The sequence below is a fragment of the Humidesulfovibrio idahonensis genome, assembly GCF_054657715.1.
The window spans coordinates 1,081,917-1,136,494 of record NZ_BAAHYE010000002.1 but is presented as its reverse complement, the minus strand read 5'-3'; the positions used below and the strand labels follow the sequence as shown (position 1 = coordinate 1,136,494).

Annotated in this window: 57 protein-coding genes and 2 tRNA genes (2 of these 59 cut by a window edge); 16 read left to right on the top strand and 43 right to left on the bottom strand. The window is 63.1% G+C overall.

Annotated elements, in window-relative coordinates:
- The 5 genes in view from tilS to ACYQ4W_RS05540 are tightly spaced (at most 8 nt apart) and all read right to left on the bottom strand, a layout consistent with a single transcriptional unit that may run on beyond the window.
- A protein-coding gene (gene tilS / locus ACYQ4W_RS05560; RefSeq protein ID WP_459853803.1) for a tRNA lysidine(34) synthetase TilS crosses the window boundary here: on the bottom strand, positions 1 to 508 show its beginning. Its footprint begins 539 nt before the window's first position; 508 of the gene's 1,047 nt are visible here — the first part of the coding sequence; its start codon is at positions 506 to 508; its stop codon lies beyond the left edge, outside the window.
- A gap of 4 nt (positions 509 to 512) precedes the next feature.
- Positions 513 to 851 carry a hypothetical protein gene (locus tag ACYQ4W_RS05555; protein WP_459853800.1) on the bottom strand — a complete coding sequence of 113 codons (339 nt, stop codon included), beginning with the start codon at positions 849 to 851 and terminating at the stop codon, positions 513 to 515.
- Positions 852 to 859: 8 nt separating this feature from the next.
- Complete coding sequence (gene hemA / locus ACYQ4W_RS05550) at positions 860 to 2,266, bottom strand: glutamyl-tRNA reductase (RefSeq protein WP_459853798.1); 1,407 nt, start codon at positions 2,264 to 2,266, stop codon at positions 860 to 862.
- Complete coding sequence (locus ACYQ4W_RS05545) at positions 2,266 to 3,099, bottom strand: cytochrome C assembly family protein (RefSeq protein ID WP_459853796.1); 834 nt, start codon at positions 3,097 to 3,099, stop codon at positions 2,266 to 2,268. The genes hemA and ACYQ4W_RS05545 overlap by 1 nt, the downstream gene beginning before the upstream one ends.
- Positions 3,086 to 3,763 (bottom strand): precorrin-2 dehydrogenase/sirohydrochlorin ferrochelatase family protein, encoded by a 678-nt coding sequence (locus ACYQ4W_RS05540; RefSeq protein WP_459853794.1) that lies wholly within the window; start codon positions 3,761 to 3,763, stop codon positions 3,086 to 3,088. The genes ACYQ4W_RS05545 and ACYQ4W_RS05540 overlap by 14 nt, the downstream gene beginning before the upstream one ends.
- 112 nt (positions 3,764 to 3,875) lie before the next feature.
- Between ACYQ4W_RS05540 and ACYQ4W_RS05535 the strand changes: the two genes are divergently transcribed.
- Both ACYQ4W_RS05535 and ACYQ4W_RS05530 read left to right on the top strand, forming a co-directional pair.
- The gene (locus ACYQ4W_RS05535; protein ID WP_459853792.1) at positions 3,876 to 5,147 is read left to right on the top strand and encodes a glycosyltransferase family 9 protein; all 1,272 of its coding nucleotides are present in this window, start codon (positions 3,876 to 3,878) and stop codon (positions 5,145 to 5,147) included.
- Positions 5,148 to 5,268: 121 nt separating this feature from the next.
- The gene (locus ACYQ4W_RS05530) at positions 5,269 to 6,549 is read left to right on the top strand and encodes a CgeB family protein (RefSeq protein WP_459853790.1); all 1,281 of its coding nucleotides are present in this window, start codon (positions 5,269 to 5,271) and stop codon (positions 6,547 to 6,549) included.
- Here the strand turns inward: ACYQ4W_RS05530 and ACYQ4W_RS05525 are convergent.
- The 13 genes from ACYQ4W_RS05525 to xerD all read right to left on the bottom strand — a co-directional run bounded on the left by ACYQ4W_RS05525 (position 6,536) and on the right by xerD (position 21,509).
- A complete protein-coding gene (locus tag ACYQ4W_RS05525) occupies positions 6,536 to 7,774 on the bottom strand; it encodes a replication-associated recombination protein A (RefSeq protein ID WP_459853787.1) in 1,239 nt (412 codons plus the stop codon). The two genes, ACYQ4W_RS05530 and ACYQ4W_RS05525, sit on opposite strands and share 14 nt — an antisense overlap.
- 15 nt (positions 7,775 to 7,789) lie before the next feature.
- Positions 7,790 to 8,524: an RsmE family RNA methyltransferase gene (locus ACYQ4W_RS05520; protein ID WP_459853785.1), complete on the bottom strand. Its 735-nt coding sequence runs from the start codon at positions 8,522 to 8,524 to the stop codon at positions 7,790 to 7,792.
- Between the two features lie 46 nt (positions 8,525 to 8,570).
- Positions 8,571 to 9,809 carry a diaminopimelate decarboxylase gene (gene lysA / locus ACYQ4W_RS05515; protein ID WP_459853783.1) on the bottom strand — a complete coding sequence of 413 codons (1,239 nt, stop codon included), beginning with the start codon at positions 9,807 to 9,809 and terminating at the stop codon, positions 8,571 to 8,573.
- 29 nt (positions 9,810 to 9,838) lie between these two features.
- Positions 9,839 to 10,300, bottom strand: coding sequence for a hypothetical protein (locus tag ACYQ4W_RS05510; RefSeq protein ID WP_459853781.1), 462 nt, complete (start codon positions 10,298 to 10,300; stop codon positions 9,839 to 9,841).
- Positions 10,297 to 12,948 carry a DNA mismatch repair protein MutS gene (gene mutS / locus ACYQ4W_RS05505; RefSeq protein WP_459853779.1) on the bottom strand — a complete coding sequence of 884 codons (2,652 nt, stop codon included), beginning with the start codon at positions 12,946 to 12,948 and terminating at the stop codon, positions 10,297 to 10,299. Before mutS ends, ACYQ4W_RS05510 begins: the two co-directional genes overlap by 4 nt.
- Before the next feature lie 9 nt (positions 12,949 to 12,957).
- Complete coding sequence (locus ACYQ4W_RS05500) at positions 12,958 to 14,088, bottom strand: tetratricopeptide repeat protein (RefSeq protein WP_459853777.1); 1,131 nt, start codon at positions 14,086 to 14,088, stop codon at positions 12,958 to 12,960.
- Positions 14,089 to 14,099: 11 nt separating this feature from the next.
- Positions 14,100 to 14,480, bottom strand: coding sequence for a LapA family protein (locus ACYQ4W_RS05495; RefSeq protein ID WP_459853775.1), 381 nt, complete (start codon positions 14,478 to 14,480; stop codon positions 14,100 to 14,102).
- A gap of 31 nt (positions 14,481 to 14,511) precedes the next feature.
- Entirely contained in the window at positions 14,512 to 14,997 is a 486-nt protein-coding gene (locus tag ACYQ4W_RS05490) for an HIT family protein (protein ID WP_459853773.1), read from the bottom strand.
- A 116-nt stretch (positions 14,998 to 15,113) separates the two neighbouring features.
- Entirely contained in the window at positions 15,114 to 15,239 is a 126-nt protein-coding gene (locus ACYQ4W_RS05485; RefSeq protein WP_459853771.1) for a hypothetical protein, read from the bottom strand.
- 144 nt (positions 15,240 to 15,383) lie between these two features.
- Positions 15,384 to 16,823: a sodium:proton antiporter gene (locus ACYQ4W_RS05480; protein ID WP_459853769.1), complete on the bottom strand. Its 1,440-nt coding sequence runs from the start codon at positions 16,821 to 16,823 to the stop codon at positions 15,384 to 15,386.
- Positions 16,824 to 17,016: 193 nt separating this feature from the next.
- Positions 17,017 to 17,814, bottom strand: a complete 798-nt coding sequence (locus tag ACYQ4W_RS05475) for a ferric reductase-like transmembrane domain-containing protein (RefSeq protein ID WP_459853767.1) — start codon at positions 17,812 to 17,814, stop codon at positions 17,017 to 17,019.
- An 18-nt stretch (positions 17,815 to 17,832) separates the two neighbouring features.
- Positions 17,833 to 20,553 (bottom strand): CBS domain-containing protein, encoded by a 2,721-nt coding sequence (locus ACYQ4W_RS05470; RefSeq protein WP_459853765.1) that lies wholly within the window; start codon positions 20,551 to 20,553, stop codon positions 17,833 to 17,835.
- Complete coding sequence (gene xerD / locus ACYQ4W_RS05465) at positions 20,550 to 21,509, bottom strand: site-specific tyrosine recombinase XerD (protein WP_459853762.1); 960 nt, start codon at positions 21,507 to 21,509, stop codon at positions 20,550 to 20,552. Before xerD ends, ACYQ4W_RS05470 begins: the two co-directional genes overlap by 4 nt.
- Before the next feature lie 233 nt (positions 21,510 to 21,742).
- On the opposite strand from xerD, the gene ACYQ4W_RS05460 reads away from it, so the two are divergent.
- The 6 genes from ACYQ4W_RS05460 (at position 21,743) to ACYQ4W_RS05435 (ending at position 27,208) form a co-directional block, all read left to right on the top strand.
- Complete coding sequence (locus tag ACYQ4W_RS05460; protein ID WP_459853760.1) at positions 21,743 to 22,909, top strand: LL-diaminopimelate aminotransferase; 1,167 nt, start codon at positions 21,743 to 21,745, stop codon at positions 22,907 to 22,909.
- A gap of 8 nt (positions 22,910 to 22,917) precedes the next feature.
- Positions 22,918 to 23,409, top strand: coding sequence for a 2-amino-4-hydroxy-6-hydroxymethyldihydropteridine diphosphokinase (folK, locus tag ACYQ4W_RS05455; protein ID WP_459854465.1), 492 nt, complete (start codon positions 22,918 to 22,920; stop codon positions 23,407 to 23,409).
- A 31-nt stretch (positions 23,410 to 23,440) separates the two neighbouring features.
- Complete coding sequence (locus ACYQ4W_RS05450) at positions 23,441 to 23,722, top strand: transcriptional regulator (RefSeq protein ID WP_459853758.1); 282 nt, start codon at positions 23,441 to 23,443, stop codon at positions 23,720 to 23,722.
- Positions 23,723 to 23,784: 62 nt separating this feature from the next.
- A complete protein-coding gene (gene fsa, locus ACYQ4W_RS05445; RefSeq protein ID WP_459853756.1) occupies positions 23,785 to 24,423 on the top strand; it encodes a fructose-6-phosphate aldolase in 639 nt (212 codons plus the stop codon).
- Between the two features lie 197 nt (positions 24,424 to 24,620).
- Positions 24,621 to 26,762: a tetratricopeptide repeat protein gene (locus tag ACYQ4W_RS05440; protein WP_459853754.1), complete on the top strand. Its 2,142-nt coding sequence runs from the start codon at positions 24,621 to 24,623 to the stop codon at positions 26,760 to 26,762.
- 29 nt (positions 26,763 to 26,791) lie between these two features.
- A complete protein-coding gene (locus ACYQ4W_RS05435; RefSeq protein ID WP_459853751.1) occupies positions 26,792 to 27,208 on the top strand; it encodes a hypothetical protein in 417 nt (138 codons plus the stop codon).
- 106 nt (positions 27,209 to 27,314) lie between these two features.
- Here ACYQ4W_RS05435 and ACYQ4W_RS05430 read toward each other — a convergent pair whose 3' ends face one another.
- From ACYQ4W_RS05430 to rimI, 16 genes are all read right to left on the bottom strand, one after another.
- The gene (locus ACYQ4W_RS05430) at positions 27,315 to 27,560 is read right to left on the bottom strand and encodes a hypothetical protein (protein WP_459853749.1); all 246 of its coding nucleotides are present in this window, start codon (positions 27,558 to 27,560) and stop codon (positions 27,315 to 27,317) included.
- A gap of 183 nt (positions 27,561 to 27,743) precedes the next feature.
- The gene (locus ACYQ4W_RS05425; RefSeq protein WP_459853746.1) at positions 27,744 to 27,914 is read right to left on the bottom strand and encodes a hypothetical protein; all 171 of its coding nucleotides are present in this window, start codon (positions 27,912 to 27,914) and stop codon (positions 27,744 to 27,746) included.
- 60 nt (positions 27,915 to 27,974) lie between these two features.
- Positions 27,975 to 28,679: a glycosyltransferase family 2 protein gene (locus tag ACYQ4W_RS05420; protein ID WP_459853744.1), complete on the bottom strand. Its 705-nt coding sequence runs from the start codon at positions 28,677 to 28,679 to the stop codon at positions 27,975 to 27,977.
- Between the two features lie 22 nt (positions 28,680 to 28,701).
- Positions 28,702 to 29,337, bottom strand: coding sequence for a TVP38/TMEM64 family protein (locus ACYQ4W_RS05415; protein WP_459853742.1), 636 nt, complete (start codon positions 29,335 to 29,337; stop codon positions 28,702 to 28,704).
- Between the two features lie 98 nt (positions 29,338 to 29,435).
- Entirely contained in the window at positions 29,436 to 30,911 is a 1,476-nt protein-coding gene (locus ACYQ4W_RS05410) for a B12-binding domain-containing radical SAM protein (protein WP_459853739.1), read from the bottom strand.
- A gap of 6 nt (positions 30,912 to 30,917) precedes the next feature.
- Positions 30,918 to 32,093, bottom strand: coding sequence for a DegT/DnrJ/EryC1/StrS family aminotransferase (locus tag ACYQ4W_RS05405; RefSeq protein ID WP_459853737.1), 1,176 nt, complete (start codon positions 32,091 to 32,093; stop codon positions 30,918 to 30,920).
- 15 nt (positions 32,094 to 32,108) lie between these two features.
- The gene (locus tag ACYQ4W_RS05400; RefSeq protein ID WP_459853735.1) at positions 32,109 to 33,029 is read right to left on the bottom strand and encodes a GDP-L-fucose synthase family protein; all 921 of its coding nucleotides are present in this window, start codon (positions 33,027 to 33,029) and stop codon (positions 32,109 to 32,111) included.
- Positions 33,026 to 34,081: an alpha-ketoacid dehydrogenase subunit beta gene (locus ACYQ4W_RS05395; protein WP_459853733.1), complete on the bottom strand. Its 1,056-nt coding sequence runs from the start codon at positions 34,079 to 34,081 to the stop codon at positions 33,026 to 33,028. The genes ACYQ4W_RS05400 and ACYQ4W_RS05395 overlap by 4 nt, the downstream gene beginning before the upstream one ends.
- 3 nt (positions 34,082 to 34,084) lie before the next feature.
- Complete coding sequence (locus ACYQ4W_RS05390) at positions 34,085 to 35,056, bottom strand: thiamine pyrophosphate-dependent dehydrogenase E1 component subunit alpha (protein ID WP_459853730.1); 972 nt, start codon at positions 35,054 to 35,056, stop codon at positions 34,085 to 34,087.
- Positions 35,057 to 35,058: 2 nt separating this feature from the next.
- A complete protein-coding gene (locus ACYQ4W_RS05385) occupies positions 35,059 to 36,126 on the bottom strand; it encodes a GHMP family kinase ATP-binding protein (RefSeq protein ID WP_459853728.1) in 1,068 nt (355 codons plus the stop codon).
- The gene (locus tag ACYQ4W_RS05380; RefSeq protein ID WP_459853725.1) at positions 36,123 to 37,412 is read right to left on the bottom strand and encodes an HAD-IIIA family hydrolase; all 1,290 of its coding nucleotides are present in this window, start codon (positions 37,410 to 37,412) and stop codon (positions 36,123 to 36,125) included. The genes ACYQ4W_RS05385 and ACYQ4W_RS05380 overlap by 4 nt, the downstream gene beginning before the upstream one ends.
- Before the next feature lie 4 nt (positions 37,413 to 37,416).
- On the bottom strand, positions 37,417 to 38,355 hold the full coding sequence (locus tag ACYQ4W_RS05375; RefSeq protein ID WP_459853723.1) for an NAD-dependent epimerase/dehydratase family protein: 939 nt from the start codon (positions 38,353 to 38,355) through the stop codon (positions 37,417 to 37,419).
- Between the two features lie 251 nt (positions 38,356 to 38,606).
- Positions 38,607 to 38,693: transfer RNA gene (locus ACYQ4W_RS05370), tRNA-Leu, on the bottom strand.
- Between the two features lie 11 nt (positions 38,694 to 38,704).
- A complete protein-coding gene (secG, locus tag ACYQ4W_RS05365) occupies positions 38,705 to 39,073 on the bottom strand; it encodes a preprotein translocase subunit SecG (RefSeq protein ID WP_459853722.1) in 369 nt (122 codons plus the stop codon).
- Between the two features lie 31 nt (positions 39,074 to 39,104).
- Complete coding sequence (gene tpiA, locus ACYQ4W_RS05360) at positions 39,105 to 39,857, bottom strand: triose-phosphate isomerase (protein ID WP_459853721.1); 753 nt, start codon at positions 39,855 to 39,857, stop codon at positions 39,105 to 39,107.
- A gap of 16 nt (positions 39,858 to 39,873) precedes the next feature.
- Complete coding sequence (gene rimI, locus ACYQ4W_RS05355; RefSeq protein WP_459853719.1) at positions 39,874 to 40,371, bottom strand: ribosomal protein S18-alanine N-acetyltransferase; 498 nt, start codon at positions 40,369 to 40,371, stop codon at positions 39,874 to 39,876.
- Positions 40,372 to 40,440: 69 nt separating this feature from the next.
- On the opposite strand from rimI, the gene ACYQ4W_RS05350 reads away from it, so the two are divergent.
- Entirely contained in the window at positions 40,441 to 40,995 is a 555-nt protein-coding gene (locus tag ACYQ4W_RS05350) for an NUDIX domain-containing protein (RefSeq protein WP_459853717.1), read from the top strand.
- Here the strand turns inward: ACYQ4W_RS05350 and ACYQ4W_RS05345 are convergent.
- The 3 genes from ACYQ4W_RS05345 to ACYQ4W_RS05335 are packed head-to-tail and all read right to left on the bottom strand — an operon-like array spanning position 40,967 to position 43,039.
- Positions 40,967 to 41,788: an inositol monophosphatase family protein gene (locus ACYQ4W_RS05345; protein ID WP_459853715.1), complete on the bottom strand. Its 822-nt coding sequence runs from the start codon at positions 41,786 to 41,788 to the stop codon at positions 40,967 to 40,969. The two genes, ACYQ4W_RS05350 and ACYQ4W_RS05345, sit on opposite strands and share 29 nt — an antisense overlap.
- Entirely contained in the window at positions 41,788 to 42,819 is a 1,032-nt protein-coding gene (locus ACYQ4W_RS05340) for a rod shape-determining protein (protein WP_459853713.1), read from the bottom strand. Before ACYQ4W_RS05340 ends, ACYQ4W_RS05345 begins: the two co-directional genes overlap by 1 nt.
- A gap of 7 nt (positions 42,820 to 42,826) precedes the next feature.
- The gene (locus ACYQ4W_RS05335; protein WP_459853711.1) at positions 42,827 to 43,039 is read right to left on the bottom strand and encodes a DUF6485 family protein; all 213 of its coding nucleotides are present in this window, start codon (positions 43,037 to 43,039) and stop codon (positions 42,827 to 42,829) included.
- 176 nt (positions 43,040 to 43,215) lie between these two features.
- Here ACYQ4W_RS05335 and gcvT point away from each other — a divergent pair, with 176 nt between their 5' ends.
- Positions 43,216 to 44,301: a glycine cleavage system aminomethyltransferase GcvT gene (gcvT, locus tag ACYQ4W_RS05330; protein WP_459853709.1), complete on the top strand. Its 1,086-nt coding sequence runs from the start codon at positions 43,216 to 43,218 to the stop codon at positions 44,299 to 44,301.
- Positions 44,302 to 44,388: 87 nt separating this feature from the next.
- Here gcvT and ACYQ4W_RS05325 read toward each other — a convergent pair whose 3' ends face one another.
- On the bottom strand, positions 44,389 to 45,033 hold the full coding sequence (locus ACYQ4W_RS05325) for a lysophospholipid acyltransferase family protein (RefSeq protein WP_459853707.1): 645 nt from the start codon (positions 45,031 to 45,033) through the stop codon (positions 44,389 to 44,391).
- A gap of 349 nt (positions 45,034 to 45,382) precedes the next feature.
- Here ACYQ4W_RS05325 and ACYQ4W_RS05320 point away from each other — a divergent pair, with 349 nt between their 5' ends.
- The gene (locus ACYQ4W_RS05320) at positions 45,383 to 46,153 is read left to right on the top strand and encodes a pseudouridine synthase (RefSeq protein WP_459853704.1); all 771 of its coding nucleotides are present in this window, start codon (positions 45,383 to 45,385) and stop codon (positions 46,151 to 46,153) included.
- Positions 46,154 to 46,156: 3 nt separating this feature from the next.
- Here ACYQ4W_RS05320 and lolA read toward each other — a convergent pair whose 3' ends face one another.
- Positions 46,157 to 46,804 carry an outer membrane lipoprotein periplasmic chaperone LolA gene (lolA, locus tag ACYQ4W_RS05315; protein WP_459853701.1) on the bottom strand — a complete coding sequence of 216 codons (648 nt, stop codon included), beginning with the start codon at positions 46,802 to 46,804 and terminating at the stop codon, positions 46,157 to 46,159.
- 83 nt (positions 46,805 to 46,887) lie between these two features.
- On the opposite strand from lolA, the gene ACYQ4W_RS05310 reads away from it, so the two are divergent.
- The 3 genes from ACYQ4W_RS05310 to ACYQ4W_RS05300 all read left to right on the top strand — a co-directional run bounded on the left by ACYQ4W_RS05310 (position 46,888) and on the right by ACYQ4W_RS05300 (position 49,512).
- Positions 46,888 to 47,367, top strand: coding sequence for an L-2-amino-thiazoline-4-carboxylic acid hydrolase (locus tag ACYQ4W_RS05310; RefSeq protein ID WP_459853699.1), 480 nt, complete (start codon positions 46,888 to 46,890; stop codon positions 47,365 to 47,367).
- A 76-nt stretch (positions 47,368 to 47,443) separates the two neighbouring features.
- Entirely contained in the window at positions 47,444 to 47,824 is a 381-nt protein-coding gene (locus ACYQ4W_RS05305; RefSeq protein ID WP_459853697.1) for a RidA family protein, read from the top strand.
- Between the two features lie 95 nt (positions 47,825 to 47,919).
- The gene (locus ACYQ4W_RS05300) at positions 47,920 to 49,512 is read left to right on the top strand and encodes an aldehyde dehydrogenase family protein (protein ID WP_459853694.1); all 1,593 of its coding nucleotides are present in this window, start codon (positions 47,920 to 47,922) and stop codon (positions 49,510 to 49,512) included.
- Positions 49,513 to 49,615: 103 nt separating this feature from the next.
- Here ACYQ4W_RS05300 and ACYQ4W_RS05295 read toward each other — a convergent pair whose 3' ends face one another.
- From ACYQ4W_RS05295 to ACYQ4W_RS05280, 4 genes are all read right to left on the bottom strand, one after another.
- Entirely contained in the window at positions 49,616 to 50,995 is a 1,380-nt protein-coding gene (locus ACYQ4W_RS05295) for an MBL fold metallo-hydrolase (RefSeq protein WP_459853692.1), read from the bottom strand.
- A 238-nt stretch (positions 50,996 to 51,233) separates the two neighbouring features.
- Positions 51,234 to 51,800, bottom strand: coding sequence for a hypothetical protein (locus ACYQ4W_RS05290; RefSeq protein ID WP_459853690.1), 567 nt, complete (start codon positions 51,798 to 51,800; stop codon positions 51,234 to 51,236).
- A gap of 409 nt (positions 51,801 to 52,209) precedes the next feature.
- Positions 52,210 to 52,509: a hypothetical protein gene (locus ACYQ4W_RS05285; protein ID WP_459853687.1), complete on the bottom strand. Its 300-nt coding sequence runs from the start codon at positions 52,507 to 52,509 to the stop codon at positions 52,210 to 52,212.
- 264 nt (positions 52,510 to 52,773) lie between these two features.
- Positions 52,774 to 52,850: transfer RNA gene (locus ACYQ4W_RS05280), tRNA-Arg, on the bottom strand.
- Positions 52,851 to 53,011: 161 nt separating this feature from the next.
- Between ACYQ4W_RS05280 and ACYQ4W_RS05275 the strand changes: the two genes are divergently transcribed.
- Both ACYQ4W_RS05275 and ispE read left to right on the top strand, forming a co-directional pair.
- The gene (locus ACYQ4W_RS05275; protein WP_459853685.1) at positions 53,012 to 54,436 is read left to right on the top strand and encodes a Do family serine endopeptidase; all 1,425 of its coding nucleotides are present in this window, start codon (positions 53,012 to 53,014) and stop codon (positions 54,434 to 54,436) included.
- Positions 54,437 to 54,495: 59 nt separating this feature from the next.
- On the top strand, positions 54,496 to 54,578 hold the beginning of the coding sequence (gene ispE, locus ACYQ4W_RS05270; protein WP_459853683.1) for a 4-(cytidine 5'-diphospho)-2-C-methyl-D-erythritol kinase. The gene runs 793 nt beyond the window's last position; only the first 83 of its 876 coding nucleotides appear in the window; its start codon is at positions 54,496 to 54,498; its stop codon lies beyond the right edge, outside the window.

Here is a 54,578-nt window from a genome sequence, read left to right as displayed (position 1 = left end):
CCGCCATGCCGCCAAGGGCCGGCCAGCCAGCGCCGCGCATCATGCGCAGCAACTGGTCCTCGGCAAGGTCGTTCAGCTGATGTGCCACCAGCACGAACTGCGCGCCGGTCTCCCGGCGCACGCGCTCAAGCAGGGCATAGCGTGCGTTCCGGCCCGCCTCTTCGATTCCGATGCGCTCGGCCTGGGCCTGTGCAAAGACATCCTGGACCTCGGGCGCCAAAGGTATGTTCCAATTTTCACAAATGGCGGAGACGAACCGCGCCTCCGTGCCGGATTCCGGACGCAGGCCATGGTCGAGGTGCGCGGCGGTGAGCGTGCCGCCGTTCTTGCGGCACAGCAGGGCGGTCAGCAGCAGCAGGGCGGTGGAGTCCGCGCCGCCGGAACAGGCGACAACGCAGCGCGCGCGCGTGAAGTCGCACCCAAGACCAGCGGCGAAGGATTCAATGCCGAGACAAAACCGCGCCCATTTGGGCGGCAGGTCTTGGAGTCTCGGCAACGCGTCGGCCATGCGGCTACACGGAGATGTCGAGTTGGCGGATGAAGGCGTCGAGGAAGTCGATGATGTATTCGCGCTGGGCCGACGTGGCGTACATGACGCACTCGCAGCGCAGCTTCTTCTGCGCGCGCACAAGCAGCTCAAGCTTCAGCGTGCTTTCGTCCACGGCCTCCAGCACGAAGATATGCGGCCCGCACACGTCCGCATGCTCACGCTGCACATCGGTCAGCAGCTCTTGCGGCAGGGGCAGGTAGAAAATGCCGTCCAGGGGGCCGGCATAGCCCTTGTCCGCCAAGGCGGCCACGACTTTGGCCAGGTGTTCCGGATAAAAGTCTTCGATGAGATAATTGCGCATGCGCTTCCCTACTGGTGTTCCGTGTGCTTGGGCGCGTCTTGGGATTCCTGCTCCGGGTCGCGGCAGCACTCGCACTCCAAGGGCTCGTCCTCATCGCTCGTGCGCCTGTCGAGGTGGGCGTCCGGGTTCACCGGGTCGCTGTCCAGGTTGAAGATGCGGCGCGTCACGTCGATGAAGCGTTCGGCCGTGCCTTCCTCGCGCGTGCGGCGCTTGAGGAAGCAGATGGGCTCGTGCAGCAGCTTGCGGCTGACGGAATGGACGAGCACCTCAAGGGCCTCGCGGGTTTCCTCATCCACGCTGCCAAGGCGCTTCAGCGTTTTGGCGAGCTCGCGCTGGGCCACGTCCTCGGCCCGGCCAAGCAGGTCGGTTATTGTGGGCTGCAGGGCGAGGGACTTCATCCAGGTGGCGAAGGCGTCGGTCTCCAGGTCCACAATGGCCCGGGCCTTCACGGCCTCGCCCTGGCGGGCGCTCATGTTCTCCTCCACAACTTCCTTCAGGTCGTCGATGTCGTAGAGGTACACGTTGTCCAGGCTGTTCACGTCCGGGTCGATGTCGCGCGGCACGGCGATGTCGATGAAGAACATGGCGCGGTTGCGGCGCTTTTTGAGCACCTCGCGGATGTCCTTGGCGCGGATGATGGCCGTGGGCGAGCCTGTGGAGCTGATGACGATGTCCACGCCCTTGAGCCGCTCGACCATGTCCTCGAAAAAGACGGCCTCGCCGTGCATGGTCTTGGCCAGTTCCTGGGCTCTGGCGTAGGTGCGGTTGCAGATGAAAAGCTTGTCGATGCCGGAGGCCAGCAGGTGCGTGGCGGCCAATTCGGCCATTTCGCCCGCGCCCACCAGCATGGCGGTTTTGCCGCCCAGTTCGCCGAAGATCTTCTTGGCCAGCTCCACCGCCGCGTAGCTGATGGACACCGCGCTGCTGGCGATGGCCGTTTCCGTGCGCACGCGCTTGGCCACGGAGAACGACTTGTGCAGCAGGCGGTTGATGATGACGCGCGCCGTGCCGGTCTCCACGGCCTTGCGGTAGCTCTTCTTGAGCTGGCCCAGAATCTGCGGCTCGCCCATGATCATGGAGTCGAGGCTGGCGGCCACGCAGAACAGGTGCGAGACGGCGTCCAGCCCCTGGTTCTTGTAGGTGTGGGTGCGCAGCACATCCAGGGGGCCGTTGCAGGTCTCGGCCCAATGGCTCAGCACGGCCTCGCTGATGTCCATGTCCTGGCAGCGGGCGCTGTCCGCCACCACGAGGATCTCCACGCGGTTGCAGGTGGAAAGGGCCATGACCTCACGCAGGGGGCAGGCTGCCAGCAGGCTTTTCTCAAAGTCCGCAACGCTGGTGAGCGCGAATTTTTCGCGCACGTCGACACTGGCGCTGCGGTGATTGAGTCCGACGAGATAGATGTTCTTATCCATTACGGTTTGAACCCGTGGAAGGTTGTGGGAACAAGGAAGTTGATGCCGAGCATGGAGAGCACGGTGAGCAGGAACACGCAAATGACCATGACCGCGGGTTTGCGGCCCCGCCAGCCATAGGCCAGCCGCTGGTGGAAGAGATAAGCATAGAGGCCGAGCATGACCAGGGCCAGAATTTCCTTGGGATCAAAGGAGAACACGCGCTTGGCCGAAAGCCAGGCCCAGACGAAGCCTGACACGAGCCCGATGGTGTACAGCGGAAAGCCCGCGATGATGACCCAGTGGTTCACCTTGTCGAAAGTGTCGAGGGAGGGCATGTCTTGTTGGAACTTTTTGAGCCCGGTCTTGGTCTTGATGCGCTTTTCAAGGTGCATGAAGGCCAGGCCAGCCCCAGCGCCCATGGCGAGCAGGGCCATGCTGGAAAAGAGCGTGCCGATATGCAGGAGGAAGAAGAGTCCGGAAAGCATGGGCGGCAGGCTGGCCTTGATGCCTGAGGTCGCATCGGCCGTGGCGTAGAACACCAGGGCCAGCGGCAGGGCCACAACGGCCAGGAAGCGCATTTTGAGCCGCCACCACAGGAGCAGGAAGATGAGCAGGATGCCGAAGCCCAGCAGGCAGAACAGGAACCGGCCGGAGGTCAGCGCCATGGCGGCGTCCGCGCCGGCAACCTGTCGCGCCAGGTCAAGGGCGTGCAGGGCGAAGCCGATGCCGCCAAAAAAGAGGGCCATGATCTTGATGCGCTCGTTGCGCAGCGCAGAACCCAGCACATAAAAACCCGTGCCGAGAAAGTAGAGGCCGATGATCAAGATCGGCAAGAAATCAGGCAAGCCCATCGGTCAACTCCGGAATCAAATGATGCAGTTCAAGGGGCAGCAGGGCCGACAACTCCGTCTGAACCAGCGCCGCGTCGCCCAACCTCAAGGCCTCAAGCAGCTGGGATCCCACAAGTTTGCGGAACAGCGCCGAGTTGGCCTCGGTCTCTAGGCCCAAAGCCAGCACGCGCGGGCGCAAGCGGCTCATGAGGAGCAGGAATCCTGCGTACTCCTCGCCGAACCGGTCCTGCAAGTCTTTTCGAATGCGCTTGGTGAGCGCCGGGCTTTGCCCGCTGGTGGAAATGGCTATGGAAAGATCGCCCCGCTGCACACAGGAGGGCACGATGAAGCTGCCTTCCTCAGGCAAGTCCACAATATTGCAGAGAATACCTTTGGCGCGGCACAAATCGCCGATGGTCTTGTTCACCGCCGGGTTGCTGGTGGCGGCAATGACCAGAAACATTCCGTCCAAATCCGCTTCCGCAAAGTCGCGCCGGGCCAGGGTGACTCCGGGGCGCGCGGCCAGTTCGCGCAGGGCGCCGTTGGGCTCGGCCCGTTCGATTATCAGCAGCCTGGAGGCGCCGCAATCGGCCAGGGACTGGATCTTGCGCAAGCCCACCTGGCCGGCGCCGACGACCAGACAGGCACGCCCCTCAAGGCTCACGAACATCGGATAGTAGCGCATCCAGATTCTATACCAAACTTCGCGGGGCTCTGTAAAATGCCAAGAAGCCCTTTCTTGCCAGATTCACCCCGCCTGGGGTAGACACAACACACCAGAAGAGGAGCTTCCGCCCATGCGTCATCTCGTCATCCAGCTCGCACGCTTCGGCGATCTCGTGCAGACCAAGCGTCTCATGCTGACCCTTTTGGCCGAGGCCGAAGTTCATCTGTGCCTGGACGCGTCCCTGGCCCCTTTGGCGCGGCTGATTTATCCCGATGCCGTTCTGCACCCCGTGGTGGCCCACGGCACGGCCTTGGGCAAGCTTTCGGCCGCGGAGCAAGCCCTGGCGCTGCTTGGCACCAACGCTCCGGTGTTCCGCGAGCTTGCTGCCATGCCTTTCGACCGCGTGTACAATCTCAACTTTTCGCCGCTCAACTTCCGCGTCGCCAGCCTGTTCGATCCCGCTCTCGTGCGGGGGCATGTCTGGGAGAATGGACAAGAGATAGTGGGCCAATGGGCCAGAATCGCCATGCGCTGGTCGGCCATGCGCCGCATCGGCCTCAACATCGCGGACTTCTGGGCCTGGCATCATCCGGCCCCCATTGCGCCGGAGCTGGTGAATCCGCCGGCCAAGGGCAGGGGAGGGGGCCTTGGCGTGGTGCTGGCCGGACGCGAGTCCCGGCGCTCCCTGCCGGCCAGGGAGCTTGCCGCGTTGGTGGCGGGGCAGTTGGACATGCACGGCGGCCGGTTGACCTTGCTGGGCAGCACGGCCGAGGCTGTAGCCGCGCGCCAGCTTCTGCGGGTCCTGCCGCAACGCCACGCGGCCCAGGCGAAGAATCTCTGCGGCGGCACGGACTTGCCCGGTCTCGCCGCTGTGGTGGGCGGGCTGGATCTGCTCCTCACACCGGACACGGGTACCATGCACCTTGCCGCCGCCCTTGGCGTGCCCGTGCTGGCCACATTTCTGTCCTCGGCCTGGTGCTACGAGACCGGACCGTACGGCGCGGGACATCGGGTTCTGCAGGCCGTCACCGACTGCCTGCCCTGCCTGGAGTCGCGCCCCTGCGAAGTCGGCGTGCGCTGCCTCGCCCCCTTCAGCGATGCGCGGCTCACGCGGTATCTCGCCACAAGCGACGCCAAGCACCTGCCAGAGGGGCTTCTCGACCTTGAAACCGAACTGGACGGCCTGGGGCTGACCTTCCGCGCCACCAACGGCCTGGACGACCACGCGGCGTTGCGCGGCATGTTCCGTGAGTTCCTCCGCCGCCACCTTGGCGCAGGCGGCTCCTGGCAGGAACCGGTGGTGCACGAGTTGACGGAGCGGCTGTATGCTGAACGGGACTGGCTTGTGGCGGATGGGGAATCCAGCGCTTCCAGATTCGCATCGCGAGGGGCATTTGACTAGTTTAGCACGAGAATAAAGCATATTAAACAAAGTCTAAATTTTTTCTTGATACATTTTTGCGATTCCGCCGCACCACTTTGAGGCGAGTGTTGACCAAATAGCAGACAGGGGAGGGGAGTGCATGAGGGTTCTGGTTGTGCTGCCGATGTATGGCGGTTCGCTTCCTGTGGGGCGCTATTGCGCCGCCGCCTTGTCCGGCCTGGGGCATTTGGTCGAGGTCTTCGACGCACCGGAATTCTATGCATCCTTCCGCGCGCTCAAGGGACTCAAGGTGACGACGGATCGCCTGCATTACTTAGAGAACAGCTACCTGCAAGTGGTCTCTCAGGCCGTGCTCGCCAAGGTGGAGACCTTTGAGCCGGATCTCGTGCTGGCCCTGGCCCAGGCGCCGCTTTCCATGCAAGCCCTCAAGCGCCTGCGCCGCGACGGCGTGACCACGGCCATGTGGTTCGTGGAGGACTTCCGCCTGTTCACCTACTGGCAGGCGTACGCGCCCTATTATGATTTCTTCGCCGTCATCCAGAAGGATGAAATCTTCTCGGCATTACAGTCGATTGGCGTCGAGAACGCCTTGTATCTGCCCCTGGCCGCGCAGCCGGATGTTCATCAAACACTTGAACTTCCGCCGGCGGAACAACGGAAGTTCGGCTCGGACGTCTCCTTCATGGGCGCCGGTTACCCCAATCGCCGCAAGGCCTTCCGCGATCTCGTGCGCTTCGACTTCAAGCTCTGGGGCACGGACTGGGACGGCGACGCCATCCTTGCGCCCTATGTGCAGCTTTCCGGGGCGCGCGTGTCGAGCGAGGACTGCGTCCGCATCTTCAACGCCACCAAGGTGAACATCAACCTGCACTCGAGCATCCAGGCCAAGGACCTCGTCACCGGCGGAGACTTCGTCAACCCGCGCACCTTTGAGGTCGCGGCCTGCGGAGCCTTCCAGCTTGTGGACCGCCGCAGCCTCATGGCCGAGCTTTTTACCGAGGATGAGCTTGCCGTGTTCGACGGCATGGAGGAGCTCACGCCGCGCATCGAGCACTACCTGGCGCATCCCGAGGAACGCCAGGCCATTGCCCGGCGCGGGCAGGCCAGGGTGCTGGCGGAGCACACCTATGCCGCGCGCATGAAGACGCTGCTGGATTTTGTGGCCGCGCGCAAACCAGGCTGGCCCAAGGGCAAGGCGGCGGCTCCCGCCCTGGAGGGCATGCCGCAGGAACTGGCGGCCGACATCGCCGCGCTGTTGGAGCGCCTGGGCTTGCCGGGGGATGCGGGCTTTGAGGATCTTGTGTGGGCGTTGCGGCAGCAGCAGGGCAAGCTGGAAGGTCTGGACGCCGCTGTGCTCTTCTTGGATGAGTGGCGCAAGCTCTACGCCAAATCCGGCGGTCCGAGCCCTACGGCCTCCTGATGCCGCGCTTGCGCGTGGAGAGCCACGTTTGCAGGCGCGCCTCGGCCCCTTCGTTCTTGGGGAAATAGAACTGCGTGCCGCGCTTGACCAGATCGTGCGGCAAGTATTCCTGCTCCACCCAGGAACCGGGGAAGGCGTGCGGGTACTTGTAGCCCCGGCCATAGCCCCATTCCTTGTGCAGGCTTGTGCTGGCGTTGCGCAAATGCAGGGGCACGGGCTGCAGCCCATTCTCCCGCACTTCCTTCAGCGCGTTCAAATAGGCGGCGTAACTTGCGTTGTTTTTCGGCGCCAGCGCCAGGTACACGGTCGTTTCCGCCAGCGGCAAAAAGCCTTCCGGCATGCCCACAAACTCCACGGCCTGCTGACAGGCCACGGCCAGAGGCAACGCCTGCGGGTCCCCCAGGCCGACATCCTCCGCCGCGGAAAGCACGAGCCTGCGGCACACGAAGCGCGGGTCTTCGCCGCTTTCAAGCAGGCACGCCAAGTAATACAAAGCCGCGTCCACATCACTGCCGCGGATGGACTTGATGAGCGCCGAGGCCAGCTCATAGTGCGAATCGCCTTCGCGGTCGCCCCGGATGATGACTTCCGGCAAGGCTTGGCGCAGGGCCTCCAGCTCCAGCTTCTCCTTTGGCAGGCCGGCCACATGCTCGACAAGGTTCAAGAGCGCGCGGCCATCGCCGCCGCACATGCCCGCCAGCAGGTCGAACACCTCGTCCGGCCATTCCGCCTTGAGCACCGTGGCGCCGCGCCGCGCCATGCGCACAAGCTCCTCGCGCGTCAGCGAGCGGAAGCGCAGCACGTGCAGCCGTGAAAGCAGCTGCCGCGTGACGCTGAAGGACGGATTCTCCGTGGTGGTGGCCAGCAGCACGATCTCGCCGTTTTCGAGGATGGGCAGGAAAAAGTCCTGCTGCGCCTTGGAAAAGCGGTGGATCTCGTCGAGAATGAGCACCTCGGCCCCTTCCAGATGCTTGCGCAGGGCGGCCAGCCCGGCCTCGGGCGCGCTCACGCGCACCCAGCGCTTGCCCGCGGCCTTGGCCATGAGCATGGCCAGGGTGGACTTGCCGCAGCCCGGGGGGCCGAAGAAGAGCAGGCTGGGCAAGCGCGGGCCGTTGGCAAAGGCCGCAATGCGCTCCAGCAAATGGCTTTGCCCCACGAATTCATCGAGGGTCTGCGGGCGGATCTTATCCGCCAGGGGCTGCTTTTCAGAAAGTTCAATGCGCATGCGTGAGCCTCGTTACTATGCAAGCAGGGCGTGGTGCGTCAGCGCCAGGCAGGAAAGGGCCGCGGTTTCCCAGCGCAGGGGCAGGGGGCCAAGGCTCAATAAGTTGAAACCCGCCTCGGCGAGACGCGCGGCCTCGCGTTCCTCTATTCCGCCCTCCGGCCCAAGCACCACAAGGCTGCGGCCAGCGGCAAGACGCTTGGGATCGAGCAGGGCGTCTTGCCGCGCCCCCTCGTAGAGCACATAGCATCCGTCGAAATCTCCCGCAATGCGCACAAGCCCTTCCACGCCTCCGGGCACGGTGCCAAGGCCCGGCAGCCAGGCGGTTTGGCACTGCTTGGCCGCCTGCACGCATTTCTCAAGCCAGGTCTCCTTGGCTTCGCACGGCATTTCGCCCTGGCTGCGTGTGGCTTGCCAGAACAGAATGCCCAGCGCGCCAAGCTCGACACCTTTTTCCAGCAGCCAGTCACGCCGGGAGGATTTGTTCCACCCCAGGGCCAGGGTGACGCCGCGAGCCGGCGCAGGCTCCGTGCTTTCCGACACGAGCCGCAACCGGGCTTGGCTTTTGCCGCTGGTCTCCACAAGCTCAAAGAGCCCGTGCCGGCCAAAGCCGTCGAACAGGCGCACGGTTTCGCCCAGGCGGGCGCGCAGCACGCCGAGCAGGTGTCGGGCTTCCGGGCCTTCCAGGCGCGCAAGATCAGACCCGCCAGGCCAGCGGTCTTGCGGAAGATGATAGGAGTTGAGCCGGGTCATGGTTGAGGGTGCGGGGCCGGAAGTCGCGTTCCGGCCCCGCGTTCGGCTAGATTTCGTGCGCCACGAGGGACTCGTAGGTTTCGCGGCGGCGGGCGACAATGACCTTGTCGCCGTCCACCAGGATCTCCGCGGCCCGGGTGCGGGTGTTGTAGTTGGAACTCATGGTGAAGCCGTAGGCTCCGGCGGAATACACTGCCAGGAGTTCGCCCTGGCGCACCTCCGGCAGCTGACGGTCCTTGGCGAGAAAATCGCCGGACTCGCAGATGGGGCCGACCACGTCGACGTCGATGGCGGCGCGTCCCTGGGGGGCGACTTCCTCAATGCGGTGGAAGGAGCCGTACAGCGAGGGCCGCACGAGATCGTTCATGGCCGCGTCCACGATGACGAAGCTCTTGCTCGGGGTCTGCTTGGTGTAGAGCACCTCGGTGACGAGGATGCCCGCGTTGCCGACGATGACGCGGCCGGGCTCCAGGATGACCTTGAGGGGCAGGCCGCTCATGGCCTTGGTCAGCGCGGCGCCGAACTCCTTGGGATGGGGAGGCTCTTCCTCGTTGTAGGGAATGCCGAGCCCGCCGCCGAGATCAAGGTAGCGGATGTTCAGGTTCATGCCCTTGAGCTTTTCGTAGAAGGCCATCAGCTTGTCCAGGGCCTCCAAAAACGGCTCGATGGTGGTGAGCTGGGAGCCGATGTGGCAATCCATGCCCACGGCTTCGATGCCGGGCAGATCGCGCGCCATGGCGTAAGCGTCCAGCGCGCTCTCGATGCTCAGGCCGAACTTGTTCTTCTTCATGCCAGTTGAGATGTACGGGTGGGTCTTAGGGTCCACGTCCGGATTGATGCGGAAGCTCACCTTGGCGATTTTGCCGAGCCCCAGGGCGACCTCGTTGATGCGGGTAAGCTCCTGCACGCTCTCCACGTTGAACATGAGGATGCCGGCGTTCAGCGCCTGGGCGATTTCGGCGGGCTTTTTGCCCACGCCGGAGTACACGATCTTTTCGGAGGACACGCCAGCCAGCAGCGCGCGGTACAGCTCGCCGCCGGAAACGATGTCCATGCCCGCGCCAAGGGAGGCGAGCAGGCGCAGCACCGAGAGGTTCGAATTGGCCTTCACCGAATAGCAGGTGAGGTGCTCCATGGCGTTGAAGGCGGAATCGAAGGCCTGGAAGTGGCGCTTCAGCGTGGCCGTGGAATACACATACAACGGCGTGCCGAACTGCTTGGCGAGTTCCTTCACACTGACGCCTTCCGCGAACAAGGTGCCGTTCTTCATCTCGAAATGATGCATCTGGACGGTACTCCTCTCACTAGGGATGGTTATTGCGGCGCTGCGATCTTCAGCTCGGACATGACAAGTTCCAGGGTCGGGTAGACATTGTTGGCCACCACCTGCAGACGGTACGTCTTTTTCGGGTCCAGGTCGCAGGCGGTAATGACCAGCCGGTTCATGTCGCGGCGCACTTCCGGCGCGGACGGACCATACAGCCGGGAAATGCGCGGCGCAAAGGGGCAGGTGGCGCAGCCGTCGCCCGGTCCGGTGCCTATGGGCTCCATGAGCAGGCGGATGCTTTCCAGATTCTGCCACGCGCCAGCCAGCTCCATGTCGACGATGACGCAGTTCTGGGCGCGGGTCACGTTCACGGAGCGGATGCGGTAGCGGTCTTCGCTCAGTTTGGGCGAGGGCCATTCGCGCTTGCCGCAGGCGACCAGCCCCACGAGCAGGGCGGCCACGATCACCGCGGCCAGCGCATTCAGCAAATTTTGATGACGCATGCTCATGAGGCGCTCACGCTTTTTTTCCATTCATGCAACAGGGTCAGCGCGGCCAGAGGAGACAGGCCGTTCACATCAAGCCGCTTGAGCTCCACCAGCACCGGACTTTCCGGCTCCGGCGCCTTGGGCTCCGGTGGGGCGGCAACGCCGGGCAGCATGGACTGCCGGGCGCTTTGCGCCTGGGAGCCGCCGCGCTCACTCTGCGATTTTTCCTCGAGGGATGCAAGGATTTCGCGGGCGCGCTGCACCACGGGCTGGGGTACGCCCGCGAGCCGCGCCACCTCGATGCCGTAGCTCTTGTCGGCCGGGCCGGGAATGAGCTTGCGCAAGAAGACGATGTCGCCCTTCCACTCGCGCACGGCGATATTCATGTTGCGCAGACCGGGAATGCGGCCCTCAAGGGACGTCAGCTCGTGGTAGTGCGTGGCGAACAGCGTGCGGATGCCGCCGCGCCCGCGCCGGGAAAGCTCCTCCACAACGGCCCAGGCCAGAGCCAAGCCGTCGAAGGTGCTGGTGCCCCGGCCGATCTCGTCCAAAATGACAAGGCTGCGCGAGGTGGCCTGGCGCAAAATGCGCGCGGTCTCCATCATCTCGACCATGAAGGTGCTCTGGCCGCGGGCGAGGTTGTCGGAGGCGCCCACGCGGGAGAACACGCGGTCCACAAGGCCCAGGCGGGCCGTGCGGGCAGGAACGAAAGAACCCAGCTGGGCCAGGATGCTCATGAGCGCGGCCTGGCGCAGCACGGTGGACTTGCCCGCCATGTTCGGACCTGTGATGAGCAGGATGCGCCGGGATTCGTCAATGCGCAAATCGTTGGGGATGTATCCGGCCGAGCCAGTGGCCGCCTCGACCACGGGATGGCGTCCCTGGGTCACCTCGATCTCGATGCCCTCGTGGAGTTCCGGGCGGCTCCATTCGTTCACGCGGGCGGCCTCGGCCAGGCCCTGCCAGTAGTCCAGAGCGGCCAAGCCGGCGGCCATGAACATGAGCCGGGTGCGCACCTGGGCCACGGTCTCGCGCAATTCGTTGAACAGCTTGTATTCAAGCGACTTGCGCTCTTCGGCGGCGCCTTGCAGACGCTCCTCGAGTTCCTTCAACTCCTGGGTGATGTATCGCTCGCCGTTGACCAGGGTCTGCTTTCGGATGAAGTGCTCCGGCACTTGGCCCTGGTAGGCGTGCGAGACTTCGAGATAATAGCCGAAGACCTTGTTGAAGCCGAGCTTGAGCTTCTGGATGCCGCAGGAGTCGCGCTCGCGCTCCAGCATTTCCTGAATGCGCGCCTCGCCGTGCTCGGTGAGGCTGATGAGCTCGTCCAGCGCGGAGTCGAAGCCCGGCAAAAACAGGCCGCCGTCGGTGATGACCAGCGGCGGGGAGTCCACAAAGGCCCGGCCAAGCAGGTCCGAAATGTCGGAAAGATCATCCCAGCTCTTGAGAAGGCTGCGCAGCTCCGCCGGGGCCTCGGCCCCGGTCTCGTCGGCCACGGCCGTCAATTGGGCGCGCAGGGCGGGCAAGCGCCCGAGGCTTTCGCGCACGGCCACAAAGTCGCGCGGGGTGGCGCGACCCAAGGCTATGCGGGTCGAAAGGCGTTCCAGGTCCTGCACGTCCGAGAGATGCCGGCGCAGATCCTGGCGCAGGGAATCGCGCTCGAAAAACAACGCCACCATGTCCTGGGTCCGCGTGATGGGCCCAAGCTCGCGCCAAGGCTGGCGCAGGCGCGACTCCAGAAGCCGCCCGCCCATGGGGGTGGCCGTCTTGTCCAGCACATGCCAGAGGGTGCCGGGACCGGCCTTGCCATCCAGGCGGCGGAATATCTCCAGGTTGCGTTCGGTGACTTCGTCGAGGATCAGGTGCCGGGAAAGATCCAAGGGCCGGAACTCGCCCAATGGCGGCAAGTCCGTGCGCTGGGTCATGCGCAGATAGGCCAGGAGCGCGCCGAGCGAGCGCACAAGCTCCGGCTTGTCGGCCAGGTCCAGGGTGCCCAGTTCCGGCGCGCCCTGCGCGGCCAAAACCGCGGCCGTGGCCGTGGCCAGGTCGAAGGAGCTGGGCGATGCCATCTGGCTCACCTGGCCCGAAAGGTCGCCGCAACTTGGCGGCACCTTTTTGCCCTGCGGCAAAATGATTTCGCGCGGGGACAGCTTCATGGCCCATTGCCAGAGTTCCGGCTCGCGCTTGGAGTAGAGTCCGCTCCATTCGGCCGTGGAGATGTCCACCCAGCCCAGCCCGCCCGCGCCCTTGTCCGCGTCCCAGTAGAGCGCGCAAAGATAGTTGTGGGACTTTGCGGTCAGCGAGAGGTCTTCAACAACGGTCCCGGGGGTTAGCACGCGCGTCACTGCGCGCTTGACCAGCCCCTTGGCCTGGCGCGGATCTTCAATCTGGTCGCAGACCGCGATCTTGTATCCCTTCTCCAGCAGCTGGGCCAGATAGCCGTTCACGGAGTGGTGCGGCACGCCGCACATGGGGATTTTGGACTCGGAGTTGGGGTTGCGGGTGGTGAGGGTTATCTGCAACTCCCTTGCGGCCACCTGCGCATCCTCGAAGAAGAGCTCGAAAAAGTCGCCCATGCGGAAGAAGAGCAGGGCATCCGGGTGCTCCGTCTTGACCTGCATGTACTGCTCGAACATGGGGGTAAGCTTGCTGGCTGGATCCATGAGCATCCTTGCGCCTTACGAGAATTCCTGGCGGAACAGGATGCTGTGCCAGGAGCGGCAGCGCGGGCAGATGAAGAACGTCTTGTCCCAGCGGAACCCGCAGGTGCGGCAGACAAAGCGCTTGCTCTTGCGGGCGTGGCCGACGAAATAGGCCAACTGGTCGCGCAGAAAGGGCGTCAGCTCCTGGTGCACCAGCACAAGGCTCACGAGCTCAAGCCGCGCCAGCCAGAAGTCCGCGTTGAGCACGAGGGACTTTTCCAGCCAATGCCGGGCGTTGTCGCGGTCGGCCTCGAACAGGCAAAGCTTGGCGCAGTAGTAGCAGACAAGGGCGTCCGGCGGCAGGTCCGCCAGCACGGCGACGCAGGCGCGTACAAGCTCCGTGATGGTGGCCGGGCTTAGGGGCTGCCCCGGCGTGCCGCCTTCGACGCGCGCGGAGGAAAGCACTTCAAGCAATCCTTCGAGAAGCAGAAAACGCTGTTCCGACGGTATGTTGCCGCACGCGGCTGCCAGGGTCTTGGCAAGGGCCGGCGTGTCGGCCGTGAGGGCGCTTTGCACAATGCTGGCAAGCCAGGCCTCCGGGGAAGCCGGAAAAATCTTCAGGGCCTGCTGCACCAGGCGTTCGCCCTGCACAGGATCGTTGCGGTGAAAATGCTCGCTCGCCTGCCGGGCCAGATAGTGCGCCTGGGCCATGGCGCGGTCCACGCGGCCATAGTGCTCCGCAGCGAGTTCGAACTCGCCGCTGTCCGCCGCGAGGCGCGCCAGCTCCAGCTGAACCTCTTCCGTGTCGCCCATGAGCCCGGCTGCCTGGGAAAAGGCCTCGCGGGACTTGTCCAGCATGCCGCCGCGCCGGAAGTCGCGGCCAAGTTCGAAAAAGCTCCGGGCGCGCAGCTCCGGGGCAAGGCCAGGCCGGTCCGTCAGGCTGTGGCGGATATGGATGGCGCGTTCAATCTCGCCCTGGGAGCGGTACAGATTGCCCAGGGCCAAATAAATCTCGACCGATTCCGGGTTGTTGCGGACGGCTTGCGAGAGTTCCTCGATGGCCGCACGGGTGTCCTGGTGTGTCAGAGGCTCTGGTCCGCGCGTGGCATCCTGTTCGGAATGCGTGTGGCGCTTGCGGCCGAGTTTGAAGAGCGCGTTCCAGGGCAAGCTGTGGGCTCCTAGATGCTGAGGCCGGAACCGGAGGCGGGACCGGACGGGGTGGTGACTGCACTGCTTTGCTGATTTTCGGGCTGATTGAGCGGGATGGTGCGCAGGGACAGCGTCTCATCCTCCAGCGCGGCGTAGCGGGTGCGCAGGGTCTTCAGCTCCAGGCCAAGGCGGATGCGGTCCACCAGGACAAAAGCCAACGTGAACAGCGCGCCGAGCAGGAATCCGCCAAGCACGAGGATATAGAGCGGCAGCGGCACGGAATACAGGTGCGCCGCCACGACGTTGAACTCCAGCACGACCGAGGTGGCCAGGGGCTGGTTGTTCTGCACGAAGAACAGCATGGAAACCACGAACACCAGGATGATGGCCAGGGATTTGAGGTAGCGCATGGGGAATACTCCTTGACGGCGTTGCCGGGCATCAGCCCAGGGCGTCGAAATGTGGCTTGAGGGTCGCGTAGGTGGAGCGCAGGTGCTCGGGAATGACCCTGGTTTCGCTGAACACGGCCATGTACGAACTGTCGCCGTTCCAGCGCGGAACAATCTGAAAATGGATGTGCGCGGCAATGCCCGAACCGGCGGCCTCGCCCAGGTTGAGCCCGGCGTTGATGCCGTGCGGCTTGAACGCGTCGCCCAGAATCTTCACGCACGCCTGCAGCAGGTCCATGCACTCGTGGGCTTCCTCCGGCGCCAGGGCGGTGAGGCAATTCACGTGCCGGTAGGGGGTCACCATCAGGTGGCCATTGTTGTACGGGTAGCGGTTCATGATCACATAGCAGTGGGTGCCGCGGTGGAGGATGAAGCGCTCCTCATCCTCGTCCGTGTTCTTCGGCACGCAAAAAACGCACTCGGCCGGTTTGGGGCCAAGAATGTATTCCATTCGCCAGGGAGCCCACAACACGTTCATTTCGTCTCTCACCTTGCACGTTGAATATGCGCCGAAAAGCCGCCGCCAGTCCTCTTTACCCCGCGCGGGCCCCAAGGGCAAGACTTTGAACCTTCAACCACGACATGAGCACAAGATCACACCTCGTCCTCGCGCATCAGCTTATCGGCGAAAATACCATTATTATCCCTGCGCATTACAGCTATCCAGCGCATCACCGACCGATGATGATCGTCGCCGGTGCGCCCTATGCTCAGCGTCATGGCGGCTTGGCTTCAGCCATGCACTCCGAAACGCCGGCAGCGGAAGGGCGTCATCAAACTTCAACGTGCTCTTCATGGGCGCTTGAACAAAGGCCCGCTGGTGATCGGCATGCGCCACGCATTTGCTCTGGCAAGGCGTGCGGCTCAACCCGCCATGAAAAAGATGAAGGTCATGATGAAAAAGAGCGGGATCAGTATGCCGACAGACCAGGCCATGTAACCGAAAAAGCTTGGCATCTTCACACCCTGCGATTCTGCGATCGACCGGATCATGAAGTTTGGCGCGTTGCCGATGTAGGAATTGGCGCCCATGAACACGGAGCCGCAGGAGATGGCCGCGAGCGTGAGCGGCGCTTCAAGCATCAGATGCGTGGCGTCGCCACCGGCTGTGTTGAAGAACACCAGGTATGTCGGTGCGTTGTCCAGGAAGCTGGAGAGAATGCCCGATAGCCAGAAGTACATGTGGTTCACGGGCTGACCATCGCGGGTCACCAGGGCGATGATGTCGTGGAACGCTCCCTCGGAACCGGCCTTGAGCATGGCGATTGCCGGAATCATGGTGACGAAGATGCCCAGGAACAGCTTGCCGACCTCTTCGATGGGCTCCCAGGAGAAGTCGTTCTGCTTCCGCGTCTCCTTGGACGTGAGCAGCAGGGAAAGCCCTGCCAGGGCCAGCAGCAGCACATCGCGCAACACGTCCTGCAGCGCGATCTCCAACTGAGCGACATGGAACACGATGCCGGAATCCCACACGCCGCTCATGAGCACAGCGCCGACAACCCCGAGAAGCAGCAGGAGGTTCACGCCGCCTTCAATACCCAGGGCAGCCTTGCGGCCAGTGGTGTTGGCAGGGGCTGCGGGGCGGCCCTCCTTGATGAACAGCTGGGCATCCAGAATGAAGTAGATGGTCAGCAACACGCCCGAGGCGAAGAGCATCTCCGCGAACATATGGCTGGTGGTCCAAAAGAAATGGACGCCTTTGAGGAAGCCGAGAAACAAGGGAGGATCGCCGAGAGGCGTGAGCGATCCGCCGATGTTCGCCACAAGAAAAATAAAGAACACAATGGTGTGCACCTTGTAGCGGCGGTGCGCCGTGGCCCTTAAAAGCGGACGGATGAGCAGCATGGATGCGCCGGTGGTGCCCATGATGCTGGAGAGGAAGGTGCCAACGGCCAAGAGCGCCACATTGGAAAGCGGCGCGCCGCTCAGGCTGCCTGTTATGCGCACCCCGCCGGAGATGGTGAACAAGGCGAAGAGCAGGACGAGAAAGGGCACGTACTCCAGCACGATCGTATGCGAAAGCACGGCAAGAGCGGTGAGCGGTCCAGCGGAGATCGCGCAGGGGACAAGAAACGCCAAAGCCCAAAGGGCTGCGATCTTGCCGAAATGGCCGGACCAGAGCTCAGGCAAGGCAAGGGGCAAAATGGCGATGGACAGCAGCATGCAGACGAACGGCAGCGCCCACCAGACTGGCAGGGCTGCGCCATCAAGGGCCAGGCCGGAGGCGAAAGCCGGAGCGGCGTTTGCCGCGATCAACAGTGCCGAAGCCGGAACGGTGAGAAGCGTTGAACCGCGCAAGACCATGAATCCTCCGAAAAGACAATGCGTTAGACAGAACAGAATGTGCGGCCTTGAGGTGCCAAGGGGGCACAAACAAACCTCCCGCGGACGCATTCTCGGCCACGGATTCACACTGTCGATTGCGTTCCGCGCGCCCTAACGCCGAGCATCGCGTGCGCCTCCGACCGGAGGGATGAAATGTATGCCGTAGCGCTCGTCAGCTTTGGGCACCGGCTGTTCTGGGCGCTGCTTTGAAGACAAAGGCTTCCTTGTGCACGGACTCGGGCGGCACGCCGCATTTGGCAAGCTCGTCCAGAACGGTCTGCTGCATGGGCGGCGGCCCGCAAAGGTAAAACGCGGCGGCGGCGGTGGTCATGTGCCGCTTGAGAAGCTCTTGGCTGAGCCGCCCGTACTCGTGGCTCACGCGGCCAGGCCGTGCGTCGGCGAACGTCGGCGCCGGCTTGCGGTCCTGTGGCTCGACCCGGCTCAGCACATGCACCACATGCAGGCGCATGCTCTTTGTGTAGTCTTCCAACTCCGCAGCGGCAAAAGCGTCGGCAAAGGTCTTGTTGGCCCAAAAGAGCACGATGTTGTTGCCCGCGCCCACATCCTTGAAGTGGCGCAGCACGCTCAAAAATGGCGTGATGCCGACCCCGCCGGCGATCATCACGATTTCCGGGTTGGCCTCGATGCCGTGGCAGAACTGTCCAAAGGGGCCTGCGCACTCAATGGGCGTGCCGGGTTCAAGCTCCGGTATGGAGCTGGTGAACGCGCCGGACTTCTTGATGGTCATCTGCAAGGTGTCCGCCTCTGGCGCGCTGGAAAGGGTGAAGGGATGCGCCTCGGTCCACTGGCCGTCCTTGAGCACGCGTATGGCGGCAAACTGTCCGGCCTCGCGTTTCTTGAAGCGCTCAATATCCGGGCCGGTAAAGTAGATGGACGTTGTGTCGTGGTTTTCCTGAGCGACTTTGACGACCTTGAGTCCCGCGTCTTTCTTGGTCTCCGTCTTCGTCATGCTTCCCCCAGCGGAAAATCATGTGTCCTTATGGCGAGAATTTCGTCCCCGCGGCCGGTGCGGCCCCAACGCCCTTTCCGTGCGTAGCGTTTCCATGAGGGTCTTGGCAAGCTCCAGCTGCTTTTCGCGGGTCGTGGCCCCGCCGTCCACGGCGGAGGCGCGCACCCGCCGCAGAATCCGGGCAAAGCTCGGGCCATCGGTCAGCCCAAGATTCTTCAGGTCCGAACCGTCGATAAGCAGCTCCAGGCTGCGCAGGCGCGTCAAATACTGCGAAATGTTCTTGCGCATGACTTCGCGGCGGCTGCGCGCCATGAGGAAGAGCACGCCCTCCAACGGCAGTTCGTCGAGGATGAAGTAGATGTCGCTCAGGGAGGACTGCCCGTCCTGCCAGTTCATGAGCTTGGCCAGCGCCTCGCCCAGATGGTCGCGCAGGGTGAGGAAGTCGCGCAGCTCGCGTTCGGTGAAGGAAAGCCTGCGGCAGATGTCCTCGAGCTGATCGCGCTCCGCTCCCATGGTCAGGCCCAGCATGTACAGCCGCCAGGTGCTCGCCGGCGGCTCCAGGTAGAGCAGGGCGTACCAGTTATGGACCTTGTGCAGCTCCATCAAAACACGCAGGCGGTCGGCGTCCTGGTTCAGCTGCGGATGGATGGCGGCAAGAAGCTTCAGTTCCTGCATGCGGTTCAGGCTCTCCAGCACGTTGTCCTCGTTCAGGATGAGCTGCAGTTCGTGCGAAAGCCGGATCCCCGAAAGCTTGGAGAACAGGTTGAGCTGCACGGCGTTCTTGATGAGCTTGAGCGTCTGGCCGTCGATGCGGAAATTGAAGCGTTGTTCAAAGCGCACAGCGCGCAGGATGCGCGTGGGATCTTCGACAAAGCTCAAGGAATGCAGGACGCGGATGACTTTTTCCTTGATGTCGCGCTGGGCGCCGAAAAAGTCCATGAGCTGCCCGAAATGCCCAGGCGAAAGGTTGAGGGCCAGGGCGTTGACCGTGAAGTCGCGGCGGTACAGGTCCATTTTGATTGAGGAAAGCTCAACCGTGGGCAGGGCCGTGGGGTATTCGTAATATTCAAGCCGGGCCGTGGCCACGTCGATGCGCTGGCCGTCCGGAAAGACCACAACAGCGGTCTTGAACTTCTGGTGCTCCTTGACCCGGCCTTGCCGGGCCTTGGCCAGCTCCCTGGCGAAACGGATGCCGTCGCCTTCCACAACAAGGTCGATGTCCAGGTTGGGCCGGGCCAGCAGAATATCGCGCACAAACCCGCCGGCCGCGTAGATCTTGTAACCCAGTTCCTGGGCCAGGTATCCCGCCTGCTCCAGCAAGGCCAGGATGGACCCGGGCAGACGCTGGCGCATGACGGCCCGGATGTTCCTGCCAGGCTTGTGGTCCGGCAGCATGGCCTCGGGGATGCGCGCGGATTCCTCCACAAGCAGGTTGACGATGTCGGTTCTGGTGATGACGCCGACGATGTTCTCGCCCTCCAGCACCGGCAAAAAACGCTGCCGCTTGCCGATGACGACTTCCATGACCGTGTGCAGATCGGCGCTGGCAGGCACCGTGACAAAGTCCATGAGCATGTATTCGACGATGGGCACCTGCTGCAGCCCGTGCCCCACGGCCTTGTCCGCGGTGTGGTAGTCCAGCACCCCCACGCAGCGCATGCCGCCTGGCGCTACCACGGCGACGGCCTTGAGCCCGAAGCGGGTCATGAGCTCGGCCGCGTCGGCCATGCTGCGCGAGGACTCGATGACCATGGGCGGCTTGGACATGACCGTGGCCGCCGTTATCTGCGGGTTGATGTGGGAGTAGAGCAGGGCGAGGAGTTCATCGCGCACCTCGCTCAGGGTCTTGTCCTTCACCGTGGCCGAGGCCGCGTAGCCGTGGCCGCCACCGCCGAAGAACGAGCAGATGAAGCCCACGTTGACATCGCCCACGCGGGAGCGCGCCACGATGTGGATGCGGTCGCCCATGCGGCCCAGGGCGAACATGACGCGGATGTTCTCCATGTCGATGAATTTGTGCACAAGATACGCGAAATCGCTGATGAACTCTTCCGTGCTCACCTCGGCGATGACCACCGGAATGCCATGAAAGTCATGGGTCTTGGAGGACTCGATGAGTTCGGAGAGCACGCGGATCTGCTCGGACGAGAGGTCGCGGGCGAGAAGATCGGAAATGACGCCGAGGTCCATGCCGTGCTGGCGCAGCCAGGCCGCGGCGGTGAAGTCCTCCGGCGTGGTGGAGGTGAAGGTGAAGGAGCCCGTGTCCTCGAAGATGCCCAGGCCAAGCACCGTGGCTTCTTCAATGTTGGGCACAATCCCGCCCTTCATGAGCTCGTGGATGATGATCGTGGTGGTGGAGCCCCAGTTGACCACGCGGGAATACTCGGCGGTCACGTCTTCTTCCGTGTCCGGGTGGTGGTCGAACACATGGATGCGGATGCCGGGCTTGTCGAGCAAGGGCTGCACATGGCTGATGCGGGACTTTTGCCGCGTGTCCACAACGACGAGCAGTTCCACGTCCTCGGGGTCGATGTCCTTGAAGGACTTGAAATTGAACAGATAGGTGGTGCTTTGGATGAAATAGTTGCGCAGGTTCTTTTCCTGGCTGCCAGGAAAGATGAGCGCAGCGTCCGGATACAGGCGGTTGGCCGCGATCATGGCCGCAAGGGCGTCGAAGTCGGCGTTGGCGTGGGCGGTTATGACGGTTTTGGGACGTGGGCGGACAGGGGCGGCGGTCATTGTTTGTCTCCCGCGCGGCGCGGCTTGGTGGTGGCGAAGGCCGTGGACCGTGGGTGAAATTCCTCGTGGATGCGCATGAGCCTGCCGGACTGGATGTGCGTGTAGATCTCCGTGGCGTTGATGGCCGAGTGGCCGAGAAGCAGCTGCACGGTGCGCAGGTCCGCGCCGCCCTCCAAAAGATGCGTGGCAAAGGTGTGCCGGAAGGTGTGCGGCGAGATGCTGCGGCGTATCCCCGCGGCCTCGGCATAGCGCTTGATGAGCTTCCACACGCCCTGCCGGGTGAGGCCCTTGCCGGAACGGTTGAGGAAAATGTGCTGGCTCAAGGGGCCGAAGGCGGCGCGCTTGAAGTCCAGGTAGTCGCACAGCAGCCGCTGCGCCTCATAGTGGATGGGCACCAGGCGCTCCTTGGCCCGTTTGCCGAACACGCGCAAAATGCCGGTCTGCGGGTCAAAGTCGCCCAGCACCAGTCCGATGAGCTCTGAGATGCGCAAGCCCGCGGCGTATAAAAGCTCCAGCATCACCCGGTCGCGGAAGCCCAGGTTCGTGCTCGGGTCCGGCTGGTCGAGCAGACAGTCCATTTCCGCGCGGGTGAGGAACTCCGGCAACTGCGCCGGGAGTTTTGGGCTTTCGAGAAGGGCTGCCGGGTCTTCGTCCAGCAGCTTGGACTGCACGGCGAAGGCGAACAGCCCGCGCACGGTGGAAAGGTTGCGCGCCAGGCTGGTCGCGGCCAGCTTTTTAGCCCGCAAGTGTGTCAAATAGAGGAACAAATGACGTGACGAGCAGGCGTCCAGGCGCACGTCCAGGCCATCCAGAAAGGAGAGCAGGGCGGCGATGTCCGCTCCGTAGGCGCCCAGGGTGTTTTCCGAGAGCCCGCGTTCCACGGTCAGGTGTTCAAGATACCTGTCCGCGATGGGGTGCGAAAGGACGGGGGCGCTGCCGGGAGCCGTGCTGTTCATCAGATTATCACCGGAGGTCGAGGGTGAGCCAGAAAATGATGACGCGAAAGAGACGAAATGATCGCGCAACCGGGCTCTGATTTTCTGGCAATACCCGGCACATCTAAACTTTTTCTTGCAATCCGGCAAGGCCCGGGCCCGGTGGAGCGTCGGCCCAGCAACGGCGGCTCGATTGACAGCAAGGGGACGGGGCATTACACAAGCGTTTCCAATTGCACCATAAGGAGCCGATCATGTCCGAATTTCAGCTTGCCCAGCGTTTGGCGAACCTGCCCCCGTATTTGTTCGCGGCCATCGACAAAGCCAAGGAAGAAGTCCGCGCCAAGGGCATGGACATCATCAGCCTGGGCATCGGCGATCCCGATCTGCCCACTCCGGGCTTCATCATCGACGCCTTGTGCGAAGCGGCGAAAAAGCCGGCCAACCATCAGTACCCGTCCTATGTGGGGCTTTTGAGCTTCCGCCAGGCCGTTGCGGACTGGTACAAGCGCCGCTTTGACGTCAGCCTCGACCCGAATACCGAGATTGTGGGGCTCATCGGCTCCAAGGAAGGCATTGCGCACTTCCCGCTGGCCTTTGTGAATCCTGGCGATCTGGCGCTCATCGCCACGCCGAACTACCCCGTGTACGGCGTCACCACCGAGTTCGTGGGCGGCATTCCCATGTACCTGCCGCTGACCGACGAAAACAACTTCCTGCCCGATCTCGACGCCATCGACAACGACACCTGGAAGCGCGCCAAGCTCATCTACATCAATTACCCGAACAACCCCACGGCCGCCACGGCTCCGCGCTCCTTCTACGAGAAGCTCATCGAGAAGGCCAAGGAGTTCAACGTCATCGTCGTGCATGACGCCGCCTACACCGAGATGTATTTCGACGAGGCCAAGAAACCCCTGTCCATCATGGAGATTCCCGGCGGCAAAGACGTCGCCATCGAGTTCCATTCCCTGTCCAAGACCTACAACATGACCGGCTGGCGCATCGGCATGGCCGTGGGCAATCCGTCCCTGGTGCGCGGCTTGGCCAAGGTCAAGGAGCAGATGGACTCCGGCATCTTCCAGGCCGTGCAGGAGGCCGGTGTCGTGGCCCTCAATCAGGGCGACGCCTTCAGCGCCGAACTGCGCGCCATTTATAAGGAACGCCGCGACGTCGTCGTCACCGCGCTCAAGAAGGCTGGCATCTCCTGCCGCGTGCCCGACGCCAGCTTCTACATCTGGTCCAAGGTGCCGGCCGGCTTCACCTCCCAGGATTTTGTCACCAAACTGCTTATGCAGACGGGCGTGGTCACCACCCCCGGCAACGGCTTCGGGACCCCGGGCGAGGGCTATTTCCGCATCTCGCTCACGGTGAACACGGATCGGCTGAAGGAGGCGGTGTTACGGATTTCCCAACTCTAGACTGCTACATCTCCCTGGGCTCCAACCAGGGCGATGGCGAGGCCAATATCGAGGGCGCGCTCCAGCGCCTGGAGCACTACGGCAACGACCTCGTGTTCGACGCCCAGTCTCCCATTTATACAACCGAACCCCAGGGCGCCGTGAAGGATCAGCCCTGGTTCTCCAACTGTGTGGTGCGGCTCAAGGCCGGCTCCGACATTTGGGCGCCGGAAGGGCTCTTGTCCACGCTGCAGGCGGTGGAGGCCCAGATGGGCCGCATCCGCGGCGAGGTTGTGGGCGGCCCACGGGTCATCGATCTGGACCTCTTGATGTTCGGCGATGTGGAGATGGACGGCGAGTACCTGCAACTGCCGCATCCGCGCATGCTTGAGCGCGCCTTTGTGCTCATCCCCCTGCGCGACATCGCCCCGGACCTCGTGTTCAAGGACGGCAGAACCATCGACCAGGTGCTTGCCGGGCTTTCGTACAGCCTGGACGGCCGCGCCATTGGTCAGAAATAGGGCGGCCTAAGCCCAAACAGGACGTGCCAAGATGAGCGTGACCAAACTTCTGATTCTGGCCATTTGCGCCTTTGTGGTCTGGAAGCTCTTTGCGGGCGACAAACGCTTCAAAGAGACCAAGGAGAAAGAGAACAAGGAGAACCTTGTGGCCTCCGGCGAGATGGTCAAAGACCCGGTGTGCGGGGCGTATGTCTCCAAGAACAGCGACATCCGCGTGCGCCAGGGCGACACGGTGCTGAATTTCTGCTCCTATGATTGCCGCGAAAAGTACCTGAAGCGGCTTGAGGAACAGAACGGCGCGCCCAAGGCATAAATCACAAGACACACCAATGGCCGGGCCGCAAGCCCGGCCGTACCTTTCTGGCGGAGGAGCACATGAAGATTTTCCTCGACAGCGCCAATATCGATCAAATCAAGCAAGCCAAAGCCTTGGGCGCCATTGAGGGCGTGACGACCAATCCCAGCCTTTTGGCCAAGGAAAAGGGCGATTGGAAGAAGATCGTCCGCCAGATCTGCAAGGAGATTGACGGCCCGGTGAGCGTTGAGGTGCTGGCCACGGAGTCCACGGCCATGCTGGCCGAGGCGCGTGAGCTGGTGAAGATCGCCTCCAACATCGTCGTCAAGGTGCCCGTGACCCTCGAAGGCCTCAAGACCATCAACGTGCTGCACGAACGCGGCGTGGAAACCAACGCGACCCTCGTGTTCTCGCCCAATCAGGCGCTGCTGGCGGCCAAGGCCGGCGCGTCGTTCGTCAGTCCATTTGTCGGCCGGCTCGACGACATCGGCCAGGACGGCATGCAGGTCATCCAAGACATCATGACCATCTTCCGCAATTACGACCTGTCGACCCAGGTGCTGGCGGCGAGCATACGCCACACCAGCCATTTCTTTCAGGCCGGGCTGTTGGGCGCCGACGCGGCGACCATTCCGTTGTCCGTGCTGTTCGACCTGGTGAAGCACCCGCTTACCGACATCGGCCTCGCCAAGTTCCAAGCCGACTGGGCCAGCAAATAGAAAGCCCGTGCACGTTTGCTTGGTCGTTCCACATACACCATGTTGTCTCATAATGTAAATTATGTTAACTTTCATATCCGGAGCAGGGCTCTCTCCTTCCCTTTGAAAGAGAACTGTGGCAGGAACTCTTCGCCCTTGATCAACCCCCGACCGCTCTGCCTTTCAACAGGGCGCAACAGCCACTGAGGCGATTGCAGATGAACAAGGATTTCCGTAATGCCGCGCTGAACGGCCTGATCATGACCTCACTGCTCATGCTTCCCGCCGGCGCGCACGCCGCAGCCAAGAAAGCCGCCAAACCCGCAGCCGACACCAAAACCGTTCAGCCCGCGCCGACAGATTCCGCCTATGAGCAATGGCTCAAAAAATACGGCGCCTATGACCGCGTCGCCCAACCCATTGATGAAATTTCCGACACCACCAGCGCCACGGCACTGAAGCGCGCCGAGGCGCACTTGCTTCAAGGCGTGCCCGCGCAGGCCCTCGCGGTTGTCGAGGGCTTGAAGCCCTATGACGATCCCGGCATGGAGATCCACCGGCTGTGGCTTGGCGGCAACGCCCACCGCGCCCTGGGCGATCCTTACAAGGCCGTGGTCTGGTACAGCCAGGCGGCCAAGCTCATGGACGCCAAGCAGATGAAGGCCAAGCTCTCGGCCGAGGCCGGACTCGACGCCCTGTGGATCGATGTGTGGCGCCGCCAGTACTGGGCCTTTGTGGGCAATCCTTCCGCCTCCCGCGAGGCCCTGGAATTGACCCTGCGCACCCTGCAAAACCAAGCCGAAACCGCCTGGGGAAAGGAGAACTTCTGGATAAAATCCAAGGAAGCCCTTTCCCTGGCCACTGGCGAAACCACGCCGCCGGCAGCGGACAAGGCCGCCAAGGACGGCGCGCTCAAGGTCAGCGACGCCGACCGCCTGCGCATCGCCCAGGCCGTGGCGGCCGCGAGCATTGAGGACTACGCCCAGGCGAAGTCCATTCTGGCCAAGGTCGGCGAGCCCGCCCTGCGCGATTTCTGGGGCGCCCTGCTGGGCTTTTTGAACACCGGCAAAACGCCGGATGCCAAGAGCATCGGCGCGGCGGGCTATGCCAAGGCGGCGGGATTCTGGAACGCCAATCTGCTTGCGGCATATTCCGCGAACCGCTCGGAATGGCTGCTCGGAAGCTCTACAGCCTCTTGGACGAAGTTCAAGGCGAATCTGTCGCAACTCTCCAAGACCGAGGCCCAGGAGGCCGTGGACAAGGAGATGCAGTCCCTGCTCATTTCCGATGAAATGTCCCGGCTGCTGCGCTCCCTCAAGTTCATCCTCACCCTTGAGGAAGGCAACACCGACGCCGCCAAGGAAATTTGGGACGGCCTGGATAAGCGCAAGCTGCCCATCAGCCTCCGGGTCGCGGGCGGTTTGGCCTTCCGCGAAGAGCTGCAGTCCCTGCTGCCGCAGGAAATCGGCGCCGCGGGCAAGCTCTCCCCTGCCCTGGCCGCCCTTTTGGCCGCTGGCGGCACTGGCGCGCCTCTTGCGGGCGAAGCCCCCTTCTGGACCCGCGTTGAAGTCGGCCGTTCCAGCAATGTGAACAAGACCTGGCCTTTGGACCGGCTGCTCGTCCTTTCGGACTGGCAGGCGCGTTGGGTGGCCGGCCCGGGTTCTGAACTGGCGCGCCGCTCGGCCTTCCTTTTTCCGGATACCATGTACGGGTATGACTGCCTGGTCTACCTGACGCAGAAGGCTGTGGAGAACCGGGCTTTTCAACAGGCCGGCACCTATCTTGAGCGCATGGCCGCATTGTCGACTGACAAAAGGCGGGCGGCCATTCGCCTCGGCCTCAAGGGCAAGATGGAGCGCGAAAGCGGCAAGGACGCGGAAGCCCTTGCAACCTATCAGGAAATTGCGGAGCTTGGCGTCGACATGGACCCCAAGACCCGCCTGGACATGGCGACCTTCTTCCAGCTGAAGAACGATCTCGACAATGGCCGCAAGCAACTGCTGATCCTCTGGGAGCAGCATGACAAGCTGCCGCGCAACATGCAGGCGGAAATCCTGTTCTGGCTGGGCGAGGGCGAACATTCTCAGCGCAACTACGACGCTGCGCTGGATTATTATCTGCGCCTCGCGTATCAATACCCGCAGGAACCCATGTGGCCAACGGTGGCCATGTACCGCTCGGCCATGATCTACGAGATCAAGGGCAATTTCGAGACGGCCAAGAAGCTTCTCCGGTCGGTCATCGCCACCGCGGACACCAAAGAGGCCCAGGAAGCGGCCCGCAATCGCTTGAACGCTCTTGAGGCAAAGGCCGGCAAGCCTTCGACCAAGGAAAGCGGCGAGCCCGTTTATCCGTTCTAGTCACGCACAGAGACACGCAGGAGATCCCCATGGCTGAAGACTTCCGGACAATGCTCAAAGAGGACTCGAGGGATGCCGAGACCGGCGAACGCTGGTTCGAGGACATCGAGATGGGCGATGTCTTCTTCTTCTCGGTGCAGGCCAGCGCCCTGCACGGCAGCACTCCGGCGGCCCTGCTGGACGACATCATGGGCTACGAGACGTTCCAGGTGACCATCCAGTCGAAGCACGGTGTTTTCGCCCATGGCCGGCGCGGCGCCTGGCAACACCTGGAAGGAAAATCCTGGTGGCCCCTTTTTGTGGACGACTCCCCGATCCTCTACGTGGCCGAAAACGTTCCCGTGGCGACAACGCAGCAGATCTATGAGGATCTTCTGGCCTGCGTGGCGGAACACCCGGAGCTGGCGCCCAAGAAGTGCGGTTGCGGCGGCCTGAAGCCCTGCTAAACAAAACGTCCAATCCCCCGCGGCATAAATCGAAGCGCCGCCTGCGAAATGAATCGCAGGCGGCGCTTTTCTTTGTCATGGCGGAATGCGCCATGGGCAAGGTCGTTTAAGACATGGTGCTTTCGCTCTCATAAAAGAGCTTGCGGCGCAGGCAGCGCATCAAGGCCAGTTCCGGGGCGTTCCGGTAGAGCTTGTGCTGCAGCCGGTAGCGGAAGAAGGCGCTGGTGGGCCGGGAGATGGACTTGAACAGCAGCCGCAGCGGCGTGGAGCTCACGTCGAGCACGCGGGAGCGGTGCTTCACGTACATGTCGCGGTGGATGTTGTTCTCCACGTTCACCAGGTGCCAGGGCACGGGCAGCAAGGTCCTCGATGTTCATGAGGGGGTGCCCTTCGTTGCGGACGACCTTGCCGCCGTCCTTGTAAGCGCGGCAGCAAGCAGCACAGCGGGGTGATACGGCGGGTGCCGGCCCACAAAGGCCGAAACGCCGACGCCATGGAAGGGATACCAGCTGAACACTCCATATTGGAGAAACAGCTAGGCCATGTTCTGAAAATGGCTGAAGTGGACTTCGATGGTGTCGTTAAAGTCGACAAAGCCAGAGGGGCCGAGAAACTGATCCAAATGGACGATGACGCCCACCCCCAAGAACAGCAGAAAGGCGCTCGGCAGCGCGCTGCGTGTGTCTGTGGGAGAAAGGCGTGTCATTCAGGCAAACCTGCTTGGCTCAAAGCGTGAAGATGAAACCCGTTGGAGCCCGGCGGCGACTTAGCTCCACCACAGCTTTTCGCGGAAGAACTGGAAAAAGTACGCGCAACCCCAGCGGATGATCTGCAGCTTGCGCTCGCCGCCGATGCGCGCGGGTTCGTCGCCGGGAATCTCGGTGATCTTCAGCTTGCGCTTGGCCGCGCGCACGGAGAGCAGCGGCTCCCAGCTGATCTTGGTAAAGAACAGGCGCTCCGGCGTTCTGTAGGCGCCCTCGTCCATCAGCTCAAGGTCGTGGACCATCTGCTTCTTGTAGGCGCGGTAGATGACCATGGCGTCGGTGTAGTGGCCGCCATGCAGGATGTTGATGGTCTTGGTGAAGAGCCAGTTGCCGAAGGCCGTGATAGGATCGTCGTCGTCGCTCTTGGCCTCGCCCAGGTAGCGCGACGCGATGACCATGTCGTACCCCTCGCGCATCTTCTCGACAAGATCGGGAATGAGCTCCGGCACGGAATTGCCGTCCGGGCTGAAGGTCAGAAGCACGTCCCCCTTCACCAGAGGCATGACTTCGCAGTAGGCGTGGCGGAAGCCGCGCTGCTTCTGGACATACACTTCATAACCCTGCTCGCGTGACCATTCGATGGTGCCGTCCTTGGACCCGCCGTCCACAACGATGATCTGATCGACCCATTCGCGTTTGATCTTCGGCATGATCGCTTTCATGCCTTCGATCTCATTGAGCGTCATCACAAGAAGCGTCGTTTTCATGTTCCAATCCGTCGTCGGGAGGTTAGATGGGCCGTTTGAAGTAATGCTTGAAAGCGGTGTACCCGGCAATGGCGATGCAGACAGTGAGCGAGACGGCGACGATGAGCTGCGTGAGCCGCTGGGCCTCGCCCCCGAGGATGATGCCGCCCGCGGCCTCGCCCACGTAGGCGAAGGCCAGGCAAAGCGGATACGGAAAAATCAGGGTAGCCCAGAAGTAGTGCCTGAAGGAAAGCGAGGTCAGCCCCAGGAGGTAGTTCACCGGTCCGCTGGGAAAAACCGGATTGATGCGGATGAAGGCCACGACCTTCCAGCCGTTTTGCGAAACCTGGGTGGCGAGCCATTGCAGGATGTTGTTGTCGAACTTCCTGGCCAGAGGCTGGCCAAGGGCCGTGCGAGCGAACAAGAACGCCACAACCGAGCCGACGGTGCAGCCGATGAGCGTGTAGACGCTGCCCCAAAAAGCGCCCCAAAGCAGCCCAGCCCCAAGGTTCAGGGGCAGGCTCGGGATCATGAAGAAGACCACGAGCGCATAGGCGGCAATAAACAGCACAGGGGCTGCGACATTGTTCTGCGCAACGTAGCGGAGAACGACCTCCGGCGTCAGCGCGCCGATTTTCCAATAATACCAGAGCACCGCCGCAACAAGCGCATAGATCAAGAGCAGACACAGGCGCTTGGGGCCAATGAATCTGCGCAGCCCGCTTTTTGCCGCTCGCGGTGAATTCTGCTCGTCAGGACGCACGGTTGCTCACTCTGCTACAGTTCCAGATGCTCGCGCACCAGACTCTTCTCGGCCATGGTCTGGATGTGGCGCATGGTCTCTTCGTCGAACTTGCGGCGGATCATACTCAAATAGCGCGGGTTCTTGTAGTAGGCGTCGAAGGAGTAGTCGCGGAAGGCCAGCACCTGGCCGCCCGTGAGGTACTTGGTGGGCAGGGGCAGGCAGTCGCGGCTGTACTGCGAGTAGCCGTTCCATGTGGCCGGCAGCGGCGCGCCAGCCGTGACGGCGTCTTCGTACAGCTTGGAGCCGGGGTAGGCCATGGCCGAATAGATGTTCGCCCATTCGGCGTTGATCTCCTGCATGAGGGCGTTGGTCTCCTGCATGGAGTCGTAGTCGTCCTCGGGCAGGCCGAAGATGAAATTGGCGCAGATGTGTTGATCCTGCGCATAGGTCATCTCCACCACGCGCATGACCTGGTCGAGCTTGTAGCCCTTGGTCACGTCCTCGATGACGCGCTTGCTGCCGGACTCGAAGCCGTAGGCGATCCAGTTGACGCCGGCCTGCTTCATGGCCGCGAGCATGCGCTCCGAAACCGTGTTCACCCGGGCGTAGGCCCAAAAGTTCAGGTCATAGCCGCGCTCGGCAATGCGTCCGCACAGCTCCAGCACACGCTTCTCGTTCACGGCGAACAGCTCGTCCATGATCTTGATGTTGCGCACGCCATAGTTGGTGACGAGAAAGTCGATCTCGGCCATGACCGCGTCCACCCCGCGGGTGCGCAGGCGGTGCTCGCCGAACAGGGCGTTGATGCAGCAGAACGAGCACTGGTACGGGCAGCCCAGGCTGGTGTAGAGCGTGGCATAGGGCTGCCGGCGCGAAACATCGTCGAAGCAATGCCAGTTGTGCGCGCGGTAGCGCTCCATGGGCAGCAGGTCCCAGGCAGGCATGGGCAGGGTGTCCAGGTCGGCCCACATCTCGGGCATGGCGCCGGGCACAATGTGCCCGCCCTCGCGCCGCCACAGGCCCGGAATGCCGGCCGGGCTCCGCGCGCCGGCCTTGAGCGCGTCGATGAGCGGCGGCAGGGTGCGCAGGCCCTCGCCCTGAATGGCGAAGTCGGCGGCTTCCTCGCGCAGGGTGCGCTCCGGCAGGGCGCTCACGTGCAGACCGGTGAGGCACACGGCCATTCCCGGCGCGAGTTCCTTGATCTTGCGGGTGATGGCCCCGACGCCGGTCATGTTCATGGTCGAGGCGGAAGGATTGTGCCCGGAAGCCATGACCACGGTCAAAAGCGCGCCCCGGTCCACAGCCTCCTGCGCCACCTGATCCCAGGACAGGCCGTCGGTCTCGGCGTCCAGAATCTCCACGCCGTAGCCAAGGCCGCGCAGGTAGCCGCCCAGAATGCCGGCCCACAGCGGCGGCTCGATTGCCGTCAGGTCATGGTCCGACAGGGAGCCGTAGATCTGCTTCTGGCTGCCGGGCTTGATGAACAGGACGTCGGGCGTGCGGGACATGGCCCCCTACCCTTCCACCGCGTTCAGCACGGCGCAAAGTTCCACGATGCGCTCCGCGCTCAGGCTCGGATAGTTGCCGATGTAATAGCCGAAGAAATGGATGTGCTCCACCTGCGGGTACTTCTTGTATTCGCCGTCGGGCACAATGCCTTTGAGATAGGGCTGGCGCAGCTGGTTGCCGCCGCCCGCGCTGCCGCGCCGGAACTCGATGCCGTTCTCGCGCATCTGCTTTTCCAGGCGCTCGCGCAGGGCCTCGTCGGGCTTATTCAACACCAGGTTGAAGGCATAGTTGCAGCTTCCTTCCAGGTCGAAGTCCGTGCGATATTTGGAGGAATCAATCAACTTCAAGAACAGCTCGAAGTTTTCGCGGCGGCGCTGGTTGCAGTCGTCCAGGCGCTTCAGCTGGCTGCGGCCCAGCACGGCGTTGATCTCGGTACTGCGCACGTTGAAGGCCGGGAAGGCGAAGATGAAGTCCTGCGAAAGTTCCGGATTTTCCGCAGCATAGCGCGCCTTGGTGTCCGGGCTCTCGGCCTCGCGGACCATGCCGTGGGAGCGGAACATGCGGATGGCGTCGTAGAAGGCATCGTCGTTGGTGCAGACCATGCCGCCCTCGACGGTGCTCATGTGGTGGGCGAAATAAAAGGAGAAGTTGGATGCGAGACCAAAGGACCCCAGACGCCGGCCCTTGAAGGTGGCCCCGTGCGACTCGCACACGTCCTCGATGAGCTGGATGTTGCGGCGCGCAAGCTCCTCGAGCAGGCGGTCGGACAGGCCGTTGAAGCCCTGCACGTAGGTCAAAAACACCGCGCGGGTCTTGTCGGAAAGCTTGGCGATGACCTGGTCTTCGTCCATGCACAGGGTGCGCGGGTTTATGTCCACAAAAACGGGCGTAAAGCCGTTCTGCAACACCGAGGCGATGTCTGAAACCCAGGTGAGCGTCGGCACGATGACCTCGCCGCCGCCATAAAGATGTTTCAGCGCGCCCATGGTGATGAGGTTGGCCGAGGCGCCGGAGTTCACGAACACGCTGTGCTTCACGCCAAGCCATGCCGACCACTCGCGCTCCAGGGCGCGCACGTTCTCCGACTGGGTGAGCCGCGGCATGCCCTGCAAAAACGCGATAAGACCATCAAGGTCCTGCCGGGTGACATTGTCTTCCATCAACGGCCATTTAAAGCTCATGGCAACCTCACGGGATTATTTCTGTTGCAGGTACCAGTCGTAGGTGCGGCGCAGCCCCTCGGCAAAGGGCACCCGGGGCGCCCATCCCAGTCCGGCCAGGCGGGAGGAATCCAGAACCTTCACGGGCATGCCATCGGGCTTGGACGTGTCGTAGGTAAGCGCGCCGGGAAAGTTGGTTATCTCCTTGAGCATCTGCGCCAGCTCCGCAATGGAGACGGCCGAGCCGGAGCCGATGTTCAGCGGCCCTTCCCAGCTGTGCCCCAGCATGAGGAACACGGCCGCGTCGGCCACGTCGTCAACGTACAAAAACTCGCGCCGCGCCTTGCCCGTGCCCCAGATGGCGAGATCCGGGTCGCCGGCGGCCGTGGCCGCGCGCATGCGCGCCATGAGCGCGCCCACCACGTGGGAGTTCTCCGGGCTGAAGTCGTCGCCAGGGCCGAAGTAGTTCGTGGGCACAGCGATGTTGAAGTCCACGCCGTGCTGCTGCCGCAGCGCCCGGCAGAGCTCCAGGCCCGCCAGCTTGCTCACGGCGTAGGCCAGGTTCGTGGGCTCAATCGGCGAGCCGTACATGCTCCCCTCTTGGATGGGCTGGGCCGCGTCCTTGGGGTAGACGCAGGAGCTTGCCAGATACAAGAGCTTGCGGACGCCGAAGCGGTGCGCCGCGTGCAGCACGTGGGTGGCGCAGAGCAGATTGTCCAGAATGAGGTCCGCCGGGGCGCGGCGATTGAGCCCGATGCCGCCGGCCTTGCCCGCGGCGTAAACCACCCACTCCGGTTGCTGGGCCTCGAAAAAGGCGTCCACGGCGCGCTGGTTGCGCAGGTCCGGCTCCAGGGCCGAGGACAGGCAGGTATGCCCGGCCTGGGCGAAAGCACGCTGAATAGCCGAGCCGAGGGCCTTGGCGCCGCCGGCGACAAAGATTTTCGGAGCCGCGATCATGCGCAGCGCACCGCCTTCAGAATCCCCTGCTTGATGTCTTCCTTGCCGATGTAATAGGCCCGCTCCAGGGTGTAGCCGCTGGGCGTGGGCAGATCGGGGTTGGCGACGCGCACAATGGGCGCCTTGAGGGAGCTGAAGCCTTTCTCCGCCACCATGGCGGCGATTTCCGCCGTCACGCCGCCGGTCTTCCAGCCGGTGTCGGTCACCACCAGCCGTCCGGTGCGCGCCACAGACTCCAGAATCAGGTCCTCGTCGAGGGGGCGCAGGGTGCGCGGGTCCACGATCTCGGCCTCTATGCCCTGCTCCGCCAGTTCCTGGGCGGCGGCAAAGGCCTCGGCCACCAGATGCGACACGGCCACAACGGTCACGTCGCGGCCCTTGCGGCGGATGGTCCCCTTGCCTATGGGCAAGGTGTAGGGTTCTTCCGGCACAAGGCCGCGCAGCTTGAAGTTCATGCGATGCTCGATGATGAGCACGGGGTTGTTGTCGGCAATGGCCGCAAGCATGAGCCCCTTGGCGTCGTAGCAGGTGGCCGGCATGATGAGCTTGAGGCCGGGCACGTGGTTGAAAAGCCCCTGCAAGGCCTGGGAGTGCTGGGCCGCGGAGCCCCAGCCCCGTCCGATGCACGCCCAGAACACCAGAGGCACGCACGCCGCGCCGCCGAACATGAAGTGCCACTTCGCCGCGTGGTTCACCAGCTGGTCCATGGCGAGCAGCAAAAAGTCCGGGCGGTTGTGGAAGTATACCGGGCGCATGCCGCCCAGGGCCGCGCCCACGGCAACGCCGGAAAGGGCCGTCTCGGCGAGGGGCGTGTCGAACACGCGCTGCGCGCCGTGCTTCAGGTGCAGGCCTCTCGTCGCCCCGAACATGCCCGAGGGGTCGTCGACGCCCTGCCCCATGACGAACACGCGCGGGTCCAGGGTCAGCGCCTGCGAAAGGGCTTCGTTGATGGCCTCGGCGTAGGAGATCATCCTGCCGGACCTATTGTCGGCCAGGCCGTCGTTGTAGAATTCCGGCTCGTTGGTGTCTGTTTTGATGCGTGACCAGGGCATGAGCTACTCGCAGAAAAGATGGTTGTGCATGGCCTCGGCCACGGGCAGCGGGCTCTGCCGCGCATATTCAAAGGCCGCGTCGATTTCGGCGCCCACCTCGGCCTCAAGGGCGTTCAGGTCCGTTTCGGACAAGAGCCCTTGCGCCCGCAGCGCCTGCTGGTACGAGCACACCGGGCAGCGTTCGCGCCAAGCGTCTATCTCGGCCGGGTCGCGGTAGCCCTTGGGGTCCTGCTGCCAGCATCCGGCATGGCCCAAAATTCGGTAGGTCACGCACTCGATGAAGGACGGCCCCTCGCCCGCGCGCGCGCGCGCCACGGCCTTGGCCGCGGTCTCGTAGACCAGCTCCGGGTCGTTGCCGTCGATTTTTGCGGTAAAAAGACGATCGCCCGCGCCCTTGTGGAACACGTTGTCGCCGCAGTGGCGCGTGGCCGTGGGCGAACAAACCGCCCAACCGTTGTTCTCCATGACGTAAACCACGGGCAATTGTTTCAGCATGGCGAAATTGAGGGACTCATAAAGGGTGCCCTCGTCGGCCGCGCCATCGCCGAAAAAGACCACGCTCACGCGGTCCTGCCTCTGCATCTTCATAGCCAGGCCCTGGCCGGTGGCGATGGGAATGCCGCCGCCAACAATGGCCGAGGTGCCCATGTTGCCATGGGCCACATCCACAAGATGCATGCTGCCGCCGTAGCCGCCGGAGCAGCCTGTAGCCTTGCAGAACAGCTCGGCCATCAGGGCGTTCAGGTCGCCGCCCTTGGCCAGATAATGGCCGTGGCTTCTGTGGTTGCTGTTGATGGCGTCGTCGTCGCGCAGGCAGGCGCACACGCCGGTGGCGATGGCTTCCTGCCCGATGTACAGATGCACGGGCGTCTTCATCTCGTCCTTCATGTACTCGGACTCGATGCGCTCCTGAACGCGGCGGATGCGCAGCATGGTGCGCAAAAGCCGCAGCTTGGTCTCAACGTTCAAAGACATGTTCACCCCTTCAACGTGCCCAGCTCGCGGAAGCTGTTGATGGAGCGGTTGTGGTGGTCGCGCTCGCTCTGGCGGTAGTCCGCGGTCTGGGGCTCGTAAAAGATGATCTGGCTGCCGTCGCGGCAGAAGGTAAAGGGCACGTGCAGCAGTTCGGAAAGCTCCTCGCGCACCCTGTCGCGGGCGGAGGGCGGAACGAACAGCAGCAGAAAGCCGCCGCCGCCGGCGCCGATGAGCTTGCCGCCGATGGCGCCGTTCTCCTGGGCGCGGGAGTAGAAGTCGTCCACCACGCCGTTGGAGATGTTCGGGCTGAGGGACCGCTTGGCCTCCCAGGCCTGGTTCAGCAGTTCGCCGAAACCGCAGATGCAGCGGCTGCTCTGGATCAGCTTGATGCCGTCGTCCACCATGCCGTGCATTTGGCGCAAAAGGGCCTCTTTCGCGCCAAGGTTCTCCACGTAGGTGTCCGCCACGTCCGATGCCGTGCGCATGATGCCGGTGTAGAAGAGCATCAGGTGATCGGAGAGTTCCGTCAGGCGCGAGCGCGACAGGGTCAGCGGCCGCACCTCGATTTCTCCGTCGCGGTGGAAAATGATGTGATTGAATCCGCCATAGGCCGCGGCGCACTGGTCTTGCGAGCCCACGGTCTCCTTGATGAGATCCTGCTCGATGTGGATGGCCTCGCGCGCCAGGCGCTCCTTGGTGGGCATTTGCCCCCGCAGGGCGTACAGCGCGTGCAAAAGCCCAACCGTGAAGGAGGAGCTGGAGCCCATGCCACTGCGCGCGGGCAGGTCGCCGTCGTGGTGGATCTCCACGTTGCGGGCGAAGTTCATGAAGCGCAGGGTTTCGCGGATGGCCGGGTGCTTGATCTCGTCGAGGATCTGGCACTGCTCGATCTTGGAATAGACCGCGCGGATCTTGTGCTCGAAGAAAGGCGGCAGGTAGCGCAGGGTGATGTAGCAGAATTTGTCGATGGCCGTGGACAACACCTGCCCGCCGTGTTCCCGGTACCAGCCGGGATAATCAGTGCCACCGCCAAAGAACGAAACGCGAAATGGGGTTCTGCAAATGATCATGTATGCTCCGCACCGCCAGTGTTGTGGGCGGCCAGGATGGAACCGATGGTGTTGGCGGCTTCTAGCAGGTTCGTCGAAACATGGTGCGGGCGGCAATCGCCGGCATCGGCGTGTGCGGCACCGTAGCCTGTTGTGACCAAAAACGTCGTTGCGTTCACTATCAGTCCAAGGTCGACATCGCAAGGCTTGTCGCCAATAACAAAGCTCAGTCGAGGATCAAGGTCCAGTTCCTTGCATGCGCGCTCAATGAGTCCGGGCAAAGGTTTGCGGCAGTTGCAGGCATCGCCGGGGGCATGCGGGCACACATACAGCGCGTCCAGGCGCACGCCCTGGGCCTCCAGCAGTTCTATGAGCCGTCCGTGCACCCGCTCGACATCGCCGCGGGTGAAGTACCCGCGCCCCACGCCGGACTGATTGCTCACCAGCACAAGCCGCAGCCCCAGGTCGCGCATGCGGCGCAAGCCTTCGGCCGCGCCTGGCAAAAGCTCCACTCCGGCGGGATCATGCAGGTAATGCACCTGCGCTATGATCGTGCCATCGCGGTCCAGAAACACGGCGCCCTTGGCCGCAGGATCGGGCCCGCCCAGAAGGAAGCGTCCGGCCTCGGCGTAAGAATCCGGCGTGCCGATATCCAGAAACCGCGCCGCGACCTTGTGCGCGCACAACAACCCTTTGGCGGCGAGCACAGGGAACACGTCCTGCTCAATGGACGCGGCCTGGCCAGGTTCAATGCCCTCAAGGCAGCGCGGGCGCAGCAGATAGATGCCTGCGCTGATGAAGCCCGGGCCGCTTTGCCCTTTTTCGACAAAGCCGGTGACCTGTTCCGCATCGTCCAAGGACACGCTGCCATACCGCGCGGTGTCTTCCATGGGCGCCAAAAGCAAGGCCCCCTGCTCTTTCCGCCCGTCAAACCACGTCAAAAACGCGGCAAGGTCGGCATCGGTGAGGGAGTCACCGTTGATGCACAGGGCCAGCTCGGCCGGAAAGCGCGAAAAGGCGAGCTTGAGCGCGCCGCCAGTGCCCAGGGGCGTTTCCTCGCGGGAATACTTGAGTTCCATGCCCCGGTATTCGGAGCCGAGAAAGGACTCGAGCATTTCGGCCATGTGCCCGGTGCAGAGCACCACGCGCTTGAGGCCGAATCCCGCAAGGCTGTCCAGCAGATGATAGATGTAGGGGCGGCCGAGAATTTCCGCCAGGGCCTTGGGGCGGTCGGAAACAACCTGGCGAAGGCGGGTACCGAACCCGCCCGCCAGGATGTATGCTGTGACAGTGCCGAAACCGGGCATGCGCCTAAACGTTGGCAAACCGGTTGGGCTTCAGGATCTTGTAGCCCTTGAGCAGCTCCACGATGCCGGCATCGAGGGTGTTGTCCGGGGTCCAGCCCAAACCCTCGATCTTGTCATTGCTGACGAGATAGTCGCGCTTGTCCGGGTCTTCGCCAATGGCCGCGGAGTGGATGTAGAAGCCGGGCACGTACTGCTTGATCTTCTCCGCCAGCTGACGCTTGGTCAGGTTGGCGGAAGACAGGCCGACGTTGTACGGCTGGCCCTTCATCTTCTCATAGTTGTCCATGCCGAACATGAAGGCCTTGGCCACGTCGCGCACATGGATGTAATTGCGGCGGAAGTGGTCCTCAAAGAGGATGACGCTCTTGTCCTTGAAGGCGCGGTAGGTGAAGTCGTTCACCAGCAGGTCCATGCGCATGCGCGGGCTCATTCCGAACACCGTGGCCAGGCGGAAGGTGATGGCGCTGCCCTTGTCCAAAAACGCCTTTTCTATCTCCACCTTGGTCACGCCGTACGACGAAAGGGGACGCAGCGGCGACTCCTCGGTGCAGTAGGCGTCCTTTTCGCCAATACCGTAGCCGGAATTGGTGGTGGGGAAAATGACAAGCTGGTCCTTGCTGGTGGCCTTGACCATGTTCAGGTGGGCCTCGCGGTTCACCATCTCGGTCAGGGTGGGGTTGAGCTTGCAGGCGGGCGCGCCGACAATGGCGGCCAGCGGAATGATGATGTCGTGCTTGGCGATGAGGCCATTGATGAGGCTGTGATCGCAGATGTCGCCCTTGATGAAGTCGAAACCCGTGTAGGCGCAGCAATCCAGCAGCACGTGCTGACCGTGCATAAGGTTGTCGAGAACCGTGACCTCATAGCCTTTGGCCAAAAGCAGGGGAACGAGGGTAGAGCCGAGGTAGCCCGCGCCGCCGGTGACGAATACCTTCTGTGCCATGTGCTCTCCGTGCGGTTTTTCACGGCTCAGGCATGCCTGGCCGCGAGTGAGGGGACTGGGGCAAAGAGGCGGCGCAAATGGGAGCAGACCGTTCAGATCCGGCCGTTGCCGCCTTGCCGCGCGTGTGCGCCGTGTCGTTTATACATACCCGTACCGGATTTGGGAACCCGCCGCGGAAACGTTGCAGCAGAGGCGCTCACACGGCAACAAAAAAAGGAGATCAGCCAGGGCCAATCTCCTTTAATCTTTTGTGGTGCCGAAGGGGGGACTCGAACCCCCACAGGATTTCTCCCACTACCACCTCAAAGTAGCGTGTCTACCAATTCCACCACCTCGGCATGAGAATAAACTATTTGGTCTCGCTTGCGGGTTCGGCCGGCTTGGGGAGCGCCTTCTCTTCGAAGGAAACGCCGCCCGGAGCGGGAGCCTGAACCGGAGCAGGAGCGGCCATTCCGGCAGCGCCCTGCGTCATCAAGGCACTATCACCCAAATTGCTAGGCTTTGTCAAGACATTGTATGCTAAAGATGTGACGAGAAAAATTGCGGCCAAAACTGCCGTAACGCGTACCAGGAGCCCACCGGCACCGGTGCTGCCGAACACGGACCCGCTGCCGCCGCCGAAAATCACACCCATGCCCTCCTGACCGGACTGCAGGAGCACGAACAGGACCAGAAAGACACAGGTCAAAATATGAATTGTCAGAACCAGGGTTTGCAACGCTTTCTCCTCGCGTGATGCCTGTGCGTCCTTAAGCCAGGACGATGCGGCTGAAGTCTTCAGCCTTCAAGCTCGCGCCTCCTACCAGCACTCCGTCGACATTGTCAAGTGCAATGATCTCGGCGGCATTGTCCGGTTTGACGCTTCCGCCATAGAGAATGCGCACCTGCCGGCCATTTGCCCCGAAAATTTTCAAAAGCTGCGCACGCACCAGAGCATGCGCCTCCAAGATTTCCTTGGGTCCGGCCACAAGCCCGGTGCCGATGGCCCAAACCGGCTCGTAGGCCACGCTGATGCGCTCGGGATCGGTATCCTTCGGCACATCGGCCAGCCCGGCGGCGATCTGCCGCGTCAGCACTTCTTCGAGTTTGCCGGCCTTGCGCTCCTCAATCATCTCGCCCACGCAAAGAATGATCTTGAGCCCGGCGGCCAGGCCAAAGGCCGTCTTCTTGCCCACCAGGGCGTCGTCCTCGCCAAGAATGTGACGGCGCTCCGAATGTCCGGTCAGGGCGAAGGCGGCGCCGCAATCAAGCAGCATGGCCGGAGAAACCTCTCCGGTGAAGGCCCCGTGATCGGCGGGATAGAAGTTCTGCCCGCCCACGGAAAACCAATCGCGCCCGCAGAGCGCCGCGCCGGTGACGGAAAGGGCCGTGAACGGCGGGATGAGAAGCACTTCGCGCCCATCGGGCAGGTCCGCGCAGCGGCGGACGAGCTCGGCGGTGGTTTCCCCGGCCTCGGCCTGGGTCTTGTGCATTTTCCAGTTGGCGGCAAAAAGCTTGTTCATGTACTCCGCTCCGGTGTCAGGACGTTTTGCGCCCCGGCTCGTGTTGCACCGCGGTGCCGCTTTCCTGGCCGGTCATGTCCAGCCTGTACAAAAGCGCATCCTCGTTGTTGTCGGGGTAATAATTTTTCCGTGTGCCCACTTGGATAAACCCGAATTTCTCGTAAAGGTCAATGGCGCCGACGTTGGACCGGCGGACCTCGAGGAAGCCGACCTCCACCCGCTCCGCGCGGCAAACGCCCAGCACCTCGGCCATGAGCTTCTTGGCCATGCCCTTGCGGCGGTGAAACGGATGCGTTGCGATGTTCAGAATCTCCATTTCTCCGGCGATGACCGAAAAGGCGGCATAGGCCACAAGCACGCCGCGCTCGCGGATGCCGAAAATGCGGAAGGCGTGGCGCTCAAGTCCGAGCAGGAACTGGTCGCGCGTCCAGTGGGTGCGGAAGCACAGGCGCTCCAGCTCCATGACCCCGCTCACGTCCTGCGGTCCCAAAAGCTCGCAATTCAAGGTTTGCATCCGGTCCAGGTCCTGCTATTCGTGTCTTGCGCAGCGCATTTTCGAAAACCCAAAGCCCAAGCGGCAACAATGGCAAAAGCTCCGCCCCAGATCCAACCAGCAGTTCCGCCCCTTCTTGTGGAGGTGCTCGACGATGCGCGCCGCGTGGTGGCCATATTGCCGGCAAACGAGGTCGCCCGGCAGAAGCTGCGCCACCGCGCCATCGCCATACTGCTTTTCGACGACCAGGGGCGGCTCAACCTGCGCCGGCGCGAATCGTCGGTACGGCGCGGGACCAGCCGCTGGGACGTTCCCGTGCGCGGGCCGGTCCTGGCGGGAGAGGCCGTGCTGGACGCCGCCACGCGCGCCCTGAAAGCCGAGCTGGGCATTCATGCGGAACGCCTGCGCCCCCTGCTGGAGCTGCAGGCCCAGCCGGAAAACGGCAACAGGTTCCTGCACGTGTTCAGCCTAGTCCGCACAGAGCCAGCCGCGCCTGGAGCGCAGGACGCCGAGTCCGGCGACTACAATTTCACCACCGAGGAACTGGACTGCCTGCTGCGGGACTTCCGCGACCTGGTGTCGCCGCCGTTTCTGCAATTGGCCGAGGCTTTGAGCCTCAGGGGATTATGGCGGCGGCGGCCTTGAGCATGCCTTGCAGGGGTCCGAAAAGCTGACCGTTGGCGGCGAGAATGTCGGGACCGCCCAAACGGTATGGCGCGCCGGTCATTGTGCCCACACGGCCTCCGGCCTCTTCGATGAGCAGCACCCCGGCTGCTGTGTCCCACGCGTTCAGCGCAAATTCAAAGAACCCGTCATAGCGGCCGCAAGCCACAAAGGCCAGGTCCAGGGCGGCGGCACCGGCCCTGCGCACCCCTTGGGTCGCGGGCATTGCCAGGCTCAGCTGGCGCAAAATCGCGGCCTTGTGGTCTTCTATGCGGTACGGAAACCCGGTGGCGACGAGCGCCGCGTCGAGTGCGTCAATCTCAGACACGTGGATGGCCCCGCCGTTCATATGCGCGCCGCATCCCCGCACGGCGGAAAACAGCTCGCCGAGAAGCGGCAGGTTCACAATGCCGAGCACGGGCCGGCCGTCTTGGCAAAGGGCCACGCTGGTGGCCACAAAGGGCACGCCGTGGACGAAATTCGTGGTGCCGTCCACAGGGTCCACCACCCACTTGAGCCCGGCGAGGCCGAGCTCGGGACTGCCCTCCTCGCCCAGAAAACCGGCCTCGGGCACGAGCTTGCCCAGGCTCTCGCGCAGCATGGCCTCCACCGCGCCGTCCGTCTCGGTGACGAGATCCTTGATGCTTGATTTGTGTCGGATCTTTCTGGGGCGGCTGTTGTGCCGGCAGATGAGCTTGCCGGCGTCCCGCACGGCCGCCTCTGCCTGGGCGAGCAGCTCCGGCGTTTGGAGAGCCTGCAAATCCGTGTTGGTCATCACCGGACCAGCAGCTTGCGGAAGCCGAGATCGGGGCGCAGGGCTGCCGTGGCGCCGCGCAGGCTGGCCATTTGCGGATCGTTGGCCACGGTGATGCGCAGCTTGAGGCGTTCGCCCAGGTAACGGTCGAGCCCGCAAAGCTGCGCGCCGCCGCCATAGAGGAGCAGCCCTGTTTCGCCGATGTCGGCCACCAGCTCGGCCGGGGCGTGCTCCATGACGCTGCGCACCAGGCCTTCAAGCTCGGCCAGGGGGGTGTCGAACGCGCCATCCAGATCGGCATTGCTCAGCTCAAGCGCGCAGGGAGTGCCTGTGGCCGCGTATTTTCCGGTCAGCGTGAGGGTTCTCGGCGTTGCCGGGTTGCTCACGCAGGCCAGGTGCAGCGTGGCCTGCTCGGCCATGTTCTCGCCGATGGATATCTGCTGGTGCTCGGCCAAGTGGTGCGCCACGGCGTCGTGAAAGGCCTGCGCGCCGCATTTGATGGTTTCGGAATGGACGACATCGGACAGGCAGATGACCGAGGCTTCGGCCAGGCCGTTGCCGATGCCGAGCAAGAGCCTTCCCTTGGGCAGGGTGATGTCGAGCCCGGAGCCGATCGCCGCGGCCAGGGGAGCGCTGACCAAGTCCACATGGCCGATGCCGGCGGCCTTGCAGCAGTCGGCCAAGGTGCGTTTTTCCAGCTCTGTCAGCCCCTGTGCGACCACAACGCAGGCCTTGATGCGCGTGCCGTCCGAAGGAAGCACCCGCGCAACGAAATGGCGCAGCAGCTCGCGTGCGGCCTCGAAATCGACCACGGCACCGGCCTCCACTGGGCGGGCCACACGGATGCGGTCCGGAGCCTTTCCGAGATACGTCTTGGCCTCGGTGCCGGTGACGATGACCGTGACGCCGCCTTGTTCCAGGGCGACGACCGTGGGCTCGTTCAGGAGCGTTTCACCCTCGGGGGTTGCAATGCGCGTGTGCCCGGAGCCCATGTCCAGGGCGACGGCATTGCTGCGCAGCATCTTAAGCGGATTGCGCAGTTGAAGCGACATGGAAGACCTACTTGCCGGAGCGGCGTTGAATGAAAAACTCTATGCTGCGATTGAACGTCTTTTCTTCTTCCTCGGTGAAATAGCACGCGGGCAGTTCGCCGCGCATGCGGTGGTAGTGCAAACACTCGCAGCAAAGGGCGTGCTTGTTGCACGAAGCGTGCGTACAAGTGCAGTATTTCGAATTAATGCCGACACGGGGACATTGATCAATCTTTCGCATGCGAACCTCCAGGCGTTTCCGCCTCAGGCGTTTTTCTAAAGAAAATCGCTCCCAGCGTCAACATGGCCGGGAGTGTGAAAATCCATGCCCCGCGCCCCACGCAAGACGATTGAGCTGCCGTCCGGATTGTGGCATAGTGGAAAAGTTCTCACGATATTATGAATAAGGAGCACACTGTGGAAACTCTCAGAGAGACGCCGCTGAGCCAGTGGCACAAGGCCAAGGGCGCCAAAATGGCCGCCTTCGCCGGATTCGACATGCCCATCCAGTACGAGGGCATCATTGCGGAACACAACCACACCCGCGCAAGCGCCGGCATTTTCGATATTTGCCACATGGGCGAGTTCTCTTTGCGCGGCCCGGGCGCCAAGCAGGCGCTCAACGCCGTGGTGACCCAGGACCTGGAGACACTTGCTCCGGGCAAATGCCGCTACGGCTTTCTGCTCAACGAAAAAGCCGGTGTGCAGGACGATCTCATCATCTATTGCCTTGACGTGGACGACTACATGCTGGTGGTCAACGGCGCGTGCGAAAAAAGCGACTTCGATTGGATCAGGGCGCAGCTCGCCAGCGGCCCGGTCTTCACCAATATTTCGGACGCCACAGGCAAAATCGACCTGCAAGGCCCCAAGTCCTATGAAGTTTTGAAGGACATCATGGGACCGGACTTCGTCTCTCCGGGCTATTTCAATTTCATCCGCACCACATGGCAGGGCTCGCCCATCACGGTGAGCCGCACCGGCTACACCGGTGAACTCGGCTACGAGCTGTACCAGGACTCCTCCAAGACTCCGGCCATGTGGGAAGCCCTTGCCGCGCATCCGCTGGTGAAGCCCGTGGGCCTGGGCGCGCGCGACACCCTGCGCCTGGAAATGGGCTATCCCCTGTACGGTCAGGACCTGGACACCGAGCACACGCCGGTCGAGGCCGGCTTCGGCGGGCTCATCACCAAAAAAACGCCCTTCACCGGCCAGGCCGGTCTGGCCACCGTGCGCGAGAAGCTCATCCCCCTGACCCTGGACAGCCGCCGCAGCGCGCGCCATTACGACACCCTGCACCTGCCCGACGGCACCAAGGTCGGCATGGTCACCAGCGGCTCGTTCTGTCCCACCCTGGGTCATAGCGTGGCGCTGGGCTATGTGGCCGCGGAAGCCGCAGAGCAGACGGACTTCCTGGTGCGCACGCAGCGTGGCGATTTCCCGGCCAAGCGTTCCGCCCTGCCCTTCCATCCCGGTGGCACCGCGCGCGTGAAGCTGGCCTAAACGCCCACGCATTGCATAAAACAAAGGGGGAGCCGCTGCTCCCCCTTTTCTTTTGTTCATGTCACGCTTCAGCTATTCCGGATTCAGCTATTCCAGCGGCAAGGCCTCTTGCAGCGCCTTCTCCAAGCGTGCCCCCTCGCTGGCAAGCAGTTCCGGCGTCAACTTATCGTGCAGAAATTCGAGGGGTTGCCCGAAGTAGACCGGACAGCGGGTAAAGGGCATGGGCAACTGGAACTTGTCCCAGGAGCGCTCGAACACATGCATGCTCGCCGGGCGCGAGCGCACGGGAAACAGCAGCGCACCCGTGCGGTGGGCCAGATACACGGCCCCGTCCTTGACCTTGTGCCTTGGGCCGCGCGGGCCATCAACGGTGATGACGCCGATGCGTCCCTGCTCCATGTGCCGCTTGAGGGCGATGAGCGCCTTGAGCCCGCCGCGCGTGCTCGACCCCCGCGCCGTGCCGTAGTCGATGCGCTCCAGCACCTGGGCGATGATCTCGCCGTCGCGGCTCTCGCTGACCACTGTGGCCAGGCGTCCGTTGAGCCGGCACATGCCGTAGCCGGTCAGGGCGAACAGCTCGGAATGCCAAATGGCCAGCAACACGGGCCGACCGGAATCGGCGGCTTCAACAATGGATTTGGGGCCGCCGCCATCATCGAAGCGGATGCTGCGGACCCAGGCCCGGTAAAGAACGGTCAGCGCCGGGCTGATGAGACTTGGACTGATGCGCATGACAGGCCTGCATGTTCCGCGTCGAAGTGACGAACGCGGGACTGAAATTATATTATGTACGATATCGAGCAGTTACGCAATATCCATGGTGCCACAAAAACGCATGGGCAAACCAAGGATTTTTCCGTAACATCCGCTCGTTCTTCCGGCCAAGGTCTTGGCACGCATGCGCCAGCGCCGCGCGGCCGAGCAGTTGTGGTGTACCGATAGGCTGCGGGACTGGCAATGGAAATCCCAGGGCTGCTCCAGTTTTGGACGCTCATTCTTCGATTTTTAGCCAGTTTCAAACAGATCAGCTACTCACGACTTTATTGCGACTTTCTCTAGACTATATAACACACTGGAATATATGACTCAGCAAAATACCACCTCCGTGCGCATCAACAAGTACCTGTCCGAGTGCGGCGTGGCCTCACGGCGCGGCGCGGACGAACTCGTCCTGGCCGGACGCGTCCAACTCAACGGTGTCGTCGTGGCCGAACCCGGTGTGCGCGTCGACCCGGCAACGGACGTGGTGCTTGTGGACGGCAAGCGTGTCAGCCACCCCGCCACCTCGGCCTCTGGAGGCGAGAACCTCACCCTGCTGCTGCACAAGCCGGTGCAGGTGGTCACCACCAAAAGCGATCCCCAGGGGCGTCAGACCGTTTTCGATCTGCTCCCCGAGGAGTACAAGAACGAACGCCTGCTGCACGTTGGCCGCCTGGATTATTTTTCGGAAGGGCTGCTGCTGCTGACGACCGACGGCGAATTGCTGAACCGGCTCATCCACCCGCGCTGGCACCTGCCCAAGGTGTATCATGTGCTGGTGCGCGGGTCCGTCACCATCAACAAGCTCGACATGATGCGCCGCGGCATGACCCTGGCCGAAGGCGAGAAGCTTGCTCCGGTGGAGGCGACGATTCTTCGCCGCGACCAGGACGCGGTGTGGCTGGCCATGACGCTGAATCAGGGCGTGAACCGTCAGATACGGCGCATGTGCAGGGATTTGGGGCTGACTGTGCTGAAGCTGATCCGGGTCAAGCAGGGCGACATCGCCCTGGGGCCGCTCAACCCCGGCCAGTGCAGGCCGCTCACCCCGGAAGAGGTTCGCGGCCTGCGCAAGGCCGTTGGGCTGAAATAGCGCTTACTTCTGCTTGGTGTTGTCCTTCACCTGCACGCCGGAGGGCGGGGTGAACTCGAACAGGCGGGCGTCGGCCTTCTTGTCCAACACGAGGTTGCTCAAAGTCACCTGGTTGCCGTTGCCGAAGAAATCGACGATGAGCACCTTGCCCAGCATGTTCGTCTTGGGGTCGACCCACATGTAGGCCAGGACCATGGTCGGCTCGGGTTCTTTCGGAATAAGGCGCAGCTTTATCAGGCCATTATCCGTGCCCTGCTCTTCGATCTTGAAGTCTTCCTTGAGGTTGGCCTTGCCGGACAGGAAGCGGATCATGGTCTTGGAGTTGAACACCTGGGTAGTGCGGTACTTCATGGCGACCTTGTCCGCCTCGAAGTAGTTCCACACCACGTGTTGCCCCACCACGAGCAGCTCTTTCTCCGGCTTGTGGGTTTCCCAGCGCACAAGCGACTGCTTGAACCAGATTTTCCCGCTGCGCTTCTCCACGCTGCCGCTGGCGGCGTTGGTGAGTTCCTGCTGGAAATCCGTCTGGAACGAGTTTAAGGAATCGTAACGCTTCTGAATGGCGTCGCTTATTTTATTGGCCTGGGCGAAAGCGGGCGCAAGCACCGCGAACATAACCACCAATAACTTGAAAATATTGCGAATACGCATCACTAGCTCCGTGTTAGATGTGCCTTGGGCCCTTGCCCGGCGGCAGATTAGGTGAAGTGTACAGCAAAAGCAACGGAGGCCATATGGCCGCAGATTTGACCAATGTAAAGCTCAATGCCAGGCGCGCCATCGAGGCCGAGCTGGCGAACCGCATTTTCACCGCGTCGCGTTCCATTCTCAGCGAGGCGGGGGCGCTGGCGATTCTCAACGCTGCCATCGACGCGGCCGCGAAGGAAGCGGGCCAGGCCTTCGCCGCGACGGCCCCGAACGGTCCCAGCCTGGCGCATTTCGCCCAGGTGCTCGACCTTTGGCAGGCGGGCGGCGCGCTCAGCATCGCAGACATCCGGCAAGATGAGGACAGCCTCGACTTCACGGTCACTCGTTGCGGGTATATGGAAATGTACCACGAAATGGGCCTGCCCACGGTGCTGCACGCCACGCTGTCCTGCCGGCGCGACGCCGCCTTTGCCGCAGGATATTCGCCCTACCTGCGCTTGGAGCGTCCGCAAACCATCTCCGAGGGCGCGCCGGGCTGCCTTTTCCGCTTCCGCTGGGTGCGCTAGCCCGCCTCTTCCGTTCAGGGATAAAGTCTGGCACTACTCGTGCCCAGGCAGCGCAACCACAAACCTGGAGATACGCATGACCGAGAAAACCCTGATCACTTCCGGCTCCAAGTGGGAGCCCTTGTTGGGCTATTCCCGCGCCGTCGTCGCGGGGAACACCATCTATGTTTCCGGCACCTGCGGTGTCGAGGCCGACGGCTCCGTGGCTCCGGACATGTACCGCCAGGCCAAGCGCGCCCTGGAGATCATCGACGCGGCCCTGGGCCAGGCCGGAGCGGGTTTGAAAGACGTCGTGCGCACGCGCATCTTCACCACCGACGCCTCCAAGTTCGAAGAGATCGCCAAGGCCCATGGCGAGGCCTTCAGCGCGGTCCGGCCGGCCACCACCATCGTCGAGGTGGTCCGTCTCGTGGATGCCTGCTTCCTCATCGAAATCGAGGCTGTGGCCGTTCTCTAAGCCCAGCCGTTGCGCCAAGGCCCGGCACGACCGGTCCCCAAGGGGATGCGCCGGGCCTTGGCGCAAACAAGCCACAGCAACACCAAGGATCCCTGATGCCCGCACAGCCCTTCCGCACAGCCTATCCGCAAGATATTCCCGATGACCTGGCCTTGGCCGGGCCGCTGGTCTGCCGTGAGTATCTGCTGGATGGCGAGCTGCGCACCTGGACCGGGCCCATGCAGGATGTCTTTGCGCCCATTTTTGTCGATGCGGGCAACGGCCCGGTGCGCCAGTTGCTGGGCAGCTGCCCGGTGCACGACGCCGAAACGGGCGAGGCGGCGCTGGAGGCGGCCTGCGCGGCCTATGACCAGGGTCTCGGCCACTGGCCCACCCTGCCGCCGGAAGCGCGCATGGCCTGCGTGGAGGACTTTTGCCGCCGCATGCGCGCGTGCAGGGCCGACATCGTCCGGCTCATGGTCTGGGAGATCTGCAAGTCGCGCAAGGAGTCCGAGCAGGAGTTCGACCGCACCATCGAATACATCGACAACACGCTGACCGCCCTGCGGGCCATGCTCGCCGAGGGCGCGCGCCCGGTCGAGACCTCCGGCCTGTCCGCCAGCCTGGGCCGCTCGCCCCTTGGCGTGGTGCTCTGCATGGGGCCGTATAATTTTCCGCTGAACGAAACCCTGGCCACGCTCATTCCGGCCCTGGCCATGGGCAACACGGCCATCGTGAAGCTGCCGCGCATCGGCCGTCTGCTGTTCTCGCCCCTCATGCAGTGCTTCAAGGAGGCCTTTCCGCGCGGGGTGGTGAACATCCTTTCCGGCGGCATAGAGACTGTGACCCCGGCCATGACCTCCGGCAAGGTGGACGTGCTGGCCTTCATCGGCACCAGCCGCGCGGCCGAGTCGCTGCGGGCCCTGCACCCGCACCCCAACCGCCTGCGCTGCGTGCTGGGCATGGAGGCCAAGAACGCGGCCATCATCCTGGCGGACGCCGACCTCGCCACCGCCGTGCCCGAGGTGCTGCGCGGAGCCTTTGGCTTCAACGGCCAGCGCTGCACGGCCCTCAAGCTCATCTTTGTGGCGCGGAGCATTGCCCAAGCCTTTCTTGAACAGTTCAGCGCCGCCGTGGCCGCGCTCAAGCCTGGGCTGCCCTGGGAGCCGGGCGTGAACCTCACCCCCCTGCCGGAGCCGGGCAAGGTGGCTTTTTTGGAAGGACTGCTGCGCGATGCCCTGGGCAAGGGCGCGCAAATGGTCGGCCCCGGCGGACCGCTTGACGAGACGTTCTTCGCGCCGACGATTCTCTGCCCGGTGACGCCGGACATGCGCATCTTCCGCGAGGAACAGTTCGGCCCCCTGGCCCCGGTGGTTGTGTTCGACGCCGTGGACGACAACACGACAGGCCCCCTGCGCGCCATCGCCCGGTCGGACTACGGCCAGCAGGTGAGCCTGTTCGGCAGCGATCCCATGGAGCTGGCGCGGCTCTCCGCCCGGCTGCAAAACCTGGTGAGCCGCGTGAACATCAACTGCAAGTGCCAGCGCGGACCGGACATCCTGCCCTTCACCGCCCGGCGCGACTCCGCCGTGGGCACGCTCTCCGTGGCCGACGGCCTGCGCGCCTTCTCGCTGCCCACGCTCTCGGTGGTCCGCAATACCCCGGCCAACGCGCCGATCATCCAGGCCCTGCGCCCGGACGCCAAGTAGCGGGCCGCCAGCGGCAAGGCGCTCCGCCCCTGCACGCGCTCCAGCGCGCGGCTGCCGGGCAGACAGGCGAAATCCTCAGCGTCCCTTTGCGGACGCCGCCAAACTACACGACCGTGGGATACCCGGAACGCCGCCAGGCCAGCATGCCGCCGGCCACGGAGGAGACCGCCGCGCAGCCTCCGGCCTGCAGCAAACTGCCAACGATGTTCGACCGGTAGCCGGAACCGCAAATGACCTGCACGGGGCCTTCCAGGCAAACGTCGAGCCCGTTGCGCAGCACTTCCGCAAAGGGCAGGTGCTTGGCCTGGGCAATGTGCCCCAACTCCCACTCCATGGGGGTGCGCACGTCAAGCAGCGTGACCTCGCCCGCGTCGAGCCTGGCCTTCAAGTCATGCACGGAGATCTGCGCCAGGCTCTCAATGGGCTTGCCCGCGCGGATCCAGCTGCCCACGCCGTCGGCCAGACAGCCGATGATGTCGTCGTAGCCGATGCGATGCAGTTCGGTGCACATGGCCTCGTAGCGTTCGCGGCTCTCCACGACCAGCAGCATCTGCGCACCGGGCTTCACCGCCATGCCCACCCAGTTGGCCAGTTGCTTCTCGAAGCCGATGTTCAGACTGCCGGGAATATGCGCGCCGCCAAAGGCCGAGGCGTCGCGGGTGTCGATGACCACCGCCCCCCTGGACATCAACTCCGCGAACTGGCCGGGGGTCAAGGCGCGCTCCACGGGGCAGCGCTCCAAAAGGGGCGCGCCGCGCAGGTTTGTCTGAATGATGTGGCTGAAGCTCTGCGGCCGCACGGGCAACGCGGAAAGAACAGCCGTGCGGAAGGTCTCCAGGCTCTTGTGGCGCAGCATGGGATTGGCCATGCGCTCGTAGCCCAGGGTGGAGCTGTTCTTGGCGCTCATGCCGCGGCCGCACAAAGAGCCCTGCCCATGCGCGGGAAAAACCTCCGAGGAGTCCGGCAGGCTGCCTAGAACATAATTCAAGCTTTTGTAGAGATTCTCAACCTGCTCGCCCAGAATCTCGTTGCCGGGCAAATCCGGCCGCCCGACGTCTCCCACAAAGAGCAGATCGCCCGTCAGAATGAGTTCCGGCTGGTCCGAACGCACAGTGTCCGTCACCAGGATGGACACGGAGTTTGGCGTGTGCCCGGGCGTGTGCAGAATCTCCAGCGCCGCCGCGCCGAAGCGGAAGCGGTCGCCGTTTTTGACGGGCGTGTGTTCGTAGGCGACGCCAGCGCTCTCGTGCAGGCATATCTGCGCCCCTGTGGCGGCCTTGAGCTCCTGGCTGCCGCTCACGTGGTCGGCATGCACGTGCGTCTCGAACACATGGGTGATGCGCATGCCCTCTGAGGAGGCTATTTCAAGGTATTCCGCGATGTCTCGTCGCGGATCGACCACGCACAGAAGTCCTGCCGCGGGGCAGCCGATGAGATAGGAAAAGCAGCCAAGGCCTGGCGTCTGCAACTGTTTGAAATACATAAACGCCTCCTGAACGGAGAGGATGTTGAAGGAAACTCGGCGATCTTGCTGAGAAATTATCCCAACAGAGAAACAAAGCCAAGCCATTTGAGCGGCTTTTTGCGGCCGGCGTGAAATGGAGAGGCACGCTGGTCCAGCCGCCAGGCCCATGTCCGCGCGTTGTGGGCGCTTGGACCGAAAAAAGCCCGGCATGCAGGTGGCGCCGGGCTTTGCTCAAATCAAAAAGTGCTGACGCTGCTCAGCGCCAGCCGTGTGGACCATGCGGGCCGCCCCAGAAAGGGCCGTGCGGGCCGCCCCAACCGTGATGATAAAAGCCGGGGCGGTTCACCCACAGTCCCTCAATCCATAGATATTGAAAGCCATTCCAGTACCAATAGCCAGGACCGTAGCCGGGGCGCACCTCCACGATCACTTCTTGGCGAACCACCTGCGGCGGCGGGGAGACGCTGACAGGCGGCGTGACCACCACAGGGGTCTGCGCCACTTGTCGCTGCTCCTGCGCCCAGTGTCCGGGTTCGAAGTGGAAGGTGGCGCTGCGCTGCTCCCAGCGGGCAGGAACCCAGTAATAGCCGGGCTTGGCGTTGGCCCACACGCCGTCGACCCAAAGAAACTGCTGCCCGCCCCAATACCAGTAGCCGGGAATCCACACAGCTCCTGCCGCGTGTGCAGGCGGGACCACTTCCGGCAGCTGAGGCGGCGGCCCGACATTCAGATCAATGCTGACATTCTGCGCCAATCCGCTTGAGGCCATCACGCCCACAAGGCATAGCGCGGCAACCATGACTTTGATTTTCTTGCGGTTCATCAAGACGACCTCCGTGCCTGCCTGATCACCAATTTCTGGACGCAGGCTTCGGCCATTTGGTCCCACCCCCAAGTCGAACCCCTGGTTCTTAAGGTATTTTGGGCCGCCGGGACGCAGGTGTCAAGCCGCAGGCATGCGGAACGATGCGAGATTGGGCGAGGAGGAGCCGGGCCCGGGAGAGCCCAGAACAGGAGGAGCAGTCAACCTGAATATTCCAAGCGTCAGGAGATGACCTGTTGGGATATCTCACCACGGTCTGCCTGGCCGAGGCTTCCCTTGCGGAGCCACGCAGCCGTTGAGGAAACAAACGCTGAAGCGCCGACGAATCATTCGTCAGAACGGCGCAGCACGTTGGAACAGAAGCGGCAGCCACACAGAGGAACCGCGGAATACTGCTCCCTTATCAGACTTACTTGCACTTGCCTCCGTCGTCGTCCCAACGCTCCACGCAGGAGACTTTCTGCGCAGGAGTCAGCACAATGCGATACACGAGCGAGTTTCTGTTGCAATACACCTGGAGCAGCGTTGCGCCATTCACATTGTCCCACATGCGACCACCTTCGCAGGTCCTGCAAACAAAACCCTTCGCTCGAATCACTTCCGCAATCTTCTCTCTGTGTTCGGGATCGATCTGCTCCGCTGCGGCCAGACCCACAAAATAAGTGAAAAAAAACGACAAGATTGCGCAAATCAAGAACATCCTTCTCATTTAACCGCTCCTGAAATGAAATATTCATCGTGCGCGCTGTGCAAACATCCGCCCCTCGCGGGGTCAACACTTTACACGGCCCTGAACGAAACTGCGCGGACGCTCCAAGCCTCCGTATCTATGCACCGCCAAAACATGCGGCGTCAAACCGCCTGCAACGCCTGCGGACTTGAAAATGAGAAGAAACCCCGGACGCTATATCCGGGGTTTCTTCTGTGATTGCAGCGGCTTCTGGACGCCATTGGACGCTGCAAGACGGTGATTTGGTGCCCCCGACAGGAATCGAACCTGTGGCACCAGGATTAGGAATCCTGTGCTCTATCCGACTGAGCTACGGGGGCGCTTATGCTGGCCGGAGAGGGAGTCCTACACAATTCCGGGCGTCCCTTCAAGTTCAATGTCGAGCCGATGGTCTTTGGGCGCGTCGGCTTTACAAATTTCAAGCCGGGACTATACTTCAGCAAACGCCGTCGGGGTGGCGGCGCCATACGGAGGTATTCGCATGAAACGATTTTGGGCATTGGCCACGCTCCTCACCCTTCTCGTCCTGCCCTCGCTCTCCCTTGCCAAGGCAGGGCTGCCGGACTTCACAGACCTGGCCGAGCGGGCAGGAAAGGCCGTGGTCAACATCAGCACGACCAAGAACGTTGCCGGCGGCAACGCCCAAATGCGCGAGTTCTTCAAGAACGCGCCCAAGAACAGTCCCTTCCGCGATTTTTTCGACCAGTTCGAGCGGTATTTCGGCCAGCAGGAGATGCAGCCCAGAAAGCAGAGTTCGCTGGGCTCCGGCTTCATCATCTCGTCTGACGGCTACATCGTCACCAACAACCATGTGGTGGCCGAGGCCGACGAGATCAAGGTGAAGCTGCAGGGACGCGAGAAGCTTTATGACGCCAAGGTCATTGGCCGCGACCAGGAAACGGACCTGGCGCTGCTCAAGATCGAGGCCGGGGCCGCGCTGCCCATTCTGGAATTCGGCAACTCCGACGCCACGCGCGTGGGCGAATGGGTGCTGGCCATCGGCAACCCCTTCGGTCTCAGCCACTCCGTCACGGCGGGCATCATCAGCGCCAAGGGCAGGCACATCGGCGCCGGGCCCTTTGACAGCTTCCTGCAGACGGACGCGAGCATCAACCCCGGCAACAGCGGCGGGCCGCTTATTAATATGGATGGCCGCGTCGTGGGCATCAACACCGCCATTGTGCCGAACGGCCAGGGCATCGGCTTCGCCACGCCCTCAAGCATGGCCGAAAAGATCATTTCCCAGCTGAAGGACCGCAAGAAGATCACGCGCGGCTGGCTGGGCATCACCATGCAGGACATGGACGAGAACACTGCCCGCGCTCTGGGCCTCAAGGAGCCCAAGGGCGTGCTCGTGGCCCACGTCATCCCCGGCGACCCGGCGGACAAGGGCGGGCTCAAGATCAGCGATGTCATCGTCAAGGCGGCGGGGCAGCCGGTCGACGACGCCAGCACCCTGCTCTCCCGCATCGCCTCCATGCACCCGGGCGAGAAGGTTCAGCTTGGCGTGTGGCGGCAAAACCGTCTGGTCGACCTGACCATCACCCTTGGCGAACGCAAGCCAAACTTCGTGGCCGAAAAGCAGAACGGCCGGAACAAGAACGGAGCGGCGGCGACGGTGCTCGGCCTTGGCGTGCGCGCGGTGGAGGGCGGCGAGGAAGCCCAGGCCCTGGGCCTGCAAAAGCCGCACGGCCTGCTGATCCTTGAGGTCACACCGGGCAGCGCGGCCAGCCAGATCGACATCCAGCCCGGCGATGTCATCGAGGAAGCCAACCAGCAAGCCGTGAACACCCCGGACCAGTTCAAGACCGTGGTGGCCGAATCCAAGCAGAAGGGCCTCGTGATGCTGCTCATCAAGCGGCAGGGGCACAACTTCTTCCGCGCCGTGACGCTGGACAAGAAGTAGCATTCCGTGCAGAGGTGGGGGGGCAACGGCTCCCCCACCCTGTAACCTCCCCGCAAAACATGCCCGACACGCTCTCGGCTCCGGCCAAAATCAACCTCGCACTGCGCATTCTGGGCAAACGCGCGGACGGCTACCATGATCT

Coding starts and splice junctions, on each gene's coding strand:
- ACYQ4W_RS05305 (WP_459853697.1), top strand. CDS start 47,444: ATGACCGAGAAAACCCTGATCACTTCCGGCTCCAAGTGGGAGCCCTTG.
- lolA (WP_459853701.1), bottom strand. CDS start 46,804: ATGCGTATTCGCAATATTTTCAAGTTATTGGTGGTTATGTTCGCGGTG.
- ACYQ4W_RS05525 (WP_459853787.1), bottom strand. CDS start 7,774: ATGCGCATTGAACTTTCTGAAAAGCAGCCCCTGGCGGATAAGATCCGC.
- ACYQ4W_RS05530 (WP_459853790.1), top strand. CDS start 5,269: ATGAGGGTTCTGGTTGTGCTGCCGATGTATGGCGGTTCGCTTCCTGTG.
- ACYQ4W_RS05535 (WP_459853792.1), top strand. CDS start 3,876: ATGCGTCATCTCGTCATCCAGCTCGCACGCTTCGGCGATCTCGTGCAG.
- ACYQ4W_RS05485 (WP_459853771.1), bottom strand. CDS start 15,239: ATGACGCTGAGCATAGGGCGCACCGGCGACGATCATCATCGGTCGGTG.
- ACYQ4W_RS05300 (WP_459853694.1), top strand. CDS start 47,920: ATGCCCGCACAGCCCTTCCGCACAGCCTATCCGCAAGATATTCCCGAT.
- ACYQ4W_RS05490 (WP_459853773.1), bottom strand. CDS start 14,997: ATGAACGTGTTGTGGGCTCCCTGGCGAATGGAATACATTCTTGGCCCC.
- fsa (WP_459853756.1), top strand. CDS start 23,785: ATGAAGATTTTCCTCGACAGCGCCAATATCGATCAAATCAAGCAAGCC.
- ACYQ4W_RS05340 (WP_459853713.1), bottom strand. CDS start 42,819: ATGTCGCTTCAACTGCGCAATCCGCTTAAGATGCTGCGCAGCAATGCC.
- ACYQ4W_RS05385 (WP_459853728.1), bottom strand. CDS start 36,126: ATGATCATTTGCAGAACCCCATTTCGCGTTTCGTTCTTTGGCGGTGGC.
- ACYQ4W_RS05555 (WP_459853800.1), bottom strand. CDS start 851: ATGCGCAATTATCTCATCGAAGACTTTTATCCGGAACACCTGGCCAAA.
- ACYQ4W_RS05405 (WP_459853737.1), bottom strand. CDS start 32,093: ATGAGCTTTAAATGGCCGTTGATGGAAGACAATGTCACCCGGCAGGAC.
- ACYQ4W_RS05440 (WP_459853754.1), top strand. CDS start 24,621: ATGAACAAGGATTTCCGTAATGCCGCGCTGAACGGCCTGATCATGACC.
- rimI (WP_459853719.1), bottom strand. CDS start 40,371: ATGCAAACCTTGAATTGCGAGCTTTTGGGACCGCAGGACGTGAGCGGG.
- ACYQ4W_RS05450 (WP_459853758.1), top strand. CDS start 23,441: ATGAGCGTGACCAAACTTCTGATTCTGGCCATTTGCGCCTTTGTGGTC.
- tpiA (WP_459853721.1), bottom strand. CDS start 39,857: ATGAACAAGCTTTTTGCCGCCAACTGGAAAATGCACAAGACCCAGGCC.
- ACYQ4W_RS05510 (WP_459853781.1), bottom strand. CDS start 10,300: ATGAGCATGCGTCATCAAAATTTGCTGAATGCGCTGGCCGCGGTGATC.
- ACYQ4W_RS05380 (WP_459853725.1), bottom strand. CDS start 37,412: ATGCCCGGTTTCGGCACTGTCACAGCATACATCCTGGCGGGCGGGTTC.
- ACYQ4W_RS05545 (WP_459853796.1), bottom strand. CDS start 3,099: ATGGGCTTGCCTGATTTCTTGCCGATCTTGATCATCGGCCTCTACTTT.
- ACYQ4W_RS05395 (WP_459853733.1), bottom strand. CDS start 34,081: ATGCCCTGGTCACGCATCAAAACAGACACCAACGAGCCGGAATTCTAC.
- ACYQ4W_RS05350 (WP_459853717.1), top strand. CDS start 40,441: ATGGCAAAAGCTCCGCCCCAGATCCAACCAGCAGTTCCGCCCCTTCTT.
- ACYQ4W_RS05390 (WP_459853730.1), bottom strand. CDS start 35,056: ATGTCTTTGAACGTTGAGACCAAGCTGCGGCTTTTGCGCACCATGCTG.
- ACYQ4W_RS05335 (WP_459853711.1), bottom strand. CDS start 43,039: ATGCGAAAGATTGATCAATGTCCCCGTGTCGGCATTAATTCGAAATAC.
- ACYQ4W_RS05345 (WP_459853715.1), bottom strand. CDS start 41,788: ATGACCAACACGGATTTGCAGGCTCTCCAAACGCCGGAGCTGCTCGCC.
- lysA (WP_459853783.1), bottom strand. CDS start 9,809: ATGCATCATTTCGAGATGAAGAACGGCACCTTGTTCGCGGAAGGCGTC.
- ACYQ4W_RS05475 (WP_459853767.1), bottom strand. CDS start 17,814: ATGACGAAGACGGAGACCAAGAAAGACGCGGGACTCAAGGTCGTCAAA.
- mutS (WP_459853779.1), bottom strand. CDS start 12,948: ATGCTCATGGATCCAGCCAGCAAGCTTACCCCCATGTTCGAGCAGTAC.
- ACYQ4W_RS05540 (WP_459853794.1), bottom strand. CDS start 3,763: ATGCGCTACTATCCGATGTTCGTGAGCCTTGAGGGGCGTGCCTGTCTG.
- ACYQ4W_RS05470 (WP_459853765.1), bottom strand. CDS start 20,553: ATGACCGCCGCCCCTGTCCGCCCACGTCCCAAAACCGTCATAACCGCC.
- ACYQ4W_RS05435 (WP_459853751.1), top strand. CDS start 26,792: ATGGCTGAAGACTTCCGGACAATGCTCAAAGAGGACTCGAGGGATGCC.
- ACYQ4W_RS05520 (WP_459853785.1), bottom strand. CDS start 8,524: ATGACCCGGCTCAACTCCTATCATCTTCCGCAAGACCGCTGGCCTGGC.
- ACYQ4W_RS05320 (WP_459853704.1), top strand. CDS start 45,383: ATGACTCAGCAAAATACCACCTCCGTGCGCATCAACAAGTACCTGTCC.
- ACYQ4W_RS05480 (WP_459853769.1), bottom strand. CDS start 16,823: ATGGTCTTGCGCGGTTCAACGCTTCTCACCGTTCCGGCTTCGGCACTG.
- ACYQ4W_RS05460 (WP_459853760.1), top strand. CDS start 21,743: ATGTCCGAATTTCAGCTTGCCCAGCGTTTGGCGAACCTGCCCCCGTAT.
- ACYQ4W_RS05310 (WP_459853699.1), top strand. CDS start 46,888: ATGGCCGCAGATTTGACCAATGTAAAGCTCAATGCCAGGCGCGCCATC.
- hemA (WP_459853798.1), bottom strand. CDS start 2,266: ATGGATAAGAACATCTATCTCGTCGGACTCAATCACCGCAGCGCCAGT.
- ACYQ4W_RS05375 (WP_459853723.1), bottom strand. CDS start 38,355: ATGGCACAGAAGGTATTCGTCACCGGCGGCGCGGGCTACCTCGGCTCT.
- ACYQ4W_RS05410 (WP_459853739.1), bottom strand. CDS start 30,911: ATGTCCCGCACGCCCGACGTCCTGTTCATCAAGCCCGGCAGCCAGAAG.
- ACYQ4W_RS05420 (WP_459853744.1), bottom strand. CDS start 28,679: ATGAAAACGACGCTTCTTGTGATGACGCTCAATGAGATCGAAGGCATG.
- ACYQ4W_RS05325 (WP_459853707.1), bottom strand. CDS start 45,033: ATGCGCATCAGTCCAAGTCTCATCAGCCCGGCGCTGACCGTTCTTTAC.
- ACYQ4W_RS05285 (WP_459853687.1), bottom strand. CDS start 52,509: ATGAGAAGGATGTTCTTGATTTGCGCAATCTTGTCGTTTTTTTTCACT.
- ACYQ4W_RS05495 (WP_459853775.1), bottom strand. CDS start 14,480: ATGCGCTACCTCAAATCCCTGGCCATCATCCTGGTGTTCGTGGTTTCC.
- ACYQ4W_RS05290 (WP_459853690.1), bottom strand. CDS start 51,800: ATGAACCGCAAGAAAATCAAAGTCATGGTTGCCGCGCTATGCCTTGTG.
- ACYQ4W_RS05295 (WP_459853692.1), bottom strand. CDS start 50,995: ATGTATTTCAAACAGTTGCAGACGCCAGGCCTTGGCTGCTTTTCCTAT.
- xerD (WP_459853762.1), bottom strand. CDS start 21,509: ATGAACAGCACGGCTCCCGGCAGCGCCCCCGTCCTTTCGCACCCCATC.
- ACYQ4W_RS05400 (WP_459853735.1), bottom strand. CDS start 33,029: ATGATCGCGGCTCCGAAAATCTTTGTCGCCGGCGGCGCCAAGGCCCTC.
- ACYQ4W_RS05425 (WP_459853746.1), bottom strand. CDS start 27,914: ATGACACGCCTTTCTCCCACAGACACACGCAGCGCGCTGCCGAGCGCC.
- ACYQ4W_RS05275 (WP_459853685.1), top strand. CDS start 53,012: ATGAAACGATTTTGGGCATTGGCCACGCTCCTCACCCTTCTCGTCCTG.